The following is a 56261-nucleotide window of genomic DNA, read 5'->3' as shown; positions in this document are numbered from 1 at the left end:
CCATAGATGCCAAATGCCTATATTCGCTTTTTAAATCTGATTGATGCGCTTGATCGCATCAATCCAGGGCGCTCTCTGGATAACATCGAAATTCAAATGCTTGAGCACATTATTCAACAGCAAGCGCGAAATCATAAGTTATTGGTAGGTGACATGATTGCAATGAGCCACTTGGGATCCCAAGCTACCTTACACGGTAGGCTGAAGAATTTAGTTGCGATGGGATACATAAAACTGGTTGAAGATAAAAACGATGCTCGTAGAAAAACAGTTGCCCCCACTAAGTTAGCCATTAAATATGTTCAATTTATGTCTGACTGTCTAGAGAAAAGCCTCAAGAATTTATAGCCAATAATGGCATGATGTATTTTGCTCGTGGGGTTGTCTTAAATAGTGCACTAAATGTTCGCTATCGATAGCTAGTTACAATAGGATTAATTTCTATAATTAACCCTTCTATGAACCAAACAACATTTCTAGACTTACTCACCAAGGGTGAATTTCCAGCGCCTATCTGCGTAGTGCAAGAGTGTTGAGGATTCTTAGAGTCTCACTCTCATCCCTATGAAGTTAAAGCCCTTGTGACACAAGGTCAGATTGATATTGTGATTGATGGGATTAAAACGAGCTACTTGGCCGGAGATGTTTTTCACCTACTGGCTAATCAAATTCACTCCGAGAGTTATGGGGGCAAGGGTGTTCAGTATCTTGCCAGTAGAAAAGGTATTGAGCTCCAATAGGGGTTCGTACTGCATGGCAGTGATTGAAAGCGCATATTATCTTCAATCTAGGCTCCTGGTCCCAGGCTCAAGTCCTCGTGGGCCCACCAGAAATGAAAATACCAACCTTCGGGTCGGTATTTTTTTGAGCGTTACTTTAAGTAACGGTTAAGTTTCATTTCGACAGATAGAATTCCTTATATCCTTTTCTGTGACCTCTTAAGCTGAGTAGGGTGGGGGTAAGTCATCTTCGGGCACACACCGCACCCAAAATGAACCCTATTTTGGCTCGCATTGACTGCAGTCAAGCATGTTTCAGACCTAGCTTTTTATGATTTAGTAAATGGAGTAAAAAGAGCGCATGGAATTCGAAATACCAGAAACCCTGGCCAATGAGCTACTTGGAACGATCAATGAAGATTCACTGCTTGCTAAGCGGCTGAGCGAGTACGGCCTTTCCCGAGGCAAACGTGTGGTGCCCAGCCACCTTTTCGACGCCGCCTCACTTAACACACTCTACGGCCTTTGCCGAACGGCCAACGAGCGTGAGCTAATGTTCCAAATGTTGGCGCTGGACAATATCCACGCCGCGCCAGCTGCCCGAAAAATTCCCAGCTTGGAAATGCTGATCCCTGGTCTGATCGCTTGGCTGTCGCGTGACGTGATAGATGGCTGGCTTTATAAGCTCGGCAAAGACGGTGTGTTGCTGCCTTGGCTGATTCATTCTATGCGCCATGTGCAGCCTGTCGATGGCGCACCTTATGTCATTATTGGCCTTCTGGCCAATACATTGCAGGCCGCAGAACGGGGGCCGGTTACCGATCCGAGACTAAGGCGCACCGGCATGACCAACAGCATCACCTTTTATATTGAAGACATTCTGGATTGCACGATTCCCGAATTGATGACGGGTTATGGTTACTTCAAAGAATGTGCGGAATTCAAAAATGAATACGAGACACACTTAAAGCGTTTCATGCAGATGCAGCCGAAGTTTGGTGCGCAGTTTACTGTTTCTAGTGCTGTCTGGATGTCCAGCGAAGGGCCTCGTCCACAACTCGAATGCATGCGGTTGCAGGCAGGCACAACCGCCCGCTGCGTCAATGATGAAGAGCTGCTGGAACGCCACTTTGATACCACAGCCGATGCAAGCTTCTGGCGCAGCAGCGGTATCAGCGAGGGTTTTGAACGAATCCCCCAGCATTGCTATCTACACCTATTCCACTTAGATTACCACCGCAGCGTATGGGTGCATGTGCAAAATGTTGAGTCGTATCGTTACAAGCCAGAATTGCGTGACAAGCTGGTTCTGCCGCATGCTCATCGCGAGCTGATTGATATCTTGACCGCTGATCGTAACTTCCTAATGGAGGACATCGTCGAGGGTAAGTCGGGCGGCACAACCATTCTGTGCAAAGGCGCGCCTGGCTTAGGCAAGACGCTGACAGCAGAGGTCTATGCCGAGGTCGTCCAGAAACCACTATACCGCGTACATTCTGGTCAACTCGGCGTGACGGCAAGTTCAGTGGAGGCGAATCTTTCGAAAATCTTGCGGCGCGCGGCGCGCTGGGATTCGGTGCTGTTGCTCGACGAGGCCGATGTCTACATTCGCCGCCGCGATAACGATCTGCAGCACAACGCCATCGTGGCTGAGTTTTTGCGTACCCTTGAGTACTTCAATGGTTTACTGTTCATGACTACCAACCGCGTAGCCGACATTGATGACGCCGTCTTATCTCGCTGCATTGCCATCATCCAGTTTGAGATACCGACACAAGAGCAGGCGAAGCAACTATGGAAATCCCTGGCGCAGCAGTTCAACACCGAGCTGCCCGACGACCTAGTTGAGCGCTTAGTAATAACCTACGCAGCTGCCAGCGGCCGCGATATCAAGGAGTTACTCAAGCTGACGCTCAAGTTTTGCAAAGGTAGAAATTTGTTGCTCAGTGAGGAAGCCTTTGCTCAGTGCGCGGCTTTCCGCAGCATTGGTAAACCCGTCGAAGATGGCAATGTTTGACACGTCTTTCCTGGGAGATTCGCTGCTGGGCCGGCTCAGTTTTCGATCCGGCACTGTACCCGATAAGCAAGCCTTGCCCGCTGGTCGTCACGACCTGGGTATTGCTAGCGAGCGCGACGCTGTATTGATCGTGCCGGACGGCCTGCAGCCTGGAGTTCCAGTTGCTCTGCTGGTGATGTTTCATGGCGCTGGTGGCAGCGCTGACAAAGTGCTGCCATTCATGATCGATCATGCGTATCAGCATGGCTTTTTGCTTCTACTGCCGCAGTCTCAGTTTCCGACTTGGGACTTGGTCGTGGGTGGTAATGGCCCAGACCTAGAGCGGCTGGACAAAGCATTATACGAAGTGGCTTCACGTTTTTCTATCAATCCATCCCGCTTGGGGTTTGCTGGGTTTTCAGACGGAGGCAGCTATGCGCTTTCAGTAGGTGTGACCAATGGCGACGTCGTTAGTCATGTGATCGCATTTTCCGCAGGCTTTATGTCAGTCTTTCAGCAAAATGGTACACCCCGCATCTTCATCGCTCACGGTTTGGAAGACGAGCAGCTGCCAATTGAAACTAGTGCCCGTCCTCACGTAGCCAAACTTAAGGCCGCAGGTCATGACGTAACCCCCTTGGAATTCAGAGGCCCGCACCGCATCGAGCCGTCAGTAGTTGCGTTGGCAATGGATTTCTTCCTGAAACCGACAGCGCAGCTGTAACAAGCCACGCTTAAAGCGGCCAATAGCGGACGGTAGAGCAGAGGGTCGAAAATCCTTGTGTCGGTGGTTCGATTCAGTCCCGGGCCACCAAGATTCTATAAACCACCTTCGGGTGGTTTTTTTGTTTCTGTGTTGGTTGGTGTCTTCCACGTATTACCTGCCCCCTTTAAGTAGAATGAAGCTAATAAGAGAAACATGTTTTATTTAGATTAATTCAATACAAGATTGGAAAAGCTATGAGCATTAAATTTTCAAAGCAGACTCTTCCTTTCATGACTGAGGCTGGTAAACAAACAGATCCAACTTGGCTCGATAAGAATCAAGAAAGCTACGAAACACTCGTAAGGCAGCCTTTCATTGACTTAGCGGAGCGACTCAAGACTTCGCTACAAAGTAGCGTTCCAGATTATCACTTTCCTACAAAAGGAATTGGTAGGATTAAAAAGAATGCCAATAAAATTGTGCGTGGCAGTACCTGCTATAAAAGCTGGTTATCTATTTCGATTGCGAAACCTTCTGAGTCTCGTTTTGAAAGAAACCCACACTTATTCTTTGGCATTCTTCACAATATCCCTCCATACATGGGGGTAGTTGTCGCCGGTGGGCTCTTTATGCCATCTGGCCCCCAATTAAAAAAGATGAGGGAGGCGATAGCAAAAGACGCTCGGCCTTTCCATGCCTTATTTGCTGACCCAGCTTTCAAGTCACGCTTTAAGACAAATTTTTCTCGTGAGAACGTAGCCTCTCGCCCTCCACGCGGTTTTGATCCAAACCATCCGGATATGGATTGGCTTATGCTCAAAAACTTCTTAGTTGTAAAGACACTCAGTGACACAAAATTCACATCTTCAAACTTGGTGCCATCGGTGGTTGAGGACTTTAAGCAATTAATTCGCCTTAATCGGTTAATTGAAAAAGCAATCAGATAGAAAAGAGAATTAAATCATTATCAATTCGTGTCGTTTTAAACGACAGTCCAGAGCTAGAGTCAAGAACCCTTTTCCCTGGTCGATTCTGTCCCGAGCCATGACACTCTCCCAATTTTGGTAAGTTTGGCTGTTTTCATATGCAGTATGAGCAAATCGCCCTAGAATGGTCACAAATACATGAGATATTGCTAGGAAATAAGCACCCCATTCACAAGAGGTCATCATATGCATGATTTATCAGCATTAAATCCAATTAGCGGCGATGAGCTGATTGCTGCCCTAAATGAATTGCTGGAGGCGGAAAGGGCTGGCGCTCGAGTAACCTTGGAAACAGCCAATCAAATAAAGAGTCACGAATTAGCTCCGTTAGTCACCGATATTCAATACGATGAAGTGCGCTGGTGCAAGATGTTGCTCGGAATTATTGGATCACTCGGTTTTTCGCCATCAACTGCCACGGGTGAATTTTATGAAAAATCGATCTCCATTGAAGATCTCAAGGAACGCTTGCTTTTTTTGAATCGAGGGCAGGGATGGGTAGCACGACGTCTAGAAAAATTAATTCCAAGAATTCAAGAGCCGAATATTCGCTCTCAGCTACAAGCGATGCTTGATGCTCATGTTCTCAATATTCGTCGGGTCGAGGAGAGTATTTAGGCCTCAAATGATTTTTAGTTTAGATCAAATAATGCACGCCTTAATGGCTTTAAGATCAATAGCGTGATATTGAAAATCTAAATAAAGATTGTTAAATATTCTTTAGTGTTGGGATTAAGGCCATAACATAATGAAGTTGCTTCGACTGCCACTAATTTTTTACCCTCAATTGACTAATACGACAACTTCTCGACCCATAAGTCCTAATTTAGCCTCACTATTGATTGTGATTGCGGAGTTGATGGGTACCTCTTTGTGGTTTTCCATCAATGGAGTGGCTGACAATTTAATAGATTCGTGGAGCACCAATCTTGCAGGCATAGGCATACTTACCAATGCTGTGCAACTCGGTTTTGTGGCAGGTACTTTGGTCTTTGCCTTAAGTGGGATAGCAGATCGGTACAAGCCCAGCCATCTTTTTGCAGCATGTGCTCTACTTGGGGCATTGTTTAACGCTGCATTTGCTGTCTGGGCTGATAGTATTTTGGTAGGTTCTTGCTTGCGCTTCTTGGTTGGAATTTGTTTGGCCGGTATCTATCCAATTGGTATGAAGCTCATAATGACTTGGGACCCCCAAAAAGCGAGCTCGCGCATTGCTCAATTGGTTGGAATGCTAACGCTGGGAACAGCAATTCCCCATGCTACCCGTTACTTCGGTGTCGATTGGCCTTGGCAAGAGGTCATTCTTTTGTCTTCCTTCTTCGCTCTGGTAGCAATGGTGATGATTTTCTGGCTCGGAGATGGCCCCCACCTTAAATTAGGTAGTGCTTCACGAGTCAAGCTAAGCGGCTTTCGTGAACTCTTTGCAATTTCAGAATATCGTCGATCTGCTTTGGGATATTTCGGTCACATGTGGGAGCTCTATGCATTCTGGGCACTTGTGCCATTTCTGATTGCTAGCACCTATTCAATTCAAAATCCCATTCATTTATCGGGGCTAGCATTCTCTGTAATCGGGATTGGTGCAATTGGCTGCTTTCTTGGAGGGCAATTTAGCAAATCTATTGGGGGAGTGAAAGTTGCCTCAACAGCTTTGGCGCTATCGGGCATTTGTTGTCTACTGTATCCATGGATTTCTGGATTGCCGTTATGGGCACAAATTCTCTTTTGGGCTATTTGGGGAATGAGTGTCGTTGCTGATTCGCCACAATTTTCAGCGCTATCAGCACAATCATGCCCACCCGAAATCGTCGGTACTGCACTTACTATTCAAAATGCGATTGGCTTTACGATAACGATGATCTCAATTCAAATCAGTACCGTAGTCTTACCATTCATGAATCAATACATCACCTGGCTATTGCTGCCGGGCCCTGTGTTGGGGCTCATTTTTCTGAATCGACTTTCAAAGCGTAGTTAATAAACATGCGATGTACCGAAGTTGTTAAGTCGAATAATACTAGGAGTCATCATGGCTACCTATTCAACACAATGTGACAGTAATTTTTTAGAAATTGGGGCAACGGATTTTGATTTCTCTCCAAGAAGCATACCTCTTAAGCGTTACTTAAAGTAACGCTTATCAATCTTCAAAAAAGAACTTTGGAGCAACGAAGTGCTAAACGGTTGCTCCAAAAATCCTGCGGTTTTCGAAACCAAAGAGTGAGCTAGCTCTTCTAGTAAATGCGTGAATTTGCTTACACATTTACTTACACACCGACACTGACCACCCGCAGAACCCCTGTTTATATGGCTCTATCATGGGCTTCTGCTCTCATAATCCTTTGGTCCCAGGTTCAAGTCCTGGTGGGCCCACCAGAAATGCAAACCCTCATCAGCAATGGTGGGGGTTTTCTATTTGGAACTTGATTGTTGATTCATTAAGGTATTGTTATAGTGACTACCTAATGGAAATAAAATTACTAGCATTGTGATCGTTTTACTTAAAATACCAAAACTTAAAAAAGTTGGAGACTATGATGCTCTTAAAAAGATTTCTGATTGGCGTTTTGTCTGCCGCATTTCTCTCCTCGCCGTTGTTGGCGCAAACTAGTGCTGAGTCTAAGCAAAAAAAGCCAAACATCGTTTACTTTCTGGTCGATAACACAGGATGGGGATCATTTGGTGTGTATGGTGGAACAGTAGCCACACCAAATATTGATAAGTTAGCCAGTCAAGGTATTCGTTTCAATAACTACAACGTCGAAGTTCAGTGCACACCATCACGATCTGCCATCATGACCGGTCGTCATCCAGTGCGTTCTGGAACTTATACAGTCCCTTGGCCTGGTCAAGGTAAGGCTGGTATGGCGCCATGGGAGTACACCATTGCTAAGCTTCTTTCTGATTCAGGCTATGCAACTGCTTTGTATGGGAAATGGCATCTTGGCGATACCCAGGGCCGTATGCCCAATGACCAAGGTTTTGATGAATGGTGGGGCATACCAAACACTTGGGATGAGGCAGGTTATACACAGTGGCCTCTATTTAAGGAGAGCGGGGTTCCTGTGCCGATGGTATGGGAAGGCAAGAAAGGTCAAAAATCTAAACCCGTCATACCACTTGATCTGAAGCTTCGCCCAGTGATTGATGAGAAGTACATCATTCCTAAGACAGTTGAATACATCAAGAAAAATGCTGCAGAAAATAAACCATTCTTTGTTTATGTAGGCTATTCAGAGATGCATGAGCCACCAATACCTAACCCTAACTTTTCGCAAAAATCTACAAAGCGTGGCGGTATCTTTGCAGACCTACTTGCCGAGATGGACTATCGTGTTGGCCAGGTAATGCAGGCAGTTAAAGATGCTGGCATTGAAGATAACACCATCTTCATTTTCAGTAGTGATAATGCTGGTGGCGGTGCCAGCCCACAGATTGGTGGTGCAACTAATGGACCGTTTCGCGGGAATTTTTTCAATACACCATTTGAAGGAAGTATGCGTGTACCTGCGATGATTCGCTGGCCATGCCATGTGCCATCGGGTGTGGTAACCGAGGAAATGTTCGCAGCCGTTGACTGGATGCCAACAATTGCTGGCATGGTGGGCTCATCTAATTTGGTTCCTAAAGATCGTCCTATCGATGGTGTTGATGCCTCGAATTTTATGTTGGGCAAGAGTAAGGCAACTGGTCGAGACTTATATCCATTCTTTGGTATTGATGGGGAGTTGATGTCAATTAAATGGAAGATCTATAAAACGATCTTTAGGTACGCAGAATCTCCTGAGTCTATTGGAAAGCCTTATGTAAAACCTCAGATTCCAATGATTTATGACCTTAGTAGCGATCCGCATGAGGATAATAATCTTATGTATACAGACCTAACTTTGGGTTGGGTTTATGCTCCGAGCTTTAAATGGATAGAAGGCTATGAGGCAAGTATCAAGAAGTATCCTAATATCAAGGTTGGCGAAGACTTTAAAGGATATGTAAATAAATGAGCGACTGTATTAGCTAGATCATAGGGATTGAAATGTTTTTAAAAAGATTGCTGATTGGATTCTTAACTATTTCAGTAGCTACACCTGCACTATTTGCGCAGGCTACACCTACTCAAAAGAAACCAAATGTAGTTTTTATTCTCGCGGATAACGTTGGTTACGGTGATTTGGGTTCTTATGGTGGGGGCGAGTTGCGCGGTGCGCCGACACCACGTTCTGATGAGCTGGCTAAAAGCGGCTTGCGGTTGACCCAGTATTTGGTCGAGCCTGCCTGCACTCCATCACGCGCTGCATTAATGACGGGTCAGTATTCTATTCGCAATGGTTTATCGCTGGTTGCTGAACCTGGCACGCCCAATACTTTATCTAGTAAGGCCTACACTATGGGCCAATTATTTAAGGATGCGGGTTACGCAACTGCTATTTTTGGTAAGTGGCATTTAGGAGGCGCTCCACAAAGCTTGCCTGGCGCCCATGGTTTTGATCAGTATTACGGCATCCCTCCAGACACCTCTTGGGATTCCGCTGCTTATGTTCAAATGGCAATTCAAACACATTCATTTGGCAACGTCCCGGATAAGGTTTTGTATGACAAAGGCCCCTGGATTAATCAGCAGAAGGGTAACGGACCACTAGAGCGAGTGAAGCCTTACACCATGGCAGTCCGGGCTGAAATTGATAATGAGCTTACTGATAAGTCGATTGCATTTATGAAGCAACAGAACGCAGCAGGAAAGCCATTCTTCTTATATCTGCCATTTTCAATGGGGCACTCACCAAATCTTCCATCAAAGCAATTTGCTGGTAAGTCTCGGATTGGTCAGTATGGTGACAAAATGATGGAAGGCGACTATCACGTTGGGCAGGTGATGGATGCTCTCAAAGAAATGAATATTGAAGACAATACTATTTTAGTTTTTGCTTCGGACAATGGAGGTACTGGTCAATACTTCATGAATTGGGATCGCTTGGGTCTTGGGGCTCCAGATATGGGTTCAAATTTACCATTTCGTGGAGATCTTGGTGAGCCGACCGAGGGCGCAGTTCGAACATTCTGCATTATTCGTTGGCCTGGTCATATAGCTCCAGGTAGCACCTCTTATGCGATGTTCTCGATCATGGACTTTATGCCAACCTTTGCATCTATTCTGGGAGTAAAGCTGCCAACTGATCGAGCCATTGATGGTGTAAATCAGATTGACGTTATCAAAGGAAAGAGCTCAACCGGTAATCGTGAATCTTTACTGACATTTATTGGACCTGATTTAGTAGCAGGCCGTTGGAAGCAATGGAGATACTATTTTAAAGATATGGCTCGAACAGGCACAGGACAGCAAATGGTTGGTGGTATCTTTGCAAATGCAGCTCCTATGTACTACCCAAAGTTTTATAACATTGAAATGGATCCGCATGAAGATTTGCAGATGACGAATTACGGTTGGACAGCCGAGCCAATCTTCAAAGTGATTCAGGATTACTTGGCATCTGTGAAAAAATTCCCTAATCCACCGCCGTCAAATGTGACTAATTTCTCTCAGCCCTTGGGAAGATAGTTTTTCTAGTTCACAATAAACCAAGAGAATAATTCCCAATAGAATGAAAATGATTGGTAAAGCCCGGCGTCAAATTGCCGGGCCTTTTTTTCTTTTGGGGATTACTTTATTTTCGTTGAGCGCATATGCTGACGAAGGTGGCGTCCCCTTTTGGATGTCTGGTCAATATGCCAGTATGGCAGCCGTACCAATGGCAACTGGATGGTCATTGGTGGCGATCCCTTATGTCTATAGCGGGAAGGCAGATAAATCAAAAACTTTTCAACACGGCACAAGTCTGAATGCCGGAGTCAGTACAAGAGAATCATTGATTTTGATGCAACTGGGTTATGTTGGAGAAGAAAAAATTCTTGGTGGGCAGCCATATATTGGTTTTGGTTGGGGGCCTGGTGCAAATACTACAACTGCATCAATAAGCGCCACAAACCCTAATGCGCAATTCAATCGTGCCAACACGAGTGATGGAGGGACGGATATATATCCACTGGCTAGCTTAACTTGGAATCAAGGTAATAATAATTACAAGACATATGTAACGGGCGATATACCATTGGGTACTTACAACTCAACAAGTCTATCCAGTATTGGAATAGGTCATGCGGCGATTGATGCTGGCGGTGGATATACCTACTTGAACAGTACTACTGGCCGTGAGTTTTCTGCTTTGCTAGGCGCTACGTATAACTGGATCAATCCTCAAACTAACTATAAAAATGGCATAGACTCACACCTTGATTGGTCTATTTCACAATTTGTGTCACAAAACTGGCAAGTGGGTATTGCGGGTTATGGGTACTATCAGCTCACCGCTGATTCAGGAAGTGGAGATAGGGTCGGCGCTTTTAAATCTCGAATTGCAGCGATTGGCCCGCAGATTGGATACTTATTTAATATAGGCAAAAAACAAGCCTATATTAATTTGCGTGCTTATAAAGAGTTCTGGGCTCAAAATCGAGTAGAAGGCTATGCAACAATTGCAACCATCAGTATTCCACTAGGAAAGTAGCAGTATGAAGATCATACAAAGTCGTATTTTATTGATCTTAGTGATTGTCGCCTTAGTTTGTAGTGCTTTTTTAGCATTGAGCAACTTCTTTCCAAAATCTAAGAAAGTAGCCCCAGAAATTCGTCTTGGTGATGGTGTCAGCGGACCCAAAGGAATGGCGTGGATTCCTGGCGGAGAATTTCTTATGGGAAGCGATCACAAAAAGGCACAAACTAATGAGAGACCTACGCATAAAGTAAGGGTATCTGGATTTTGGATGGATATGGGCCATGTCACCAATGATCAATTCACACAATTTATAAATGAGACTAATTACAAAACTACGGCAGAGAGAATTCCTGATTGGGAAACCATTCGCGTACAACTCCCACCCGGAACTCCTAAGCCGCCTGCTTCAGTATTTGTGCCTGGAGCCATGGTTTTTGTTGGTACGAAAGCGAAAGTTAATCTCAATGATTATTCCCAATGGTGGGCTTATGTACCCGGGGCAAACTGGAGACACCCTGCTGGACCGCAAAGCAATATTGATGGCAAGGGAAATCATCCAGTAGTTCAAGTGAGCTACGAAGATGCTTTGGCGTATGCCAAATGGGCAGGCAAGCGATTGCCTACAGAAGCGGAGTGGGAGTTCGCTGCACGAGGCGGTATAGATCAAGCAACTTATGTATGGGGTGATCAATTGGAGCAGGATGGCAAGCTGCCCGCTAATATTTGGGATGTAAGGAAACAACCTTTCCCGGTAGTTAATCCAGCCATTAGCCCTAAAGCTGGTGGCGCATTAGGTACCAGTTCCGTCGGAACCTTTCCTCAAAATGGTTATGGCTTATTTGATATGACCGGTAATGCTTGGCAGTGGGTTGCTGATTGGTATCGTGCCGATTATTTTGCAATGCAAGCCAAGGAATTTGGTAGAAATGTAATAAATGATCCTCTTGGACCCAGTAATTCATATGACCCAGATGATTACGGTGTGCCAAGCAATGCGCCCAAAAGGGTAATTCGTGGCGGCTCCTTTTTATGTAACGAGGACTATTGCCAATCCTATCGCCCTAGCGCACGACGTGGAGCGGATCCATTTAGTCCAATGTCGCATTTAGGATTTCGATTGGCAAAAGATGCTGCAAAGTAAATTTAAATAAATTTCAAAATACATTTGCTTGCACACTGACCGCCCGCAAAGCCTCTTTTTATATGGCGTTACCTTGGGCTTCTGCTCTCATAATCCTTTGGTCCCAGGTTCAAGTCCTGGTGGGCCCACCAGAAATGAAAATACCAGCCTTCGGGTTGGTATTTTTTACTCAGTACATCTCAATTGAATTCATTGCAATAGTATCTGATATAGTTTTTGGACTAAAACCAATCAATCTCGCTGATGAAAAAAATCGCTGCATTACTCCTTACTTTCTTGGTCTTATCCCCAGCTACTATTCAAGCTGCCGAAATCAAAGTCGCTGCCGTTGAATTTAATCCTGTCGAACAGAATGTACAGGCCAATATCGATGGGATAGTCACGAAAGTAACGACTGCCTCTCAGAATGGGGCTAAGTTAATTGTTCTGCCAGAGGTTGCTGTAACGGGTTGGATTATCGCCAGTAAAAAGGACTCGGATACGATTCCAGGTAAAGCGACTGCAGCGATGGAAAAGATCACGAAGAAATACAACAACTATGTTGTGATTGGCTTGTATGAAAATGATCCAGTAACCGGATTAACTCATAATGCGGCCGCTCTAATCGGGCCTCAGGGCTACATAGGTAAATACCGTAAAAATCAATTGCCCCCTGGGGATTTTGAAACGGCTACCCCCGGAAATCTTGGCTTTCCCGTTTTTGATACTGAGATCGGCAGAATAGGCATGCTGATTTGTTTTGATGATAGCCGCCTGCAATCATTATTGCTTCCTAGTTTGCGTGGAATGGATATATTGGCAATGCCAATTGGTTCCGATGCAATGCCTAAATTTGAAAAGGCCAGTATTGGAAATCACTCTACCATTGGAAACATAGCTACCTTATCTCCTTGGATTGGTGTCAATACTATTGCCGCAAATCAGGCTGGCTTGGTTCGCATCCCGCAGATTCAATTTGTTGATCAGTTCGTTGGTGGCTCCTCTATCATGGGCAGTAGTGGTAAACAGCTCGCTAGCTCAAAGGCATCCACTTGGACTAAGCCTCGTGATCCTCAAATTATTTACGCCACAATTGATACAGCCAAAAAGAGCGATCAAAAAGAATTCTGGTTAAAGCATCGCAGACCCGAGCTATATGGCATCTATAACTTATATAAAGCGCCGGATGATCCAGCGACTAATAACTCTCAGAATCAAATTGCAGCCCTTTTAGTTCAATATGATCCAGTCAATGGTGATGTAAATGCCAATGCTAAGAAAGTAGATGGCTTGATTAAGGCTAATCCCAATGGTTTTAATCTCGTAGTACTGCCATTTAATTCATTTGTGGGGAAAGTAGTCCTCAATAAAGAGAATATTGCTCAATATGCCGAGAGTCTTGATGGTAAGAGTGTATCCTTGGCTGCTGATATTGCTAAAAAATATAAGACTTATCTTTTATTTTCAATGCCAGAGTTAAAGGATGGAAAATACTATGAGACTGCGATCCTACTTGACTTCAATGGCAAGCAAGTTGGCGTGTATCGTAAATCGCACTTAAATGCTGATGAGCAGAAGTGGGCTACTGCCGGTAATGATCTGCCTGTATTTAGTACCAATGACTTAGGTAGAGTTGCCATCATGCTCAATGATGAGGTGCGTATTCCTGAGCTAACGGAAGTTTACGCTTTAAATAGAGCGAATCTTATCCTTATCCCAGCAATGTACGATGGGAAAGCATATGGCGGTGAAGTGAATATTCCTAAAGGATTGGTGCCAGCAGCTAGCAATCGAGGCATGTATATGTGGTTTGATATTGCAAAGTACTCTCAAGCCTATACGCTTGTAGCTAACTATCTCCCAAAGGAGTCTGGCGAATTTGCTGCAAGCGCCCTATATTCCCTGGTACCAGAAGAGGGTTTTTACCCTCCCAATATCGCGCCGAATAAAGAGATGGCGCACCAAGTGCTATTTGAAACAAATCTGAAAAATAACTTATGGATCAATCAACAAAAGCTAGTGGTTGCTAGACGTTGGGATCAAGCCACGCCTTTAACTCTAGACCCTCAAGGTGCTTGTTTTAAAGAGTGGCAAAAAGACTCCACCAATCCAGAAATGTGCCCAAAGGCAGCTGGTAAAAGGTAGCAGTCTTACTTAGTTAAAAAACCAACCCGAAGGTTGGTTTTTTCATGGGAAAAATAAATCCTATTACCTGATTAGGCAACAGATAGACCGTGACCCACCACAAATTGACCTATTTTCTTTGCGCTAGTGAAGCCGCTAGTATTCAGGATGGAGAGTACTTGCGCCTCTTGTTCTGGGGCACAAGAAATTAATAAGCCACCGCTAGTCTGTGGGTCGGTCAGCAGGTTTTGTTGCCAGAGCCCTAGATTGCTAGCAAGCTGAACTTCATCGCCATAGCCAGCCCAATTCCGGGTAGAGGCACCAGTAAAGATATCTGCTTGCACATGCTTAATGGCTTCCTCAATCACTGGGATAGCACTCCAATTTACTTCCGCCTTTAAATGTGAGCCTCTAGCCATCTCTAGCAAATGCCCTGCCAAGCCAAAGCCGGTTACATCCGTTAAGGCATGAACGCCATCAAGCTGGGAGAGTGCAACACCAGGCTTATTGAGTTTGGTAGTGAGTGCAATCATCTCTTTATAGCCTGCTTCTGAGAGCAGCTCTTTTTTCAGCGCTGCTGAAAGAATGCCCACGCCTAATGGTTTGCTGAGGATGATGCTATCACCTGCTTGGGCGCCACTATTGCGCTTCAGTTTTTTGGGATCCACTATACCAATTGCTACTAAGCCGTATATTGGCTCTACCGTATCTATGGAATGGCCACCAGCAATCATGATGTCAGCGTCATGACAAACGGATTCACCACCAGCAGTGATTTGTTGAATGACGTCTAAGGGTAAAACTTGAATAGGCATGCCTAAAAGTGCGAGTGCAAAAAGGGGTTGCGCACCCATGGCATAAATATCTGAAATGGCATTGGTTGCAGCTATGCGACCAAACTCGAAGGGATCATCGACGATGGGCATAAAGAAATCGGTTGTCGCAACGATGGCTTGATGTTCATTAATTTGATAGACAGCAGCATCTTCATTGTTATCGGAACCCGCAAGTAGCGCAGCAGGTAGATTACGAATCGGTGAAGACTTGAGGATGTCGCTCAAGACGCCCGGTGCAATCTTGCAACCACATCCCCCACCATGAGATAAAGAGGTAAGGCGTCCGTTATAGAGAGTGGTCATAAGTTTAATATTCAGTAAAAATTAGGCGAGAGATGTTATTAGTCGCTTCAAGCCACTGTGCCAAAGTTGACGCAGGTGGATCGGGAGAATACAAAAGATAGTCGTCAGCTAAAGATCTGGGCATGGCCAATTTTAAGCCTCAGCACTGTTAGTGGCAATCTGTTAGAGCTCTCTACTGTTTTTGATCGAATTTACTTGATCGCCATTGGTCGAATTGACGTTGATTGTGGGCGGCCACTCCTTCAACAGAGTCTTGGGGTAATTGTTTAAGGCATTCAGCCAGCGCCTCAGGACTGGGTTTTTCAGAAAACTGAATATGTTTGGTCTCTCGCGGCGATTTACCATCCCAAACAAAAGGATTGCCAGATAATGGTGGGTCGGGCAGGCAATCATTTCGGTAGATTGGGACATCATTGGAGGCAAAAGGCGTAAATGAAATCGTTCTCTCAAATATGAGTGGTTTGCCTGTTGGCGTGGGCGGGAGAGTTGTCATCGCGCTAATTGCTTTTCTCGCCAGTTGCTCTGCCTTATCTGAGGTTTTCCAAAGTGTCTCTACTTTAGTAATGCTGCCATTAGGAGCGATTTCGATTCTGAATCTCACATGCCCTTGATCGGGGCCTTCCACAGCGGTCCCCATCATGCTACGGACTTGTTGGCCAAAAGAATGGCGATAACCTTTGCTATTTTTCAGTGTGTACTTTGAGGCAAAGGCCCACTCTTTTGCTGTTGGGGCTGATGGCGCTGCTAGAGACGCGGGTTGTTTATCGTCATTAGGGCTGGGTTTTAGATCGCTATTATTCTTAGGTATAGGTTCCTCTAGGCGAACCTCAATAATGTCTGGACTTTTATCATTGGGGTTTACATCAATAAAGCCTTCATATACAGCCCACATCAGAATGAGGCTGAGGTGGAAGGCAATTGATAAGCCGATAAAGAGATAGGAGCTAAGCCGATTTGGTTTGATCAATTGATGGGAGCTTGGGCTGTATTGATTACATTAATAGGCTTACTTCAGTGCTTTGATAATGCCATGGATATTTCAGCACTTGTTTGCTTAAAGACTATATTCTTATCAGAATCATTTTAATTTCTTTCTACAGTCCAGATTTAGAAATAGTGCAAAATCAATTTATAGTCTGAAAAACACAAATTAAAGAGATTCGTAGCTAGACCACATGAGTGATATTGAACATTATTTTTCAATCCACAATCGATCCTGGGATTGCTTGGGAGAAATATCTGCCCAAGAAAAGCAGGCACGCATTGACTTGGCAACCTGTTATAGACTTTCGGCAAAAATGCAGTGGGACGATGGCATTTACACCCATATTTCTGCGGTTGTTCCTGGTGAACCTCAAACTTACTTAATCAACCAGTTTGGATTGAGGTTTGAGGAGGTAACACCTTTCAATCTTGTCAAAGTAGATGTCTTGGGTAATATTTTGAATGGTGCTGGACCGGTCAATATTTCTGGGTTTGCGATTCATGGCGCTATCCACACTGCTCGTAGTGATGCTATGTGTGTATTTCATCTACATAATGAGGCTGGTATTGCTGTATCTGCACAAGCAAAAGGTCTTCTGCCTTTGTCGCAACATGCCATGCGGTTTTATCATGATCTTGCCTATCATCCATATCAAGGTTTAGCTCTATCAGCCATTGAGCAAAGTGAACTCATTGCTAATTTAGGTAATAAGAAAGCAGCCTTACTACGAAATCATGGCAGTCTGGTCTGTGGCTTCACAATTGCACAAGCCTTTTATCTCATGCATACCCTAGATAAAGCCTGCAATATTCAGTTAAAGATTTCGGATCTCGACCAAGTACATTTTCCTAATAATTCTATTTGCACTCAAACCTACGAACAATTATGCGCGGATGGTGATGCTGAAGGTCAAATAGAGTGGCCAGCATTTCAACGTTACTTAATCAATTCATTTTACTAATTCAAAGGAGGGCTTATGCCATTAATTCAAATTCAGTTGTTTGAAGGGCGCAGTACTGAGGTTAAGCGAGAATATGCCATTGCTATTACAGAGGCTGCTGTAAAGATATTTGGTTGCTCAGCTGAATCGGTAGATGTGATTTATCAAGAAGTGAAAAAATCAGACTGGGCCACTGCTGGCAAACTTTGGAGTGATTAAGCAATATTACTTGGTCAGTACTTTTCATGAATATGGGCTCCGTATTGCAATTCATATTCGCTATAGAGATGCCGCAAACCGCTGGCTAATGCTTGCGCTAACTGATCACTCTTAGACTTAACTCAAATGGTTTAAAAGTCATTCCAATAGATCAATTTGTGTATAAAGCAGGGCAGGGCACTAAACATCAGTATTGAGGCAATCTAGTGGAGCTAATCGTTGGCATAAGGCCCAACAAGAATGACCGGTTTAGCGGCCTAGTAAGTTAATTTCGTTTCCGATCAATTAACCTTTGTTATTCTCATGTAATTACTCCATTACCTTTGAAAAAGCCCATCATGAAACTTGCCCCAAAATTACTATCAGCACTATTAATGACCCATTGCGCTTTGGTATTTGCCAAAGGAAATGCGGACACCATTTTTTACGGCGGTCCAATCGTGACAGTCAATGCCAAAAACGAAGAGGTTCAAGCTTTGGCTGTGCAAAACGGCAAGATTGTTGCCGTTGGGTCAAAAGATTCTGTAGTGAAGGAGTGGCAATCAAATAGTACTAAGGTAGTTGATTTGAAAGGTCAAACCTTAATGCCGGGCTTTGTCGAGCCACATGTTCATATTGTGGTCACCTCAGTTTTTGAAGGCTTGGGTTTAAATTTAAGTAACTTCACATTGCCTTATGACACCAAGGAAACCTTAATTCAAAAAATGAAGGCAGGATTAAAGAATGTGCCTACTGGCGGTTGGTTATTTGGATTTGGTGTTGATCCATCTCGCACCACCCCTTTTATGTCCGAACTCACGGCGGATGATTTAGATAAGGTATCTACGACTGTGCCGATTTTTATCGTCAATCAATCAGGTCATATTGGCTATGTTAACCATAAGGCTTTAGAGCTTGCTGGGGTTACTAACAAGACGCCTAATCCTGCTGGGGGTGGTATCTACGTCAAGGACGCCAAAGGCAATCTCACTGGGAAGTTAGTTGAGCCGCCAACTTATTTGCCCTTTATGGCCAAGATGCCAAACCCAACGGAGGAGCAATTATTTGGTGCAATCCAGGGCACTATGAGAAAAATGGCATCTACTGGAGTGACCACGGCCTCTGATATGAGTGTTGGTGGTAATTTTGGCGTTGATAAAGAAATCGCCATTTACAGAAGCATCTTTGCTAAGAATGCATCACCAATTCGAGTACGTGGTTATTTGTTTAGCGAGGTTTTGCCAGCTGGATATAAAACTATTAAACCGAATGACGGCGATGATAAGTTGCGCTTCATTGGTGTGAAATATATTACGGATGGCTCTACTCAGGGCTTAACCGCTGCGCTCAATCAGCCCTATAGTTATCCGAAGGATTCTAAGTGGAGTGGATCCCTCAACTATAAAGATTCAGATATATATGCCTCTATGAAGTCATACTTTGATCAAGGTTGGCAAATTTCTTCACACTCCAACGGCGATAAGGCAATTGATCAAGCTTTAAATAGTTATGCAAAGCTGTTAGCTGGAAATCCTAAGCCTCAAGAGCGCCGTTTACGTATTGAGCATTTCACGGTAAATAATGAATCACAAGTTCAAAAGGCCGTGCAGTTAGGCGTTGTTCCCAGCTTTACTATTGGCCATGTGAACTATTGGGGATCAGCCTTTAATGACCATATCCTCGGACCTGAACGGGCTAAACGAATTGATCCTGCTGGCGACTTTAAACGTGCAGGTGGCAAATTTACATTACACAGTGATTCCCCGGTATCTAATGTCGGCCCTTTAAATTATGTGAGCGAAGAGGTAACGCGCCTCTGGCAATTGCCACCACAAAAGGTTCTTGGCCCAACGCAGGCAGTCACGATTGATGATGCACTTCGCGCAGTAACGATTGATGCTGCCTATCAAATTTTTGCCGATAATATCGTGGGTAGTTTAGAGGTCGGAAAACAGGCTGACTTAGTTGTGTTGGAGAAGAATCCCCGCAAGACACCGCCGGCAGAGATTCGCAATATCAAGGTTAAAGAAACCTGGATTGATGGTAAGCCTGTCAGTCTTTAGTAATAGGGATGTAAGCGCATTATGAATTTGCAAGCAACATTTTTTTGTTTATTCTCAGTGGGGCTTTTCTCTGGAAGTGTTGCGGCTGTTCAGTTACTCGATCCGCCGTCAACTCCCAAGCTTTCAAACATCACTGTTTTTGTTGCTCAAAAAATCGTGACGATGGATCCGGCCATTCCTAATGCTACTGCGGTAGCTGTGGCAGATGGTCGCATTTTATCGGTAGGATCCTTGGAGGATATGAAGCCTTGGACTGATAAGTATCCAACGAACATTAATCGACAATTTGCTAACAAGGTGATGTACCCAGGATTTGTGGAGCCCCATGCGCACCCATTACTTGCCGGGATCCTCTTTAATAAACCGCTCTTGAGCCCCTCTCCCATGCCTAACCCTTGGGGTAAGCCCTTCCCGGGGGTGGCTAATTTGCAGGCAGCAATGACGCAGTTAAAGCAGTATTCGGATGCCATGAAGGATCCTAACGAGACCTTATTGACTTGGGGTTATGACGTAGTGGCAATGGGTAAGATTCCGGATCGTCAGCTGCTAGATCAAGCTTCTACTACAAGGCCAATCATTGTTTGGGATTCCTCTGGTCATGATATGTATGTCAACAGTGCCATGATTAAGCGTTATGACATCACACCAGAAAAAGTCAAAAATATTAAAGGCATCGGGATTGATAAAGACGGTCAATTAAATGGCCAGTTTTTAGAGATTCCCGCCATGCAGTACGTGCTCAGTGTTGCTGGTAAAGACATTATGAAGCCCAATGAGATTCCTAATGACTATATGTATATCAATGACCTAATGCAGCAGGCTGGTATTACCACCTCCGGTGATTTAGCATTTGGAACGCTCAATATCGATATGGAAAAGAAGGTTGCTCAAGCCTTCAGCAAATCTCCCAATGCTGCTTTGCGAATTGTTCCAGTGGTGTATGCAGAGCCATTCATTCAAAAGTATGGCGATAAAGCAATTGCAGAGGCAAGTAATCTGAAGGCCTTAGATAATGATCGTCTTATCTTTCAAGGGGTGAAGTTTTATAGTGATGGCGGATATTTACCTGAAACTATGCGCATGGAGCACCCTAGCTATACCAATGGAAGCTTAGGCTCATCTAATTATCAATCTGCCAATGACTTTGCTTCTGCCATGAGGCCATGGTGGGATGCTGGTTTTCATATTCATATTCATAGCAATGGAGATATTGGTAACCAAAATTCCATCAATGCTTTGCAGTTAATGATTGATGCCAAGCCACGCTTTGACCATCGCTACACCATTAACCATTTTGGTATTCCATCCTTAGCTATGGTCAAGAAGATCAAAGTTCTGGGTGCAGTGGTGAGTGCGAATATGTCCTACATATCTGAACGCGCTAAGCTGGAGTACCCAGCTTTGGGTGTTGATCGTGCTTCTTATGCCACCCGACTTGGTACTCTAGTGCGCAACGGAATCCCAACCTCAATTCACTCTGATGCTCCAGTATCTGCGCCGGCCCCACTAAAAGAAGCTTGGACCGCAGTTACACGTCGGGATGTTTATGGCGATGGCAAAGTATGGGCCCCAGCCGAGGCAGTTACCGTAATGGATGCGATGAAAATGATCACGTTTGATGCTGCTTATACTTTGGGCGTTGAGGATAAGGTTGGAAGCATCGAGGCTGGTAAATTTGCAGACTTTACGGTGCTCGATAGCGATCCGCTAACCGTAGCAGCAATCAAAATTAAAGATATTGCTGTGCATGCGACCGTTCTTGGTGGGAAGGTAATTCCTGTTTCTGAGACGAAAAAGCCAAGACCGCTTGAGTAAATGAAAGCCTTGTCATAGAGACAGTTATTGAGTTCTCTAGAAAAAATGCTATTTTAAAATTTCCAAATATGGAGCATTCGAAATAGCAATTACCCCATGGTATGGACTACTCAATGTGAGGGCAATCATACAAATCGGAACTAAAACTGTAGCTGTAGCAATAATCAGCGCGGTGATGAGGGCTTTTGGTTTAGATAGGTGCACTAGAGCGACTGAGATTTGTACCAAAAGGGCTAGAAATAGTATGGCATACCATCGGATGTGATGAATATCAAATGAGACAAATGCCAGTCTGGTTTCTCGAGCAGTATTAATGGTTTGAAAAGCGTTAAATAGCGCCCTAGATTCTGCTGTATTTTGAAGGCTATCAACTGCACTAAATACTTGGGAGCGTAAATCTTCAAAGTACTTATGTGTGATGGGTGAGTGCACTTGACGGCTCGAAAGCGTGTCCCATTCATCATCAATAATAGATTTCGCATACTGCTTAGAAGCTTCGTCTAGCCGGTTATTTTTCAGGCTAGGGATGCTATTGGCCAAACTAATAATAGTCATAATTGACTGACTCTCGCTGCGAATAGCTTTAGTGGCGATCGTATAGTTTTCCCAAACGGATGTTGCCAAGAGCGCTGCTATCAGAGAAAAAAGCACTGCCGGAAGACTAAAGAAGGGCGCAACAACCCCCTCGAGAGGTTCAGCCAACTTACGCTTACTGGGGCTCACAAAGAACCAGGCAATTAATACAGCTGAGAAGGTAAAAAAAGCAATCAGCAAGGCGATTGCTAAAAACTCGAATTGTTCGGCTAAATTTTGCAAGGAAGCTCGCTTATTAACTTACAGGGGATATTGAGATTCTATTCTAGTGGGTAAGTTTAGCTATGCCATCTTCACTATCTTGCCAGGATTGAGAATATTGTTTGGGTCTAAGGCCTTCTTAATACTGCGCATGACATCAATCGCATCTTGACCATATTCATCCACTAGAAAATCCATTTTATGCATGCCTACACCATGCTCTCCAGTGCAGGTGCCACCAAGTTTGAGGGCGCGATGTACGATCAGGGAATTTAATCGTTCTGCTTCTTCTAGGTCCTTAGGATTATTAGGGTCAATCACTAAGAGGACATGATAGTTGCCATCGCCAACATGCCCAAGTATGGGGGCTTTTAACCATGAATTCTGCAAATCATGCTGGGTCTCTTCGATGCACTGCGCTAATTTAGAAATAGGCACACAAACATCGGTATTCATGATGCGAGAACCTGCTTGTAACTGCAAACAAGCAAAGTAGGCATTGTGTCTTGCATGCCAGAGACGAGCACGATCTTCTGGATGTGTGGCCCACTCAAAATCTTCCCCGGAAAAACTTTTAACAATTTCTTGTACTGACTCGGTTTGCTCTTTGATGGATTGACTTGAGCCACCAAATTCAAAGAATAAGGTAGGCTGTTCTTTGAGATTGAGCTTGCTATATTGGTTGATTGCACGAATGGCTAGCTCATCGACCAGCTCAACTCTGGAGACTGGCACTCCTAATTGAATTACTTGAATTACTGATGAAACCGCATCTATGATGGATGGGAAGCTACAAATTGCTGCAGCGAGATTTTCAGGTTGAGGGTAAATCTTGAGTGTCACCTCAGTAATGATGCCAAGAGTTCCTTCGCTACCCACATAAAGACGAGTGAGGTCATAACCAGCGGATGATTTTTTAGCTTGAGTACCAGTTCGGATAATTTCGCCGGTGGCAGTAACAACTGTTAGTGCCAAAACATTCTCGCGCATGGTGCCATAGCGAACCGCATTAGTACCAGATGCCCTAGTAGCCGTCATGCCCCCAATTGAAGCATCCGCCCCTGGATCTATCGGGAAGAAGAAGCCAGTATCTTTTAATTCAGTATTAAGTTGTTTACGTCGTACTGCGGGTTGAACTACTGCAATCAGATCTTCAGGATATACGCCTAAAACCTGGTTCATATTATTCATATTCAATGCAATGCCGCCATGTATTGGTAATACATGACCCTCAAGGGATGTGCCTGCAGCAACTGGAATGACTGGTACTAAATACTGATTGCAGTATTTAACTAGCTGAGCAATTTCTTCTGTGGTATTGGCAAAGACGACCCCTTGAGGCATTACTGCGGGGTAAGAAGACTCATCATGACTATGGTGCTCAAGAACGGCATTCGAAGTAGTGAAGCGCTCCCCAAACAATTCAGAGAGTTTTTGAATAAATTCAGAAGGTAAGGGCTGGTTCATAAGTTCAATCGAATTGATCTATTTCAATCATGTTTCCATTATTCAATTTATTATTGAATATATCTAGGAATTTTGAAGTAAAAATTGTTAATCAGAATTTAGGTGTTCTGCAAGGGATTTTCCCTTATATTAAAAGAAGATAAGGTAAGGGTTGATAGATGATGGATATTCATGCCGACTATAGCAAGCGAGTAGTAATGAATCATCATGACTTGCCTTGGGTGCACAGTCCAGAGTCAGGTATTGAGCGGCGCATGCTCGACCGTATTGGAGATGAGGTAGCAAAAGCGACTTCGATAGTGCGCTATCAACCTGGGGCGCGCTTTAGCTCGCATGTGCATGAATATGGTGAGGAGATCTTAGTATTAGATGGGGTGTTTAGTGATGAGACGGGAGATTATCCTGCTGGCTCATACATCATGAATCCACCCGGATCTTCACATGCCCCCTTTAGTGAGACGGGCTGCATTTTGTTTGTAAAGCTTAGACATCTTGGGGCTGATTGTGTTGAGCGTGAAATCGTGGACACCAATACCGCTGAGTGGTTTCAGGGAATGGTGCCTGGTTTAACGGTAATGCCCTTAATGCGACAAGGCTCTGGATCTACTTTGGTGAGGTGGGCACCGCAAACGTTCTTCAATCCCCACAAGCATTATGGTGGTGAAGAAATCTTTGTCGTGGATGGTGTCTTTGAGGATGAGCATGGTCGCTACCCTGCGGGCTCTTGGATACGTAGCCCTCATATGAGTTTGCACCAGCCATTTAGCAAAGAAGGTTGCACAATTTTTGTGAAGACTGGGCACTTGCTGTAATCAGCCTCTCAAATGCCTTTTAGGGCAATGAGTAGGCTGATTAGGGTAATACGCCTTTACTCTTCCAAAAGACTTCTTAACATCCAAGCGGTTTTTTCATGGACATCTTGTCGTTGGGTTAGCAGATCCGCGGTAGGCTGATCGCTTGCTTTTTCAACCAATGGAAATAATTTGCGAGCAGTTCTAGCGGTAGTCTCTTGAGCTTTTACCAATAGCCTGACCATATCCATTGCCTTGGGTGTCCCAGTTACTTCTTGAATGGAAGTTAGCTTAGAAAACTCTTTATACGTTCCTGGAGCATGCTCGCCTAAGGCGCGGATACGCTCTGCAATTAAGTCTAAGGCATTCCACTGCTCTGTATATTGAGTCATGAACATATTGTGCAGCGTATTAAATTGTGGGCCCGTTACATTCCAGTGAAAGTTATGGGTCATAAGATATAGCGAATAGCTATCAGCTAGCAACTCAGAAAGACCTTTGGCAATTGCCTTGCGGTCTTTTTCATTGATCCCGATATCGATTTTTGATGATGTAGATTTTGTAGCCATAATTACCTCCAGTAAATACTAATAAATTGCGTGAATTAAATTAAATATTGGCTTACGCCAATAGCAAGACCAGATAGATTAATGACTAACCCTATCACAAGTCTTATTGGGTTTGATGCTTGAATTGCTTTGATCATTTCAGACCTCCAGCTTAGTTTTTATCTTGCGTTATTAATGCCCTTGAGATCAGTGTGGGCTGAATGTCTCATTTGGTCAAACTAATAATATTGACTATATTGATCGATTTATTAGATAACTTAATTCACACCAGCTCCGGACTGCTTTGCAGCTTGAGCTAATGGGCTATTTTCTGATTCTAGGGTTCCTATTAAAACTCCCGGATAAAGAATTCTTTTCTGACTAGGCAGATCCATTTGCTGGTATAAAAAAGCATAATGAGAGTCAATATTTACTTGGAAACCCCATGGAGCCATTAAGCAACCTAAAGGTAATTGAAATGGGGCAGTTGATTGCTGGCCCATTCGCTGCAAAGACCTTAGCCGACTTTGGTGCTGATGTTATTAAGATCGAGGCACCTAAAACGGGTGATGCATTGCGCAAGTGGCGTTTGTTAAAAGAGGGCACTTCTGTCTGGTGGCAAGTTCAATCTCGTAATAAGCGATCTCTTTCGCTCGACCTTCGACAAGCAGAGGCTCAAGAGATTGTTAAAAAACTGATTACTGAAGCTGATGTATTGATTGAAAACTTTCGCCCTGGAACTTTGGAGGGCTGGGGCTTAGATCCCAATCACTTGTTGGAACTCAATCCCAAATTGATTGTGCTGCGAATCAGCGGCTATGGTCAGACTGGCCCATACCGAGATAAGCCCGGCTTTGGTGTAGTTGCCGAGGCAATGGGTGGTCTGCGTCATTTGACGGCTGAGCCTGGGAGGGTTCCGGTGCGTGTGGGGGTAAGTATTGGTGACACACTGGCTTCCTTACATGGCGTAATCGGAATTTTATTGGCATTGCAAGAGCGTCATCGTAGTGGTCTAGGGCAAGTCATTGATATTGCGCTCTATGAAGCCGTCTTTAACTGCATGGAAAGTTTATTGCCTGAATACAGTGCCTTCGGTGAGGTCAGACAGGCCGGTGGTAGCGCCTTACCAGGCATCGCTCCAAGTAATGCCTATTTGTGCGCAGATGGTGGTTATGTATTGGTTGCCGGTAACGGCGACAGTATCTTTAAACGCTTGATGGGGATGATTGGGCGTGATGATTTAGCAAATGATCCAGCGCTGGAAAATAATGATGGCCGAGTTACTCGTGTTGCAGAATTAGATCAAGCCATCGGTGATTGGGCTAAATCCATGACCACTGACGAAGCTCTGAAACGCCTGGATACAGTTGCAGTACCTGCCGGCAAAATTTATACCGTTGCTGATATTGCCAATGACCCACATTTTAGGGCGCGTGGCAATATTGAGACGATTGTGATGCATGATGGCAGCCAATTGGATGTGCCAGGGGTCATCCCAAAGCTTTCTCGTACGCCAGGTTCAATCAGAACGCTTGCACCCAATATTGGCGAGAATACCGATGATATTTTGCGCGGTATTGGTTTAACGAGTGCGCAAATTGATTCTCTTAAAGAGCGTGGTATTGCATTTACTAAATAATTCATTGAACCATTAGCAGAGTAAATCTTATGACCAGAATATATTTCAATGATGTTGTTACCAGAGATGGCTTTCAGATTGAACCTCATTTCATACCCACGGAAGATAAGGTAAGGTTGATTGATGAACTGAGCCAATGTGGCTTTGCCAAAATTGAAGTCACCTCTTTTACATCACCTAAGGCTATACCGATGCTGCGTGATGCTGAAGAGGTAATGGGGAAGATTGCGCGCTTTCCTGGAGTCGAATATACGGTGTTGGTGCCAAATCTTAGGGGCGCAGAGCGTGCTCTAGAATCTCGTGCAGATGAGTTCAATTTAGTGATGTCTAGCTCTGAAACCCATAACCTTGCTAATTTGCGAATGGGTCGTGAAAAGAGTTTTGCCGGCCTAGCAGAGGTGATTCGCTTTGTAGATGGAAAAACCCCCATCAATGTTTCCTTATCAACTGCCTTTGGTTGTCCGATGGAAGGTAATGTGCCCCAATCCGTAGTTGAGAAATTTGTTGAGCGATTTGCAGACTTGGAGGTTCGAGGGCTCACAATTTGCGACACTACCGGCATGGCAAATCCGGCACAGGTTGCCAAGATGGCAGAGGATTTACAAAAGAAATTTAGTCATTTGCAGCTTACTTTCCATTTTCATAACACTCGCGGCATGGGCTTGGCCAATGTACTGGCTGCAGTTCAATCAGGAATTGTTCGCTTTGATGGTTCTTTGGGCGGTCTCGGTGGGTGTCCTTATGCACCAGGGGCAAGTGGCAATATTTCTAGCGAGGATGCGATTCATATGCTCGATGCTATGGGCTATGAGACTGGAGTAGATATCCCAAGATTGCTCAAGTTGGCGCGTGAGTTGCCGGAAATTGTGGGGCACTCAGTTCCTGGTCAAGTAGCCAAGGCAGGCAGCACTTGTGATTTACATCCCGCGCCAGACTATATTGATGAACTACGTTAGATGCACCCTTTTTTACTAAATGCATAGAGACATAGAAGATGATTGATCACTTAGACCACCTTGTATTAACAACAGCCAATGAAAATGCTTGCGTTGATTTTTATACTCGTGTCTTAGGAATGAGTCTAGAGAGTTTTATTGGCGGCACTCCACCGGTAGAGCGCAAAGCATTTAAGTTTGGTAATCAAAAGATTAATCTGCACATTAAGGGTAAGGAGTTTGAGCCTAAGGCGCAGATTCCGATGCCGGGTGCACTTGATCTTTGCTTTATAGCCGATAGACCTTTGGATGCAGTCATTGCCAAGTTAAAGGCAGAGGCGTGGCCGATTGTTGAGGGTCCTATCATTCGCACGGGAGCGACTGCGAAAATCAATTCGGTATATGTCAGAGACCCAGATCAAAACTTGATCGAAATTAGTGAGCTTTTAACTTAAATCTGGCCAAGATTTTTATATCCACATCACCATCTAAGATCTCCTACATCTTTTGATTTAAATCAATACGCCATTTTCGCTTGCTAGCAAACTGAGAATTCAACCTTATTAGGAGCCTCAGATGTTTAAAAATATTCTTGTCCCCATCGTTGATGATATGGTGACTCCAAAGTCAATGAAAATGATTGCCGATTTGGTCGAGCAAGATGGTGCAGCACTCACCTTGGCCTATGTCTCCGATCCTAGAGCGCCTTTTGTATACGCTAAAAAAGCGTCTGACTACAAGGTCTCTGATGCTAGGCACAAGAAAGCTTGTGAAGAGCATGCTAATGAGTTGTTAGCTAAGGCAGCGAAGATGATTGGCAAAAATGTCAGCGTCAAAACATTGCATGAATATAACGCGACAGTGTATGAAGGAATTTTGGCTGCCGCTAAAAAAGCGAAGGCTGATGTGATCATGATGGCTTCACACAAACGCACTGGTTTGAAGGGTGTATTTATGGGCAGTGATACACATGCTGTAATCGTGCATTCCAAGCTTCCAGTAGTGGTTATTTAAGGGTTTTCACTCCCCCCTAGGGATATCTACTAAGCCACCTTCGGGTGGCTTTTGTTTGTCTTGGGTATTCTCATTTGGAATATTACATATGAGATTCATTGACTTCTCATTAATTAAAACTTTGTACATGATGGCTCCAACTAAAAATTTATTGTTCTTATGGAGTCATCATGAAAATTTGCATTATTGGCGGAGGCGGGGCAATTGGTGGTTACTTAGCAGTCATGCTAGCGAAGGCTGGTAATGATGTCACTGTTGTTGCTCGCGGTGAGACGCTCAAAGCAATACAAAATAAAGGTTTGCAATTAATACTTGAGGGTGAGAGCAAGCCGCTTGTGGCGCATGTCAAAGCTGTTGATCGTATTTCAGCCGTTCAGGAGACTCCTGAAGTTGTCATGCTGGCGGTCAAGGCGCATCAAGTAGAGCCCATTGTTGATGATCTTGCTAATCTCATGGGTCCGGAGACTGTATTAATTCCGATGCAAAATGGCATTCCATGGTGGTACTTTCAGCGGCTCAATAGCCAGCATCAAGATCATGCTGTAGAAACAGTAGATCCAGCTGGATCCATCATGAGCAAAATCAATCCTGCGAATATTCTGGGTTGTGTGGTGTACCCCGCAACGATTGCTCAATCTCCAGGTGTGATCGAGCACGTAGAAGGTAACCGCTTTCCTATTGGGGAGCTTGATGGTTCGATCTCAGAGCGTGCCCAGCGCATTTCACAGATGATGGCTGAGGCTGGTTTTAAATCACCCATCTTGGAAGACATTCGTGCGGAGATCTGGTTAAAGCTGTGGGGCAATATGACCTTTAATCCGATTAGTGCGCTAACCCATGAGCATTTGGAAGGCATCTGTCGGTTTCCCTTAACTAAAGATTTGGCGCGCAACATGATGACCGAGGCACAAACGATTGCCCAAAAGCTTGGCGTGACCTTTCGAGTGGATATTGAGAGGCGTATTGCCGGCGCTGAGAAAGTTGGAAAACACAAAACATCGATGTTGCAAGATCTTGAAGCTGGTAATAATTTAGAGATTGATGCCTTACTGGGGTCGGTGATTGAGCTCGGTCAAATTACCGACACTCCAACACCTTGTTTGAGCACAGTCTTTGCTTTAACTAAGCTACTAAACACGAGAGTCCAATCATCGCAAGGGCGTTTAGCCCTTCCTATGGCTGCTTAAGCTCTCCTAACCGAAGTCATGTAGTACCTATGTTGTAACTTCACCCGCCCATCATGGGCGGGTTTTTTTATTCGTTCTTGCTACCCGAAACACCTTTCCACCACTCGCCTTTAAAGCGAGTTTGTAGCCAGTCGATGCATTGACTGACTTTAGTGGGTACATGCTTCGGTGAAGAAAATACCGCATGAATTTCTTGTGTAGGTAAAGACCAATCCTCCATGATCGGCTTTAGTACTTTGTCTTTGACCGATTGGTGTGCAACATACCATGGCAAAACTGCTAAACCCATACCGGTTCTTGCGGCAGACAAAATGGAGGAGAGGTTGTTGGAGGTGAAGGGGCCAGTCACTTCAACCACTTCAGTCTTTCCGTTGGGGTTAGTAAAGTTCCAGCGATGGTCGCCTTGCACTGTTGTGTAGATGAGCGCTTGATGTTTGCGAATATCACTAGGATTTTTAGGGGCTGGATTTTTTTTCAGGTAATCGGGAGTGGCCACCAAAACCCAGGGATTCATCCCTAACATTCTTGAGCCCAATGAGGAGTCCGGTAGACGACGCATCCGAATTGCCAGATCTACACCTTGTTCAATGAGGTTGATATAGCGGTCATCCATATTGAGATTGACTTCAAGTTCTGGGTGATGCGACATGAATTCCAAAATGGTAGGCATGAACACCCGACGTCCAAAAGCAACTGATGAGCTAATGGTTAATTTGCCGCGAACCTTAGACTGCAAGAGGGATGCTAGATCATCGGCCTCCTCAATTTCTCTAGCGATGAGCTTGCATTTCTCATAATACAGTTTCCCAATTTCCGTAGTGGTAACACCACGAGTGCTACGGTGAAGTAAGAGAACGCCAAGGCGTTTTTCCATGCTGGCAACAAATTTGGTGGCAGTGGGCTGGGTGATGCCCAAATCCTCAGCAGCTTTGCTAAAAGAGCCTGTCTCAACGACCCTAATGAAAAGAGAAATTCCTTGTACGCGATCCATAAATAGATTCTCTCAGTACTAAAAAGGACTTTTTACACTATTCCATGGAGGAATACTAGATATAGATTTGGTGAGGTTCTCAAACCGGGTGAATTTGTCGATGATTCAGTCATAACAAAATTGGGAGATGAATCATGGCAAAAATGAAAGCAGCAATGGCAGCAGTTTTGGTAATGGAGAAAGAAGGGGTTACCCAGGCTTTCGGTGTGCCAGGCGCAGCCATTAATCCTTTATATGCTCAAATGAAAGAGCGCCAATCGATTTCCCATGTTCTTGCAAGACACGTTGAGGGTGCTTCGCATATGGCCGAGGGCTATACCAGAGCAGCCCCTGGCAACATCGGTGTTTGCTTAGGCACCTCTGGCCCTGGTGGTACCGATATGATTACTGGTTTGTACTCCGCACAAGCTGACAGTATTCCTATTCTGTGCATTACTGGACAAGCTCCCCGTGCAAAGTTGCACAAAGAAGATTTTCAGGCAGTAGACATCGCATCTATTGCTAAGCCATTGACCAAGATGGCGGTGACTGTTCTGGAGCCCGCATTGGTGCCTCGCGTATTCCAGCAGGCATTTCATTTAATGCGCTCAGGTCGCCCCGGTCCTGTATTGATTGACTTGCCAATTGATGTTCAGATGGCTGAAATTGAGTTTGATATTGATACCTATGAGCCTTTACCTGCTTATAAACCTCAGGCCACTCGTAAGCAGATTGAAAAAGCATTAGAAATGCTTAATGAGTCTGAAAATCCACTCATTGTTTCTGGCGGCGGTGTTATTAATGCAGACGCGTCTGATTTGTTAGTGCAGTTTGCGGAGCTTACTGGTATTCCAGTGATTCCAACCTTGATGGGTTGGGGCAGTATTCCGGATAACCATCCATTAATGGCAGGGATGGTTGGCTTACAAACCTCCCATCGTTATGGCAATGCCACGATGTTAGCCAGTGATTTTGTATTGGGCATTGGCAATCGTTGGGCTAATCGCCACACTGGCTCTACTGAGGTTTATTGCAAAGGACGTAAGTTCATCCACGTGGATATCGAGCCTACACAGATCGGCAGAATATTCACGCCAGACTTCGGCATTGTTTCGGATGCTAAAGCAGCACTCAAATTATTCGTTGAAGTTGCTACTGAGATGAAGAAAGCAGGCAAGCTCAAAGACCGTAGTAAATGGGCAGCAGAATGCTTGGATAGAAAAAATTCAATTGAGTATCAGCGCAAGACAAACTTCAATGAGTCTCCTATGAAGCCTCAGCGCGTGTATCAAGAAATGGTTCAAACTTTTGGTGAAGACGTTACCTATGTAAGCACCATTGGTTTATCGCAAATTGCTGGCGCACAGTTCTTAAAAGTCTTCAAACCACGCCATTGGATTAACTGTGGACAAGCTGGTCCTTTAGGGTGGACCGTGCCTGCTGCTTTGGGTGTTCGGGCCGCAGATCCGACCAGAAAAATTGTGGCCTTATCTGGTGACTATGATTTCCAATTCATGATTGAAGAGTTAGCGGTAGGCGCACAGTTTAAGTTACCTTTTATCCAGGTTCTTGTTAACAATAGTTACTTGGGTTTAATTCGTCAGGCGCAGCGTGGTTTTGATATGGACTACTGTGTCCAGTTAGCTTTTGATAACGTCAATATTCCAGAGAGTGCTGGCATCGTCAAAGGATATGGCGTTGATCATGTGAAAGTAGTTGAAGGACTTGGTTGCAAAGCTATTCGTGTTGAAAGGGAAGAGCAATTGGCGCCTGCAATTGCCCAAGCAGAAGCCTGGATTGCTGAATACAAGGTTCCAGTTGTGATTGAAGTTATCTTAGAGCGTGTAACCAATATTGCTATGGGTACTGAGATCGATAGTATTAATGAATTTGAGCCTTTGGCAAAATCGATTGAAGATGCACCTGTTGCGGTATTGCAATCTTAAGATCCACAATCAACCCAAGGACCCCCATGCCGCGCTTTGCTGCTAATCTCACCATGCTGTTTAATGAGCAGCCTTTCTTAGAGCGCTTTGCGCTTGCTAAGTTAGGTGGCTTTCAGGCAGTGGAGTTTCTCTTTCCTTATGCTTTTGCTGCTGCTGATATTAAGAGCGCTTTAGATCAAAATGCCCTCAAACTGGTCTTGCATAACTTACCAGCCGGTAATTGGGAAGCCGGTGAGAGAGGCATTGCTTGTCATCCCGATCGGGTGGCTGAGTTTCGCTCAGGGGTAGCCAAAGCCATTGAGTACGCCCAGATTTTGGGGGTTCCCCAGCTCAACTGCCTAGCGGGTATTACCCCGGCAGGCGCCAATCCCCAGTTAGTCCACGATACCTTGGTCGGCAACTTGCAATACGCAGCTAGCGAGCTCAATAAAGTCGGCCTTAAACTCCTGATTGAGCCGATCAATACCTTTGATATCCCGGGGTTTTATCTCAATAAGACCGCCCAAGGCATTGCACTGTTAGATGCCGTCGGTGCTCACAATGCCTACTTGCAATACGACATCTACCATGCCCAGCGCATGGAAGGGGAGTTGGGTAAAACGATTGAGCAGTATTTGGACCGGATTGGCCATATCCAGTTAGCTGATAACCCTGGGCGCCATGAACCTGGTACCGGGGAGATCCATTACCCCTACCTGTTTGAGCTTCTCGATCGCCTCGGTTATGAGGGCTATATTGGTTGTGAGTACAAGCCCCTCAAAACCACAGAAGCAGGCCTGTCTTGGATGGGCCCTTACGACCAAGCCAACGCCTAAATACCGTAAGATGATGGCTAACTAGGCGCTGCACAAGCAGCCAGTACACCAATAACAACAATCAAGGAAGACACCATGAGTAAGCTCAAACTGGGTTTTGTAGGACTAGGCATTATGGGCGCCCCAATGGCAGGCCATTTAGTCGCTAGCGGCCATGAGGTGTATGTCAATACCCGTAGCCAAGTACCCCCAGAGCTAGCCAATAGTGCAGCGATTGTCTGCGCTAGCCCAGCAGAAGTAGCGCGCCAAGCCGACATCATCATCACCATGCTGCCGGATACCCCTGATGTGGAAAAAGTCCTCTTTGGGGATCAAGGCATTGCCCAAGGCTTGAGCGCTGGCAAGATCGTCGTCGATATGAGCTCGATCTCCCCGATTAGCACCCAAGAGTTTGCGAAGCGGATTAATGCGCTAGGTTGTGAGTATGTCGATGCTCCCGTCTCCGGTGGTCAAGTAGGGGCAAAGGCAGCGAGCCTCACCATCATGGTAGGCGCTAGTGAGGCGACCTTTGCTAAGGTCAAGCCCATTTTTGAGCTGATGGGTAAGAACATTACCTTAGTTGGCGCCAATGGCGCTGGTCAAATTACCAAGGTAGCCAATCAAATCATCGTCGCGCTCAATATTGAAGCGGTTGCCGAAGCTTTAGTCTTTGCTGCTAAAGCGGGAGCTGATCCAGCAAAAGTAAGACAAGCCCTGATGGGCGGCTTTGCTAGCTCCAAGATACTCGAAGTGCATGGTGAGCGCATGATCAATCGCACCTTTGATCCTGGCTTTAGGATTGAGCTGCATCAAAAGGATTTAAGTCTGGCACTCAGTAGTGCTAAAGCCTTAGGCGTATCACTACCCAATACCGCTACGGCTCAAGAACTCTTTAATGCCTGCAGTGCCCATGGTGGCAAAGCCTGGGATCACTCTGCCATGGTCAAAGCCCTAGAGAAGCTAGCGAACTTTGAGATGGGGAATAAGGGGTAGGTCGTTCACTTTATGTGCGAGGCAACTATATGCCTCTCAATTGACTAAAGCTCACCAGCAAGCGTCACATCACGACTGTATTTGATATACATCAAGACCTCATTGTGAGATGGGGTCAAAATTAAAGCGGTCTTCTGTGTAATTTGAATAAAGTGAGTTGTCATATGAATCTTGAATTTATCGGCCCAGCACGGGTTTTAGAGAATGGGGATGTTGTTTATCCCGCCATGCTCAAGGGAAAGCCTTTGCAATGCACCTTTAGCTATGAGGCTTTGCAGGATTTAGATCCAGACAGTGTTGAGGGTGATTCATTGAAATTATTTACCAATCACCAGCTGAAGTTATTATCCATTGCAGAGAAGAAAATCTTGGGTGGTCATGTTGTTGATGGAGCAGTTCATCTTTTTAGTCATGATCTGATCCTAGATTAAGTATTTTCTCAAGTACCCTGCATTCAATTTATCGTTGTCACATTAGAAAGAAAAAGTATGTCATTTAATCACTCAGTCATTTGGATTGACCATCAAGAAGCACATGTTATTTATTTCAACCCTACTGCGAGTGAGAGTGAGGTTATTAAAACGAGATCGACTCACAAAAATATCCATCACAAGAGTGGCTCAGTGAGTGGTGCGCATGCAGGTCCTGATCAGCATTATTTGCATGAAGTGATTCAAGCAGTAAAAGAATCAAAAGAGATTTTAATTGTCGGCCCTGGTTCCGCTAAATTAGAGTTAATGAAGCATGCTACTAAGCATGACCACACTATTGCTGAGAAAGTAGTTGGTATTGAGACTGTTGATCATCCTAGCGATGGTCAGTTATTGGCTTACGCCAAGAAGTACTTTGCACGGGTTGATGCTTTAAAGGGCGATACCATTATTACTGGTTGATCTATTTATCCCCCTGAAAAATGGGGGATAATTTGACCATGCTGCTCACTTTTGCCTTCATAGCCAATTCCTTATTGGCGCTCATTGCGATCTTGCTTCACTATGAGGTCTTATTTCAGTTAGATAAATATCTTCCTAAGGTGGCACACATTGCTCCACGCTTTAAGGTGCTACTGAGTGTCGGGGTAATTTTTTTGGCCCATGTCCTTGAGATATGGATATTCGCCTTGGGTTACTACGCGACTCTGCAATTTCCATTAATGGGTAGTCTAGTAGGCGAAATATCTGGTCATGGGGCCTTACTTGACTGCGCCTACCTATCTTTTATTACCTACACGACTGTTGGCTATGGTGAGATCGTCGCCCAAGGCTACTTGAGATATTTGATGGGCATAGAAGCGCTGATAGGCTTAATCCTGATCACTTGGTCTGCTTCATTCTTGTTTATTGAAATGCAGAAGTATTGGACAGCATCTAAGACTGATAGGGGTTAATTTTTGATGGAAGCACATAAACTTTCCCTAAAGCAAAACTTAAGAAGAATTATTTTTGGCACGGATACTCCTTGGGGTTTGCGTTTTGATCAATTTTTGATTTACGCAATTCTGCTTTCTTTATTGGTAGTTGTTCTTGACAGTATTGAATCAGTTTCAAAAACCTATCATGCAGAACTTTCTGTTTTCGAGTGGATTTTTACACTCCTATTTACAGTCGAATATATTCTCAGAGTCTACAGCGCTCCTAATCGCACTAAATACATCTTCAGCTTTTTTGGTTTGATCGATTTGCTGGCCGTTCTCCCAACATATCTCGCTCTGCTATTCCCTGAATTGCATGCCTTAATAGATGTACGAATTTTGCGCTTGATTCGTATTTTCCGAATCTTTAAATTAACGCAATACATGTCTGAGTACCAGCATTTAGCTGATGCGATGGCAGCAAGCAGAAGAAAGATCTTAGTTTTTCTATCCGTCGTGCTGATGGTGGTAATGGTAATGGGTACCCTAATGTACGTAGTTGAGGGCCCAAGCCATGGCTTTACGAGTATTCCGATGGCCATTTACTGGGCTATCACTACTATGACGACAGTAGGGTTTGGTGATATTACCCCTCAAACGGATTTAGGGAAATTGATTGCTTCAGCCATGATGTTAATGGGCTGGGGAACTCTGGCGGTGCCAACGGGTATTGTCACTGCGGAGATGTCCCACACTAGAAAATCAAATCGGGTAGATACCAATCGGATTTGTTTGGCCTGTTTGCGCGAAGGATGTGGCGTTGAAGATCGCTATTGCGCAGCTTGCGGTACGCAGTTGCCACCCATTCAGTAAATTCTTAAAACTCTTTTGCTAGGCGAAGAATTAATAAACGCGTTTGGGCATAGCCGTTTTTGATTTCCATATCTCGACCATATTGCAGGCTAAATCTTCCGATTGGAGTATGGGCTTGCCCGCTCAATAAAAATCTTTGAGTATTAACAACATTATTTTGATAGCTATTATTGATTGAGATAGCTCCACCTGCTACGTAAAAGTAGGATGCGCCCACAGTAAAGATCTCATTAATACGATAGATTGGCCCTAACTGAGTAGTCGTTAATGGCTTTTGTGTGAGGGAGCCATTGCTAGCTAATCCACATGTTGCCGCACATTGGCTATTGCCACCAAACCACATAGTGTCTACCGCAATCATGCCATCAACACTCTTCGTAATAGGTGTCTGAAAGCCAATTTGGAGGTCTGTTCGAAAGCGATTCTCACCGAGATTAAATGCGCGCTGGCTCGAGTAGCTGCCAGTGGGACTAATTAAATAACCTGCAATTCCGAGATATGTTCTAGTGGCTCGATTGGCATAGGGCCAAATTGCAGTAGCAAAACTAAGATCACCAATTCCTGTATCGCTTGAATAATTTGCGAGTGATCCCCCTGGCTTGATAGTTCCGTAAGGTAACTGCAGATAACTCACAGCTGGCAGTGCGCCAATAGAGTAAGAATGTGTGCCGCGAAGAAGGGCGAGCTGGGTATCAATAACGGGGTTGCTAGGAGAAGCAGTGCCGTTCCGATATAGCGTTGAGTTTTCTGCATTGAGGTAGCTCAATGTGAGGTAATTCTTATTGGGTAGTGGTGCAACGATATCGTTCGGTTGCAAATCAATTGCCCAAGCCAAGGCTGGCCCAATCAGGGCTAGCAAAAGGAGTATTAGGCGACTCAAACGCATAGTCCCAGCATTTTATAGTTCATTTGTGAATTTGAGGGTAAGTCAGGAAATTGTGGATGCAAACTTCTCAGCGGGTTCTGGTGGGATCATTCGTTCATTTAATCCCAATATCTTTATTGATACGGTTGGATTATCGGGTTATGACTTGCGGGCGAATTATGGAGGCACACTCTATTTAGTGGACCAGCAACTGAACGATGCTAAAACCTTAAATAGTCTGCCGGCCAAGAAAAATTAATGTATCTTCTTAGCATAGCTCAAAGCCACTTCAATGGTTTGGAGGTGGATTTTTACGGTGGAATCAATTTCCTTGCCGTAACCTCCAGCCATACTGAAAGCGATGGGCACTTGGTGATCACGCCCATACTCAAATACCTGTTCATCTCGAAGGCGCATGCCGTTTTGAGTAATCTTAAGTTTTCCTAATCGATCCCCTTCATGAGGATCGGCGCCTGCTAAGTAAATGATGAAGTTGGGCCTAAATTGATCGTGCATAGTATTCAAAGCTTGATCCAGGGCCTCTAGATATTGGCTATCTGAACAACCATTCTCTAAGCCAATATCGAAGTCGCTCGTTTCTTTTTGAAAAGGAAAATTATGCTCACCATGAATGGAGAGTGTAAAAATGGAAGGATCATTTTGAAGAATAGCGGCAGTACCATTGCCCTGATGCACATCTAAATCCACAATCGCAACTTTGAGTTTGGAGTGAATTTCTTTTTGAAGTGCACGCGCAGCTATCGCTGAATCATTGAAAACGCAGAATCCACTGCCACGATTGCGATAGGCGTGGTGCGTTCCTCCTGCCAAGTTAGCTGCTAAGCCTTCATCAAGTGCGACTTTAGCCGCTGCCAAAGTAGCCCCGGCAGATCTTCTCGAGCGTTCTACCATTTGAGTACTCCATGGAAAGCCAATTTCCCGCTGCTCCTGTGGGCTGAGGCTGCCTTGAATCACTTTCATTAAATAGGCGGGATCGTGTGCATACAAAATCTGCGTGTCACTAATGGCGGGTGCTTCTATTAGCTCAATATTGGCTAGATTTTTAACTAGATCACGCAGTTGGCTGTATTTCTCCATCGGAAAGCGATGTCCGGGAGGAAGTGGTAAAACATAGTGATCGGTATAAAAGGCCTTCAATGACTGTCTCTTATTTTGCTCTTTGGCTAATGAGCTTAGTCTATTCGTTTTTAATTAGGTAGGTATGACGCTTTCAAAAAAAATAGGATTTAAGGGTAATAAGGCTTTTTTACCTTCTAAGGTTTGCCAAGTTTGCGGCAAGGAAATGACTTGGCGTAAATCTTGGGCAAAAAATTGGGAAGAGGTTAAGTATTGCTCCGATGCTTGTCGGGCTAAAAAATCTACCACCTCTACTGCTGGGGTAAAGCTGTGAAAGTTGTACTGTATTGGTTTCGTAATGATTTGCGAATAGCAGATAACCCCGCTTTTGTAAAAGCTAACTTGATTGCAGATCGTGTTCTGCCAGTCTTCATACATCAAGCTCCTGATGTGAAATCTGCTTATGGATTTGAGAGGGTTGGAGTACATCGCCAGCATTTTTTACGTCAATCTTTAGACAATCTTCAAGCCCAATTGCAAGCGCTTGACTCTGATCTCTGGGAATATGAGGGCGAGCCAGAGAATGTATTGTTGCAGTTGGTTAATGCAATCGGGGCAGAGGCTGTTTACTGCGAGCAGATAGAAGCGCCTGAAGAAATCGAGCAGTGCAGTCGCATACGGCAGCAGGGTATCGCTCTCGAGGAGTTTTGGCAATCTAGCATGATAGATCCAGATGTGCTGCCATTTGATCTTCAAAAAATGCCCGATATATTTACCCAATTTCGTCAGGCAGTAGAGCGAGAAAAGTTAAGATTTGCGCAACCCATCAGCGCGCCAACATCATTAGCTCCGATGCCTGTGATTTTGCAAGGGCAGTACTTGCCACAAAGAGCCAACAGCATTAGTCAAGCCACCTCAATCTATTGTCGCGGGGGTGAGGATGCCGCTCAGGCCCATCTCAAGCAATACTTGGAGCGGCGTTTACCCGACACTTATAAGCAAACGCGCAATCAGCTCATTGGACTTGACTACTCTAGTAAGTTTTCTCCATGGTTGGCCTTAGGTTGTATTTCAGCGCGTGATATTGCTGCCCAATTGGCCGAGTATGAAGAGCGTCATGGTGCCAATGAAGGAGCGTATTGGCTTTGGTTTGAATTGCTATGGCGCGACTATTTTCGCTTTATTCACTTTAAGTATGGTCGACGCTTGTATCGGTCTCAGGGTTTGGGTGAGGCAGAAGTAAAACCCTTTGAGCCCGCTCATTTCAGGCGCTGGTCTTGTGGTGAAACTGGCATTGGTTTAGTGGATGCTGGTATGCGCGAACTCTCTCGGAGCGGATTTTTATCCAATCGGATGCGACAGATTGTGGCTAGTTACTGGATATACGAATTACACGGTGATTGGCGAGCTGGTGCAGCTTGGTTTGAGTCGCAGCTCATAGACTACGATGTTTACAGCAATCAAGGGAATTGGTTATACATTGCGGGTCGTGGTACGGATCCTAGAGGGGGACGACCCTTCAATATTGCCAAGCAGACTCGTGATCATGACCCTGATGGTAAATACCAAGAGCTATGGCTTTGAAACTCCCTGAGTTAAATTTCAGCGAGCTCTGCATATTGCTTTAATACTTCAAGAGATACCTTTTCTAAGGCTTTGATGTTGGTGCTCTCTAATTTAATTAGGGGCGCACAGTTGGCTTCTAGTGCCTCTAGCCAGCGATTGAGACAAAGACACCATTGGTCGCCCGCTACCAAACCTGAAAATTGATATTCAGGTCTAGGCGTAATGAGATCGTTACCACGCTGAAGGCTAAATTGCAGAAAGTCATTGCTGACAATGGCGCATACCAAATGACTCCCCAGATCTTCTTCATTGGTTTTGCAGCAGCCATCCCTAAAAAATCCAGTTAATGGATCAAATGAGCAAGGCACCAAAGGCTGTCCTAATACATTTAAGGAGGGTTCGAATTGCATAAAAGACTTTCTACAAAGGGAATGGGGTAGCTGGCTAAATTACCAAAAGAATTCAAAGAGTTTACGGGTTTGGGTAGTGCTGATGGCTTAGGTATCTACCTTAGGGATCCACTTTAACTAAGATCATTTCACCAGATCCAACCGCTTGACCAGTAAACGCTCCAATATTGACTTGATGAGTGACCATAATAATGGGGCTCCGTGGATTTTTCTGGCGCTCTTTGGCAATCAGTGCGATTAGGTTCTTAGTCTGAACATCGGCTTGACTAGTGTTGTCAAAAAATGATCCTAGGGCTGGCTCTATTGCGACATTGCCTTTATTGAGAAGGAGAGCAGTATCAATGCAGCGACACCAGGGGCTGCTAAACACTTGTGCCTGCTTAATGCCTTGCTTAGACAGCCAGTCGCCAGTTGCTTTTGCCTGTTTTCTTCCTAGCTCGCCAAGATTGCGCTGTGTGTTGCACTGATCTAGCTGGTAGTTTGGAGGGTCTCCAAAGCCGGGAGCGTCAGCATGTCTCATCAATAGAATATGTTGGCCGTCTTGCAAAGCACTGGCCAAAGGAGGTTGTGCTATCACAGCCCCGCTTCCTATAAGTAGCAAGATCGCACAGAGACGAATCATCAGCTTAAAGATCGCCATGATATTTACCAAGGAAGCCTCTCGCCAGAGTAGCTGATAAAACTACCGGAGTCTTCTTTGCCTACTGATAACAAAACATCCAGCATATCTTGGGCCGCATCGAGTGGTGGCCGACCAATCTGCTCACCTTTAAATGGCCTAGATAGGTTTGAGTTGACTGTTCCTGGGTGAAGCGCAATGAGTGCGCAATTGGGTTTTGTTCTCCCAAATTCAATCGCCGCAGTTTTAATTAGCATATTGAGTGCTGCTTTGGAGGCGCGATAGCTGTACCAGCCTCCTAGACGGTTATCTTCAATACTTCCGACTTTGGCAGATAGATTAGCCATCACTGATCCGGCGGGGTCTAGTAGCTTTGAAAAATGCTTCATGGTGAGTGCTGGTCCAATGGCATTGACTTTCATTAACTGCATGAGTTGATCGGCATGAAGATCTTCGAGTTTTTTTTCAGGCATCCAGCGCTCTGAATGCAGCACTCCAATCGTATTGATAATGAGCTGAAAAGGCCCTTTCTCAAGCAAGGATTTAGCACTGGAAGCAATTGAATCTTCATCATCGTAGTCAATGGGGTGCAATGAGTTTCGATGGATGCCATAAACCTCTTGGCATTGGGGGTTGTTTTCAAGTAATTCTTGAAAAGCTGAGCCTATCGTTCCAGAGGATCCGATGATCAATGCGCGAAACGGGTTTGGTACTAAAGGCATATGAGCTTAGCTTTAAGAAATGGGATGAAGACACGCTCAGCTAGTTTATTGAATAAGTCTTAAACTTGCTGAATGGGTAAAGAAAAAACGATATTGCTCTGTGAAGCTGATATGTCGAGGCTAATTGAGATGGCCTGGGAGGATCGCACCCCATTTGATGCTATTGAGCAAAATTTTGGTCTATCTGAGCCACAGGTGATTTCCTTAATGCGCAAAGAGCTTAAACGAGGCTCTTTCAATTTGTGGCGCAAACGGGTGACCGGTAGGGCAACAAAGCATGTTGCCCTCAGAAGTAAATTGGTAACGCGTGCTTATTGCTCGACGCAATACAAGCAAAGGTGATGTAATTGAAAAAGTTAACGATGTTTTATGACGGACTATGCCCTTTGTGTCAGGCTGAAATTCAGTTTCTCTCTTCCCGCAATCAAGCTGGATTATTGAGTTTTATCGATATTCACTCGGTTCAGTATTCCCCAGCGAAAGTTGGCGTTTCTTGTTCACAGGCACTTGCTGCGATGTATGCGCAATATGATGATGGTGAGTTGATTAATGGCGTAGATGTTTTCTCTGCTGCTTATGCGAGGGCAAATTTACCATTTTTGGCTTGGTTATTTTCAAGATCAGCGCTGCAGCCTATGTTTAGGTGGGGTTATCGCTTTTTTGCAAAGCACCGTCATGCTATATCGAATATTTTTGGACCATCGGCCTTATGGCTAGTCAATGCTTTTAACAAGCGGGGGCAATAAATCATTATGAAATATCTATTGGGTACCTTGATTGCCATGAGCTTAGTGATGGGTGGTTCAACGAGTTATGCCAAAGACATCTCACATATTGAGGGTGCATTGAGTCAAGTGCAAGCGCAGGGTTCTGGCAGGCTCAATTTTTGGGGCTTTCATGTGTACGATGCAACGCTCTACCGAGGTATCAATAAAGACTCCCAAGAGTTTGCTTTAGATATCCAATATCAAAAATCGTTTTCTGGAGCATCTATTGCCAATCGTACTGCCGATGAAATGCAAAAGATTGGCGTTCCAGAGGCTAAAGCGATGGCATGGGGAAAAGAGCTGGCTACCGTATTGCCAAATATTGAGTCAGGTCAGACGCTGACAGGTGTGTACTCCCCTCAACAAGGCACCACTTTATTTTATGACGGCAAAAAGATTGCCCAGATTCCTGGGGCCGATTTTTCAAAGGCTTTTTTTGGTATTTGGCTGGACTCTAAAACCAGTGTGCCAAAGTTAAGAGCAGAACTACTGGGTAAAGGTTGCCCACCACCGTTAATTTCAGGAGCGTGTTAATGCGTAAGATGATGGCAGTATTCAAGTTGGGTCTGGGGTGTGTGCTTGCACTGGGTTTGTTGGCATGTTCATCGCCAACCGTCACGCAGTATGCGAAAGAAACTCCCAAGTTGGATTTGAGTGAGTATTTCAATGGCACGATTGATGCGTATGGCATCTTTACAGACCGTAGCGGTAATGTGCAAAAACGCTTTACTGTGCTTTTAGTAGCCAAATGGTCTGTGGTAGATGGCAAAAAAACTGGCGTATTGGATGAAAGCTTTGAATATTCCGATGGCACAAAACAAAAGCGCATTTGGACTCTGACAGAAACGGCTCCCGGTAAATATATCGGCACTGCCGATGATGTGGTGGGTGAGGCAATTGGGGAGTCTGCAGGTAACGCACTCAATTGGGCTTATACCTTGGCATTACCTGTTGATAAATCTATTTACCATGTTCAATTTAATGACTGGATGTATCTAGTTACCCCCAAGGTCATGATCAATAAAGCCAAGATGAGTAAGTTTGGTATTGATTTGGGAGAAGTGACTTTAAGTTTTTACAAGCGTTAAATAATCCAATCAACTCAGAAAATCATTGTGAAAAAACTGATTCTTATTCTGGGTGATCAGCTGGATATTCAAAATCCGTTACTCGAAAACCTCAATGTAAAAACAGATCAGGTGGTGATGATTGAGTCTGCTGTTGAGGCTCAGCATGTTTGGTCTCATAAAGCAAAAATTGCCTTGTTTTTATCGGCAATGCGTCACTTTGCCTCTGAGCTAGAAGCTCTTGGTATCCCGCTCAACTACGTGAAGCAATCACCCCAATCAATTGCTGATGCTTTGCGAGAAATCATCGTTCGGGAGCAGGCTACCCACATTGCTTTTTTGGAGCCTGGTGAGTGGAGGTTAAAGCAGGAGATTGCAAATTTATCCTCTGAGTTGAAAATTGAATTAGAGATGCGTGAGGACCCCCATTTTTATTGTTCTCATCAAGAGTTTAAAAATTGGGTAGCGGATAAAAAAGAATTGCGCTTAGAGTTCTTTTACAGACTAATGCGTAAGAAGCACCATATTCTGGTGGATGCGCAAGGAAACCCTGAGGGTGGCCAGTGGAACTTTGATCGTGATAATCGCAAGCCTTTCCCTAAGAAAGGGCCGGGCCTAATTTCTCCCCCTGAATTTTTTGAGCCTGACACGATTACTCGAGATGTCATTACATTTGTAGAAAAAACCTATCCTGATCATCCGGGATCATTGCAGCACTTTCAATGGCCGGTTACGCGAGAGCAGGCTTTGATTGCCTTAGATGGATTTGTTCGACACCGTTTGCCGACTTTTGGAATATATGAAGACGCCATGTGGACAGATACACCATTTGCTTGGCACTCCCTTCTGTCAAGTGCGCTCAATCTCAAATTATTAAATCCTCGCGAGGTCATTGAAGCTGTTCTATTGGCTTGGAAAAAATTTGACTTAGATCTATCCACTGTAGAAGGATTTATCCGGCAAATATTAGGTTGGCGTGAATTTGTGCGGGGAATGTATTGCTTAGATATGCCGCAGATGGCTGCAGATAATTTTTATGACCATCACAATGCCTTACCCAATTGGTATTGGACTGGTGATACCCAGATGAATTGCATGCGCCAAGCAATTGGTCAAACACTGGACTATGGTTACGCCCATCATATTCAACGCCTCATGGTGACAGGCAATTTTGCTTTGTTAGCAGAAATATTGCCCCAAGCGGTATGTGATTGGTATTTGGCGATTTACATAGATGCTATCGAATGGGTCGAGCTGCCCAATACTGCGGGAATGGCATTGTTTGCAAGTGGTGGTCGATTTACCAGTAAGCCCTATATTGCTAGTGGCGCATACATTAAGAGAATGAGTAACTATTGCGCGGGCTGTCAATATGACCCCGCCATCCGATTTGGTGAGAATGCCTGCCCAATCACTAACTTGTATTGGAATTTTTTAATTAAGCACCGCAAACAATTTGAGTCCAGCCCGCGAACACGCTTGATGACCGCCAATCTTGCAAGAATTGAAATGGCTGATCAAGAGGCTATTGTGGCCCATGCTAAAACTATTTTGGCTAAGCTAGAAAGTCTGTAGCGACGAACGGCACAATTTTGGGTTTTGTGTCACACTTTCGGCAGTCCAAGCAAAAGGTGATGAAGCGCCATGAGAATAGAAGATACCGATCCAGCAAGACATGCTGGGATTGAATACCCCATGGAGGTGGGTGCACCTGTTTTTGCGCCAATCAAGGTAACCGAAGAAAAGGATAAGGCGGTCAATGTTGCTCGCCAAAATGCCAAACTAGAATACGACCGCATTATGGAGCAGGCAGAGGTGCTTATGAAACAGGCCCGTGCACTGCAGGCTCGTCTAGATGCTACTGAGATGGTTCATAGCGCTAAATTTGGCTTTAATCCCATTCATGGCAAGATTTACCATCTGTATTTTGATGGTCGTAATGGTGTTAACGTGTTGATTCAGAATGGCCCGCAAGAGTGGAGCTGCGGTATCCCTGCTGATTGGACATACTCCATGGCGGTGAAGAAGTTGGGCGATAGCACTTGGGCTGTTATTGAAGATGAAGAAGTGGCATCAACTTCTCTTGCAGTAAGATAATTTTTTATAAAAACAATATATAGGTGACTTGTGACAACTGCGCGAATGGTGAGTATTTCAGAATTAGGTAATGCGGATGTTATTCAATTGATTGATAAAGAGTTGCCAGCTCCGGCTAAGGGCGAAGTGCAACTTCGTCAAACTGCTATTGGCTTTAACTTTATCGATGTCTATCAACGCTCAGGTTACTACCCCTTGGAGTTGCCAACGGGCTTGGGTCATGAGGCGGTTGGCGTGGTCGAGGCGATTGGTGATGGAGTGACTCGCTATAAAGTGGGCGATCGTGTGATGTATATGAACGCTGGTATTGGTGCCTACGCTAGTGCGCGCAATGTGCCGGAAGATAAATTGGTTCCTGTGCCAGATGATGTTCCTGATGATGTGGCAGCAGCCGTATTTTTTAAAGCCATGACAGCGCAGTATTTGATTCAAAAAACTTACCCAGTAAAAGCGGGTGATGTAGTGTTGGTTCATGCAGCAGCTGGTGGGGTTGGTCAAATTTTGGCGGGTTGGGCAAAATCGCTAGGCGCCTTTGTAGTAGGTACTGTAGGCTCACCAGCGAAATTTGCAACAGCCAAAGAGGCTGGTTGCGATGCCGTGGTGGATTATTCTCAGCCAAATTGGGTAGAAGAAGTGATTAAATCGACTGGTGGACGCAAAGCGAATGTGGTCTACGACTCAGTTGCTAAAACCACTTTCTTGGGATCTCTAGATTGCACTGCGCCATTTGGCACAGTTGCGCTGTTTGGTGCCGCCTCTGGCCCTGCACCGGAGATTCAGCCGGAAATTCTGAATAAAAAAGGCTGCTTATTCTTAACCAGGCCCTCGGTCTTTCCGCACAACGCTACTCCGGAGTTGCTTCGCGAGAATGCCCGCGCAGTATTTGAAGCCATTGCTCAAGGTCGGGTGAAGGTAAAAATTGGTGCGAAATTTTCGCTAGAAGAGGCTGCAAAAGCGCATAAAGCAGCAGAGGGCAGGCAAGTTGCTGGTGCTATCGTGATGATTCCCTAGTGCCTTCCTCATTATTTAATGCGCAGACCCCGCAATTGCGGGGTTTTTTATTAGTGGATAGATATCTCATTACACAATTACCGCAGTAGAATTTGTAACTACTACTATTGTTTCGAGGATTTTTATGAAGCCCATTTTCATTCAAAAGGCACTTGCTTTCACTCTGGCTACGTCGCTCACTATTGCTCCAATGGTCAGCAATGCATGTACTAGCTTTTTGCTGAAAGGTAATGACGGTGGGTTTGTGTATGGACGCACACTCGAATTTGGTTTGCCGCTCAAGTCGCAAATCACCGTTATTCCAAGAAATTTGGCAATGCAGGGTGTGGGAATTGATAGCAAGCCGGGATCGGGCCTGAACTGGACCACTAAATACGCCGTTGCAGGAATGAATGCTTTGGGTATGCCGGTACTGGTCGATGGCATGAATGAAAAAGGTTTGGTCGGTGGCTTATTGAATGCCCCCAATACCGCTGTTTATCAAGTGGTGCCTCCAGCTGAATCAGCTAATAGCATTGCCTCAATTCAGATCTTGATTTATGCCTTAACTAACTATGCCACTGTCGAGGAAGTCAAGGCGGGCTTTAGCAAAATTAAGGTCAATAAATCGATTATTCCCGCATACAACAATCAGTCTGCACCTGTGCGGATGACTTTGCATGATGCCAAGGGAAAAAGTATTGTGATTGAATACCTTAAAGGTGAATTGGTGATTACAGATAATCCAACGAGTGTCATGACAAATGACCCGCCTTTTAGAGATCAATTAAACAACATCGGCAATTATGCAAATCTAACTAGCGTTGAAAAAAATGCTTTGGTGATTAATGGTACGAGTTATGGGCCACCAAGCTCTGGTAGCGGTCTGCATGGTTTGCCTGGAGATTATTTAAGCCCTAGCCGTTTTATCCGAGCAATCTTTTTGACCAAGTCCGTTCCAAGTAATTACTCTACCGTCCAGCAAACGAATACTGCATGGCATATCTTGGGAAGTTTTGATATCCCACCTGGTGCGATTAGTTTGCCCGCAACAAATGCTTATGGTGGCGGTGCTGGCGGTATTGAAGTTACAGAGTGGTCTGTTGTTGCTGATAATAAAAACATGATGTATTACCTCAAGATGTTTGAGTCCACCAATGTTCAGGCATTTGATTTGAAAAGAATGGAAGTCAATGCAAAGCAAATTAAATACTACGATGTGAATAAGCCTCAGACTTATATTTCGATTAATTAATGTAGTGCTTCTAAATACAAATGAGATCTATGAAATACATGAGTAAGCTAGCATTGGCAGGATTTGCAACTATCTGGTTTTGCTTTGCACAGGCGCAAATTCCAGATACTCACTACTCTCACGGGATTTCTTACATCACAGGTGGAGTGGGGGAGGAAGAGTCTCAGTCCATGATTGCTGAAGCGAGGCAATGGCCGCTGTTTCTGGAGCTTTCGCAACTAGAGAATGGTAGGGGGATGTGGATCTTTGGCGCCAAAATTATGATTTTGAATTCTCAAAATAAGATTGTTTTTGACGCTCAGGCCGAGGGTCCTTATATGCTGATTAACTTGCCACAAGGCGAATTTTTGATTGAGGCGCGCTATCAAAATGTCATGCAAAAAAGAGCGATTAGCATCAAATCATCCCCTCAAAAAGTAAATATCTTCTGGAAATGAAGATTCCTTCAACACAAGTTATCTCGCAGCTAGCACCTCAGGGTGAACTCTCTGCTGCAGTCTATTTGGGAAATGTTCTTTTAGTTACTGGCCGCTCTAGTGCTGGAGATCCTACAGGGATTTCGCCAGATGTTTGCGCTGCAATTGCAAATCTGCTCGGTGTTAGGCTGAAGCTGATCCCATGCAAAACTCAGGTTGAAGTAATTGATGCAGTAGCTTCTGGAATTTGCGGCATTGGTTTAGTGGGTGCAGATCCTTCTCGGGCTAAAGGAGTTACTTTTACTGCGGCTTATGTTGAACTTGAAGCCAGTTACTTGGTTCCCGATGGTTCTCCCATTGAAAAAGTGGCTCAGGTTGACCAAGACGGTATTCGGATTGCCTCATTCTGTAATAGTGCGTACGACCTTTGGTTGCAAAGAAATCTCCAACATGCCACTTTGGTTCATGCGGATAGTTTTGCTGCTAGCTGCACACTATTTAAAGAAGGTGGGCCTGATGCTTTGGCAGGTCTGAGAACCAGTTTGACGAAGTTTTCTCTGGAGATGGCTGGATCCCGAGTTCTGGAGGGTCAATTTACCGGAATACAACAGGCAATTGCGGCTAAAAACACGCATATAGAGGCCATTTCCTTTCTCAATGACTGCGTGAGGCAATTTATCCAAAGTGGTTTGGTGACAACTCTCATTGAGCGTTATCAAGTCCAAGGCTTAGCCGCACCAGTCTTAAACGAAGTTGGCACGCCTTAGTCAGCTTATAATGTGGCTAAGCACTTGAATTAAAAGAAATTTATCTCTTTATAACTGTTTTAGGTCGTTTGACAGCCCCTGGTGGCTCTTGGACAATGCTTGAAGTGGTTGATTTAAGCCATTTCTGCCAATGACAACCAGTACATTTTTGATCTCTCAACCGCCTAATTCACAGCTAGAAGCTCGAGCAATTACCTGTTTAAGGGGTGAGCGCGAGCTTTTTTCAAATCTGTCGCTTGAGGTTTGTGGAGGGGAATGTCTTCATATTCGCGGACAAAACGGGGTTGGTAAGACCAGTCTATTGCGTTTATTGACGGGCCTATCTGCTCCAGAGGTTGGCGAGATACTATGGAATGGTCAAGATATCAAAAGTCAGTCTGAGCAGTATCACCGCCAACTTTTATTTTCGGGGCACCGGGATGCCTTAAAAGAAGATCTCACCGCTCTAGAAAACATGCAGATGTATGCCGCCATTGATGGGATTAGGCTGAGCCAAGAAGAGTCGCTCGCTACCTTGTGGCGCTTTGGTCTTCAGGGTCGAGAAGACCTACCAGTGAGTTGTTTGTCCGCAGGACAAAAGAAGCGGGTCTTGATGGCGCGCATGCTCAATAGACATGCGCAATTATGGATTTTGGATGAGCCATTTAATGCGCTAGATACCCATGCAGTGGGTGAATTACAGGATTTGATCCAAGAGCATCTGAGTAATCAAGGACTGGTCATCATGACAAGTCATCAGGCACTTTCTATGCCGCATGTGAAGGTTTTGGACTTATGAATCCCTTCATTGCCATTGTCAAACGTGATTTATTGCTAGTAATGCGCCGTAAGAGCGAAGTATTAACAGCCTTGTTTTTCTTCGTTATTGTTACTAGCTTATTTCCTTTGAGTCTCGGTGCGGATGCTGCTTTATTGCGCAAAATTGCCCCCGGTGTGATTTGGGTGGCAGCATTGCTATCAACCTTGCTTGGTTTGCAGCGGATGTTTGCAAATGACTATGCTGACGGCACCTTGGAACAGCTGGTGTTATCCCCCAACTCATTTACGGTGCTGGTTTTTGGCAAGATTGTGGCTCATTGGTTGGTTTCTGGCTTTCCCTTGGTACTTTTGGCCCCCATCATTGGTTTGCAATTCGATTTAGACGCTCGGTCTCTTCAGGTACTAATGGCTGCATTGTTGATTGGCACCCCAGTTTTATCATTACTAGGCTCCGTTGGGGCTGCTTTGACCCTGGGGGTGAGGGGTGGAAGCGTGCTGATGAGCCTTTTAATTTTGCCCCTCTACATCCCTGTCTTAATTTTTGGCGCTGGAGCTGTTTATGCCAGTGGAAATGACCTTGATATAACGGGACATTTCTCCCTCTTGGGCGCTTTATTCGTTTTGGCGTTAGCATTTGTACCTTGGGTCAGTGCTAGCGCCGTAAAGATTGCAATTGAATGAGTCAAATAAATAACGTATCTACAAATCGTGTAGTGAACTGGTTCAAGTTCTCGAGCCCCAGCACTTTTTATCCGCTTGCCGGAAAACTCATCCCATGGTTTTGGGCGCTAACCGTTATTTTTGGCATTGCAGGCTTGTGGGTAAGTTTTTTTGTAGCGCCAGTTGACGCGGTTCAAGGACAGGGCTACCGAATTATTTTTGTTCATGTTCCCGCCTCATGGATGTCCATGGTTATCTATTTAGTGATGGCCACGTGGGCAGGCTTAGGACTGATTTTCAATACGCGTCTATCTGCCATGATGGCACAAGCACTCGCACCAATCGGTGCCTGGATGGCATTTTTATCTTTATGGACCGGTGCCTTTTGGGGTAAACCGATGTGGGGCACTTGGTGGGTTTGGGATGCTCGCTTAACATCTGAATTGATTTTGCTGTTTCTCTATTTAGGCTTCATCGCCTTGCAAGCCTCAATCGATAATGTGCGTCGTGCTGATAAAGCGGGGGCCATCTTGGCATTGGTCGGAGTTGTGAATATCCCCATTATTTATTTCTCAGTGAAATGGTGGAACACCTTACATCAAGGCGCTTCGGTATCGATCACCAAAGCACCCGCTATGGCGCAAACCATGTTGTGGGGAATGTTGTTAATGGCCTTATGTTTCTGGATGTACTCAATTGCAGTAGGGTTAATGCGTGTGCGTGCCATTATTTTGGAGCGTGAGGCACATACTGATTGGGTTAAGCAATTAAAAGAGGTGAAGCAATGATGTGGAATAGTCCAGCTGAATTCTTCGCAATGGGTGGATATGCCCTGTACGTTTGGTGGAGTTTTGGCATCTGTGCTCTAGTTCTCGTACTTGAACCATTGGCAGTGCGGGCGCGCCACAAGAAGATAGTGAACAGGCTTCATAAAGAAGTCTTGGCAACGGAATTTGATCAAAAGGCTGGCAAGTGAAACCAAGACATAAAAGAGCGGCAATTATTGTTGGTGCGCTTGTAGCGATCGCCATAGCTGCAGTTCTGATACTCAATGCGCTCAATAGCAATATTGCCCTGTATGTGACTCCTAGTGAAGTAGCAGCAGGAAATGCGCCCAAGGGTCAAGCATTTCGTATAGGCGGAATGGTCAAAGACGGTTCGGTCAAGCGGGATGGTTTGACAGTCCACTTTGTTATTACCGATATGGCTAAAGATATCCCAGTGGCCTACACCGGCATTCTTCCAGATTTATTTAAAGAAGGTAAGGGCGCAGTGATTCAAGGACGCCTAGAGTCAAATGGGCAATTTGTGGCCAGTGAAGTATTGGCCAAACATGATGAAAACTATATGCCACCTGAAGCGAAGCATGCTTTGGATGAGGCTCAGAAAAATGGAAATAAACAATGATTCCTGAGTTCGGGCATTACGCATTAATTCTGGCTTTATGTATCGCCATCCTTCAAGGGATCCTGCCTTTAGTTGGCGCCCACCAAGGCAGGCGTGAATGGATCATGTTAGCCAGACCTGCTGCGCAAACGGTATTTGTGCTGCTAGCTATTTCATTTGTCATTTTGGCCTGGAGCTTTTATGTGAATGATTTTTCTGTCTTATATGTGGCAGAACATTCAAACTCTCAGCTCCCTTTAATGTACCGCCTAGGTGCAGTTTGGGGCGGTCATGAGGGCTCTTTATTGCTTTGGGTTTTCCTATTGGCAACCTGGACTTTTTTAGTTGCCCAGCTTTCTAAAGCGCTTGATGAGTTTATGGTTGCACGAGTCATCGGTGTATTGGGTTTGGTGATCACTGGTTTGTTATTGTTCGTACTCACCACTTCCAGTCCATTTGAGCGACTCATTCCTGCGGCGCAAGATGGTCGATCATTAAATCCTTTATTGCAAGATCCTGGTCTGGTATTTCATCCGCCAATGCTCTATATGGGCTATGTTGGTTTCTCTGTTGCATTTGCATTTGCAATTGCCTCCTTGCTTTCAGGTCGCTTAGATGCTGCTTGGGCGCGCTGGTCACGTCCTTGGACAACCGCTGCGTGGATCTTTTTGACTCTCGGTATTGCTTTGGGTTCCTGGTGGGCTTATTACGAATTGGGTTGGGGTGGTTGGTGGTTCTGGGATCCTGTTGAAAATGCATCGTTTATTCCCTGGCTAGTGGGTACTGCTTTATTGCATTCTTTGGCTGTGACTGAGAAGCGTGGCGTCTTTAAGAGTTGGACAGTATTACTGGCAATTAGCGCGTTTTCACTTTCTCTCTTAGGAACTTTCTTGGTGCGCTCTGGTGTCTTAACATCTGTGCATGCTTTTGCTACAGATCCTAAGCGTGGCGTTTTTATTTTGATATTCCTAGTGTTGGTTGTCGGTTCGTCACTCATCCTGTACGCATGGCGCGCACCAAAAAGTGCTCTGGGTGGAAAGTTCAGTTTTACTTCGCGAGAGACCTTTATCTTGCTGGGAAATGTCTTTTTGGTAGCCTCGGCTGCATCCATTTTGCTGGGCACGCTTTATCCCTTGCTGATTGATGCATTGCACTTAGGAAAAATTTCAGTCGGCCCTCCGTATTTCAATAGTGTCTTTGTGCCCATCATGGTTCCTTTACTGGTATTGATGGGCATTGGCCCATGGACCCATTGGAAAAATACAGACTTAATGACAGTCATTAAGCGTTTGTGGGTGGCTGCTTTAGTAGCTGTTGTGGCTGCCATTGCTATCCCTGCGGTAATGGGTGAATTTACTTGGCTCAGTAGCTTAGGTTTCCTATTGGCATTTTGGGTAATTGCCTCTGGCGTGATGCAGATTATTCGTCAGGCAAAAGCAGGCAAGCCAACGCGTTCGTTCATGGGTATGCAAGTTGCCCATTTAGGAATTGCAGTATTTGTCATTGGCGTCACGATGGTGGGAACTTACCAAGAAGAAAAAGATGTTCGCATGCTTGCTGGAGAAACAGTCAACGTTGGTGGGTACCAGATTCAACTCAAGGGCGTAGAGGCAGTTCCCGGCCCTAACTACAAAGCGATGCAGGGTACATTTTTACTACTACGCAATGGCAAGCTTGAAGCAACCATGTATCCAGAAAAACGCAGTTATTTTTCTTCCACCATGCCAATGACTGAAGCAGCTATTGATGCCGGTTTAACGAGAGATATCTATGTGTCTTTGGGCGAGGAGTTGGAAGACAAGGCTTGGGCAGTGCGCGTTTATTACAAACCGTTTGTTGATTGGATCTGGGGCGGTTGCTTGTTAATGACAATTGGCGGCATCTTGGCAATATCAGATAAACGTTATCGCATGAAGTTACGGAAAGTGGTGGCATGAAAGCCAAGTTTTTAATTCCCCTCGTATTATTTATTGTCTTGGTGGTGTTTTTAGCTGTTGGACTTAATCGTGATCCTCATGAGGTGCCTTCGCCTTTGATTGGTAAACCTGCGCCTCACTTTGAGCTACCTCAGCTCGCAGACCCCTCTAAAAACTTCTCCCCAGAAAGCATGAAGGGTAAGACATGGGTTTTGAATGTTTGGGCCTCATGGTGTGTTGCTTGTAGAGAAGAGCACCCAGTACTAGTTGAGTTAGGTAAGTTGAATGTAGCCCCAATTGTTGGACTGGATTACAAGGACAAGCGTGATGATGCTCTTGCCATGTTGGCGCGACAAGGTAATCCCTATGTCTTATCAGTATCAGATGCAAATGGTCGTGTAGGTATTGACTATGGCGTGTATGGCGTTCCAGAAACCTATGTTATTGATAAAGAAGGCATCATTCGGTTTAAGCATATCGGCCCGATCACCATGGATTTATTGAATCAGAAGATGATTCCACTCTTAGGTCAGCTTAAATGAGTTTTCGGCAACTTTTCATCGCTATCGCTTTACTTTGTTCAAGCTACACGGCGAATTTTGCATTGGCTAAAGATGCTGTGCCGCTGGCTGATGATCCCGTGACCGAGCAACGCTTGATTGTTATCTCGGAAGAAATGCGCTGCCTGGTTTGCCAGAATGAATCTCTAGCGGGATCACGTTCAGATTTAGCAAATGATTTGCGAAGAGAAATTCGGAACCTGATTCAAGAAGGTAAGACCGATGAGCAAATTCGTACTTTTATGGTTGAGCGTTACGGCGACTTTGTCTTGTATCGCCCGCCTGTGAAACCGATTACTTGGCTCCTGTGGATTGGACCTTTTGTCATTCTCGTAGCAGGTATTGCGGGTCTATTGATTTATCTACGACGCCGTAATCAAAACGTAGCCAGTACAACTTTGTCAGCAGACGATAATCGTCGGATTGATGCCTTATTAAAAGATGCTCCCTCAAGCGCTTCTGAAAGCAAACATGACTAGTTTTTTAATCTCTGCTCTGCTCTTATTGATTGCAGCCTTATTTTGGTTTTTGCGTCCCTTATTCTTTAAGCCAAAAGAGCTTGCTACCTCACGTCGCCAGATGAATGCGGCTATTTATCGTGAGGAGTTAGATAAGTTAGAGGCTGAGCGCGCATCTGGTGCAATTGATATTGAGAGTTATGAACAGGCCCATGCAGAAATGCGTCAGCGCCTGTTTCAAGATACTGATGAGCCTGATGATTTATCTGTGATGGGCTCGCCTAAAAAAACCATCATTGGTATTTGTATTTTTGTCATCCTGCTATCGATTGGTTTTTATGTTGCCTTAGGCGATGCGCCCCGTATTGCTGAGAAAAATGCAGAAAAACCGATGACAAAAGAGTCGGTTGATCTGATGGTTGCGCAGTTTGCAGAAAAACTCGAGAAAGAGCCAGACAATTTACAGGGATGGGCTATGCTAGCTCGCTCCTATCGGGTGCTAGGTCGCAATGTTGAGGCTCAAAAGGCTTATGAGCGTGCCGGGTCATATGTAGATTCAGATCCGCAGTTGTTGGCAGACTACGCTGATGTGATTGCTACTAATAACAATGGCAATTTTTCTGGCAAGCCAATGCAATTACTAAAAAAAGCGCTCGCTCTTGACCCTGATAACTTATTGGCCTTATGGCTGAAAGGCACTGCTGCCTTTAATGCGCAGGACTATAAAGGGGCAATCATTGCGTGGGAACGTTTAGCTAAGCAATTGCCGGCAGACTCTGATGAGGCGCGTTCTATTAATCTTTCCATTGAAGAGGCTCGCTCAAAAGGTGGTCTTGCACCGGCTAGCAAACCTGCAATCAGTACAAAAGGGGTTAGTGGTCAAGTGGATTTGGCCCCGACCCTGAAGTCGAAGTTGAAATCAGGAGACATCTTAATGGTGATTGCCCGTAAACCAGGAGAGCGCATGCCGGTAGCGGTGTTCAAAACTGCAGTGACCTCTTTCCCAATGTCTTTTGCATTAAATGATTCTTTGGCGATGAGCCCTAATGCCTTGATTTCTCAGTTATCAGAAGTATCTGTTGAGGTTCGTATTTCTAAAACTGGCATGGCGATGCCTGAGTCTGGAGATCTGATCTCTGCACCTACAACAGTGAAGGTGGGTACAAGCAACATTCAATTGCTTGTAGATGCAGTGAGACCGTAGTTAGTAATTAATGCGACCTACTTAACCACGACCTACAAATGGCATCTTACTTGCCATA

The 56261-nt window shown here is 44.8% G+C and carries 63 protein-coding genes (1 of these 63 cut by a window edge); 51 read left to right on the top strand and 12 right to left on the bottom strand.

Annotated features, from left to right (window positions below):
* Positions 1–6: 6 nt before the first annotated feature.
* The 12 genes from FD974_RS07675 (at position 7) to FD974_RS07620 (ending at position 14220) form a co-directional block, all read left to right on the top strand.
* Positions 7–348: a helix-turn-helix domain-containing protein gene (locus tag FD974_RS07675; protein WP_215364066.1), complete on the top strand. Its 342-nt coding sequence runs from the start codon at positions 7–9 to the stop codon at positions 346–348.
* A 233-nt stretch (positions 349–581) separates the two neighbouring features.
* On the top strand, positions 582–740 hold the full coding sequence (locus FD974_RS07670; protein ID WP_215364065.1) for a hypothetical protein: 159 nt from the start codon (positions 582–584) through the stop codon (positions 738–740).
* A 340-nt stretch (positions 741–1080) separates the two neighbouring features.
* Positions 1081–2736: an AAA family ATPase gene (locus FD974_RS07665; protein WP_215364064.1), complete on the top strand. Its 1656-nt coding sequence runs from the start codon at positions 1081–1083 to the stop codon at positions 2734–2736.
* Complete coding sequence (locus tag FD974_RS07660; RefSeq protein WP_215366787.1) at positions 2729–3439, top strand: alpha/beta hydrolase; 711 nt, start codon at positions 2729–2731, stop codon at positions 3437–3439. Before FD974_RS07665 ends, FD974_RS07660 begins: the two co-directional genes overlap by 8 nt.
* Positions 3440–3675: 236 nt before the next feature.
* Positions 3676–4368, top strand: coding sequence for a DUF2461 family protein (locus FD974_RS07655; protein ID WP_215364062.1), 693 nt, complete (start codon positions 3676–3678; stop codon positions 4366–4368).
* A gap of 225 nt (positions 4369–4593) precedes the next feature.
* The gene (locus tag FD974_RS07650; protein WP_251374570.1) at positions 4594–5025 is read left to right on the top strand and encodes a DUF6306 domain-containing protein; all 432 of its coding nucleotides are present in this window, start codon (positions 4594–4596) and stop codon (positions 5023–5025) included.
* A 130-nt stretch (positions 5026–5155) separates the two neighbouring features.
* The gene (locus FD974_RS07645; protein WP_215364060.1) at positions 5156–6385 is read left to right on the top strand and encodes an MFS transporter; all 1230 of its coding nucleotides are present in this window, start codon (positions 5156–5158) and stop codon (positions 6383–6385) included.
* 556 nt (positions 6386–6941) lie between these two features.
* Complete coding sequence (locus FD974_RS07640) at positions 6942–8408, top strand: arylsulfatase (protein WP_215364059.1); 1467 nt, start codon at positions 6942–6944, stop codon at positions 8406–8408.
* Between the two features lie 32 nt (positions 8409–8440).
* Complete coding sequence (locus FD974_RS07635; RefSeq protein ID WP_215364058.1) at positions 8441–9961, top strand: arylsulfatase; 1521 nt, start codon at positions 8441–8443, stop codon at positions 9959–9961.
* 49 nt (positions 9962–10010) lie between these two features.
* Positions 10011–10967, top strand: a complete 957-nt coding sequence (locus FD974_RS07630) for a transporter (RefSeq protein ID WP_215364057.1) — start codon at positions 10011–10013, stop codon at positions 10965–10967.
* A gap of 13 nt (positions 10968–10980) precedes the next feature.
* Positions 10981–12096, top strand: coding sequence for a formylglycine-generating enzyme family protein (locus FD974_RS07625; RefSeq protein ID WP_371817137.1), 1116 nt, complete (start codon positions 10981–10983; stop codon positions 12094–12096).
* 243 nt (positions 12097–12339) lie between these two features.
* The gene (locus FD974_RS07620; protein WP_215364055.1) at positions 12340–14220 is read left to right on the top strand and encodes a nitrilase-related carbon-nitrogen hydrolase; all 1881 of its coding nucleotides are present in this window, start codon (positions 12340–12342) and stop codon (positions 14218–14220) included.
* Between the two features lie 71 nt (positions 14221–14291).
* Here FD974_RS07620 and selD read toward each other — a convergent pair whose 3' ends face one another.
* Together selD and FD974_RS07610 are read right to left on the bottom strand one after the other, a co-directional pair.
* Positions 14292–15338 (bottom strand): selenide, water dikinase SelD, encoded by a 1047-nt coding sequence (gene selD, locus FD974_RS07615; protein ID WP_215364054.1) that lies wholly within the window; start codon positions 15336–15338, stop codon positions 14292–14294.
* Between the two features lie 172 nt (positions 15339–15510).
* The gene (locus tag FD974_RS07610; RefSeq protein ID WP_251374569.1) at positions 15511–16305 is read right to left on the bottom strand and encodes an energy transducer TonB; all 795 of its coding nucleotides are present in this window, start codon (positions 16303–16305) and stop codon (positions 15511–15513) included.
* Between the two features lie 208 nt (positions 16306–16513).
* On the opposite strand from FD974_RS07610, the gene FD974_RS07605 reads away from it, so the two are divergent.
* From FD974_RS07605 to FD974_RS07590, 4 genes are all read left to right on the top strand, one after another.
* Entirely contained in the window at positions 16514–17284 is a 771-nt protein-coding gene (locus FD974_RS07605; RefSeq protein WP_215364053.1) for a class II aldolase/adducin family protein, read from the top strand.
* Positions 17285–17299: 15 nt separating this feature from the next.
* Positions 17300–17482 carry a 4-oxalocrotonate tautomerase gene (locus tag FD974_RS07600; RefSeq protein WP_215364052.1) on the top strand — a complete coding sequence of 61 codons (183 nt, stop codon included), beginning with the start codon at positions 17300–17302 and terminating at the stop codon, positions 17480–17482.
* A 338-nt stretch (positions 17483–17820) separates the two neighbouring features.
* A complete protein-coding gene (locus tag FD974_RS07595) occupies positions 17821–19524 on the top strand; it encodes an amidohydrolase (protein ID WP_215364051.1) in 1704 nt (567 codons plus the stop codon).
* Positions 19525–19545: 21 nt separating this feature from the next.
* Positions 19546–21339 (top strand): amidohydrolase, encoded by a 1794-nt coding sequence (locus FD974_RS07590; RefSeq protein ID WP_215364050.1) that lies wholly within the window; start codon positions 19546–19548, stop codon positions 21337–21339.
* 48 nt (positions 21340–21387) lie between these two features.
* Here FD974_RS07590 and FD974_RS07585 read toward each other — a convergent pair whose 3' ends face one another.
* Positions 21388–22155, bottom strand: coding sequence for a DUF4239 domain-containing protein (locus tag FD974_RS07585; RefSeq protein ID WP_215364049.1), 768 nt, complete (start codon positions 22153–22155; stop codon positions 21388–21390).
* 60 nt (positions 22156–22215) lie between these two features.
* Positions 22216–23601 (bottom strand): FAD-binding oxidoreductase, encoded by a 1386-nt coding sequence (locus FD974_RS07580; RefSeq protein WP_215364047.1) that lies wholly within the window; start codon positions 23599–23601, stop codon positions 22216–22218.
* A gap of 161 nt (positions 23602–23762) precedes the next feature.
* Between FD974_RS07580 and FD974_RS07575 the strand changes: the two genes are divergently transcribed.
* Positions 23763–24413 (top strand): cupin domain-containing protein, encoded by a 651-nt coding sequence (locus FD974_RS07575; protein ID WP_215366778.1) that lies wholly within the window; start codon positions 23763–23765, stop codon positions 24411–24413.
* 56 nt (positions 24414–24469) lie between these two features.
* Here the strand turns inward: FD974_RS07575 and FD974_RS07570 are convergent, their stop codons facing one another.
* Entirely contained in the window at positions 24470–24961 is a 492-nt protein-coding gene (locus tag FD974_RS07570; RefSeq protein ID WP_215364045.1) for a Dps family protein, read from the bottom strand.
* A 424-nt stretch (positions 24962–25385) separates the two neighbouring features.
* On the opposite strand from FD974_RS07570, the gene FD974_RS07565 reads away from it, so the two are divergent.
* From FD974_RS07565 to FD974_RS07545, 5 genes are all read left to right on the top strand, one after another.
* Entirely contained in the window at positions 25386–26579 is a 1194-nt protein-coding gene (locus FD974_RS07565) for a CaiB/BaiF CoA-transferase family protein (RefSeq protein ID WP_215364044.1), read from the top strand.
* A gap of 29 nt (positions 26580–26608) precedes the next feature.
* Positions 26609–27535 (top strand): hydroxymethylglutaryl-CoA lyase, encoded by a 927-nt coding sequence (locus FD974_RS07560; protein WP_215364043.1) that lies wholly within the window; start codon positions 26609–26611, stop codon positions 27533–27535.
* A 38-nt stretch (positions 27536–27573) separates the two neighbouring features.
* Complete coding sequence (locus FD974_RS07555; RefSeq protein WP_215364042.1) at positions 27574–27969, top strand: VOC family protein; 396 nt, start codon at positions 27574–27576, stop codon at positions 27967–27969.
* Between the two features lie 121 nt (positions 27970–28090).
* The gene (locus tag FD974_RS07550; protein ID WP_215364041.1) at positions 28091–28528 is read left to right on the top strand and encodes a universal stress protein; all 438 of its coding nucleotides are present in this window, start codon (positions 28091–28093) and stop codon (positions 28526–28528) included.
* 170 nt (positions 28529–28698) lie between these two features.
* Positions 28699–29715: a 2-dehydropantoate 2-reductase gene (locus FD974_RS07545; protein WP_215364039.1), complete on the top strand. Its 1017-nt coding sequence runs from the start codon at positions 28699–28701 to the stop codon at positions 29713–29715.
* Positions 29716–29782: 67 nt separating this feature from the next.
* On the opposite strand, the gene FD974_RS07540 is transcribed toward FD974_RS07545, so the two are convergent.
* Positions 29783–30706, bottom strand: a complete 924-nt coding sequence (locus FD974_RS07540; protein WP_215364036.1) for a LysR family transcriptional regulator — start codon at positions 30704–30706, stop codon at positions 29783–29785.
* A 134-nt stretch (positions 30707–30840) separates the two neighbouring features.
* Here FD974_RS07540 and gcl point away from each other — a divergent pair, with 134 nt between their 5' ends.
* From gcl to FD974_RS07505, 7 genes are all read left to right on the top strand, one after another.
* Positions 30841–32631, top strand: coding sequence for a glyoxylate carboligase (gene gcl, locus FD974_RS07535; RefSeq protein ID WP_215364034.1), 1791 nt, complete (start codon positions 30841–30843; stop codon positions 32629–32631).
* 26 nt (positions 32632–32657) lie between these two features.
* The gene (gene hyi / locus FD974_RS07530) at positions 32658–33446 is read left to right on the top strand and encodes a hydroxypyruvate isomerase (RefSeq protein WP_215364033.1); all 789 of its coding nucleotides are present in this window, start codon (positions 32658–32660) and stop codon (positions 33444–33446) included.
* Positions 33447–33521: 75 nt separating this feature from the next.
* Positions 33522–34418 carry a 2-hydroxy-3-oxopropionate reductase gene (locus FD974_RS07525; protein WP_215364032.1) on the top strand — a complete coding sequence of 299 codons (897 nt, stop codon included), beginning with the start codon at positions 33522–33524 and terminating at the stop codon, positions 34416–34418.
* A gap of 164 nt (positions 34419–34582) precedes the next feature.
* Positions 34583–34849: a DUF1488 family protein gene (locus FD974_RS07520; protein ID WP_215364030.1), complete on the top strand. Its 267-nt coding sequence runs from the start codon at positions 34583–34585 to the stop codon at positions 34847–34849.
* 57 nt (positions 34850–34906) lie between these two features.
* Positions 34907–35311 carry a translational machinery protein gene (locus FD974_RS07515; RefSeq protein ID WP_215364027.1) on the top strand — a complete coding sequence of 135 codons (405 nt, stop codon included), beginning with the start codon at positions 34907–34909 and terminating at the stop codon, positions 35309–35311.
* Positions 35312–35349: 38 nt separating this feature from the next.
* Positions 35350–35805: a potassium channel family protein gene (locus tag FD974_RS07510; protein ID WP_215364024.1), complete on the top strand. Its 456-nt coding sequence runs from the start codon at positions 35350–35352 to the stop codon at positions 35803–35805.
* Between the two features lie 6 nt (positions 35806–35811).
* On the top strand, positions 35812–36642 hold the full coding sequence (locus tag FD974_RS07505; protein WP_215364020.1) for an ion transporter: 831 nt from the start codon (positions 35812–35814) through the stop codon (positions 36640–36642).
* A 4-nt stretch (positions 36643–36646) separates the two neighbouring features.
* Here FD974_RS07505 and FD974_RS07500 read toward each other — a convergent pair whose 3' ends face one another.
* A complete protein-coding gene (locus FD974_RS07500; RefSeq protein ID WP_215364017.1) occupies positions 36647–37528 on the bottom strand; it encodes a transporter in 882 nt (293 codons plus the stop codon).
* Between the two features lie 25 nt (positions 37529–37553).
* Here FD974_RS07500 and FD974_RS07495 point away from each other — a divergent pair, with 25 nt between their 5' ends.
* Positions 37554–37766 carry a hypothetical protein gene (locus tag FD974_RS07495; RefSeq protein ID WP_251374568.1) on the top strand — a complete coding sequence of 71 codons (213 nt, stop codon included), beginning with the start codon at positions 37554–37556 and terminating at the stop codon, positions 37764–37766.
* Here the strand turns inward: FD974_RS07495 and FD974_RS07490 are convergent.
* Positions 37763–38665, bottom strand: a complete 903-nt coding sequence (locus FD974_RS07490) for a histone deacetylase (RefSeq protein ID WP_215364015.1) — start codon at positions 38663–38665, stop codon at positions 37763–37765. The two genes, FD974_RS07495 and FD974_RS07490, sit on opposite strands and share 4 nt — an antisense overlap.
* A 64-nt stretch (positions 38666–38729) precedes the next feature.
* On the opposite strand from FD974_RS07490, the gene FD974_RS09830 reads away from it, so the two are divergent.
* Both FD974_RS09830 and FD974_RS07480 read left to right on the top strand, forming a co-directional pair.
* Positions 38730–38918: a DUF2256 domain-containing protein gene (locus FD974_RS09830; protein WP_215364013.1), complete on the top strand. Its 189-nt coding sequence runs from the start codon at positions 38730–38732 to the stop codon at positions 38916–38918.
* Positions 38915–40168 carry a DASH family cryptochrome gene (locus FD974_RS07480; RefSeq protein ID WP_215364011.1) on the top strand — a complete coding sequence of 418 codons (1254 nt, stop codon included), beginning with the start codon at positions 38915–38917 and terminating at the stop codon, positions 40166–40168. Before FD974_RS09830 ends, FD974_RS07480 begins: the two co-directional genes overlap by 4 nt.
* 11 nt (positions 40169–40179) lie before the next feature.
* Here FD974_RS07480 and FD974_RS07475 read toward each other — a convergent pair whose 3' ends face one another.
* The 3 genes from FD974_RS07475 to FD974_RS07465 form a co-directional block, all read right to left on the bottom strand.
* On the bottom strand, positions 40180–40560 hold the full coding sequence (locus tag FD974_RS07475; protein ID WP_215364008.1) for a DUF2237 family protein: 381 nt from the start codon (positions 40558–40560) through the stop codon (positions 40180–40182).
* 100 nt (positions 40561–40660) lie between these two features.
* Complete coding sequence (locus FD974_RS07470) at positions 40661–41200, bottom strand: histidine phosphatase family protein (RefSeq protein ID WP_215364005.1); 540 nt, start codon at positions 41198–41200, stop codon at positions 40661–40663.
* 5 nt (positions 41201–41205) lie between these two features.
* Entirely contained in the window at positions 41206–41901 is a 696-nt protein-coding gene (locus tag FD974_RS07465) for an SDR family oxidoreductase (protein ID WP_215363998.1), read from the bottom strand.
* A 72-nt stretch (positions 41902–41973) separates the two neighbouring features.
* Here FD974_RS07465 and FD974_RS07460 point away from each other — a divergent pair, with 72 nt between their 5' ends.
* From FD974_RS07460 to ccmI, 19 genes are all read left to right on the top strand, one after another.
* Positions 41974–42243, top strand: a complete 270-nt coding sequence (locus tag FD974_RS07460) for a TIGR03643 family protein (RefSeq protein WP_215363995.1) — start codon at positions 41974–41976, stop codon at positions 42241–42243.
* Positions 42244–42248: 5 nt separating this feature from the next.
* Positions 42249–42647 carry a thiol-disulfide oxidoreductase DCC family protein gene (locus FD974_RS07455; RefSeq protein ID WP_251374567.1) on the top strand — a complete coding sequence of 133 codons (399 nt, stop codon included), beginning with the start codon at positions 42249–42251 and terminating at the stop codon, positions 42645–42647.
* A gap of 6 nt (positions 42648–42653) precedes the next feature.
* Positions 42654–43202, top strand: coding sequence for a chalcone isomerase family protein (locus FD974_RS07450; protein ID WP_215363992.1), 549 nt, complete (start codon positions 42654–42656; stop codon positions 43200–43202).
* A complete protein-coding gene (locus FD974_RS07445) occupies positions 43202–43756 on the top strand; it encodes a DUF3833 domain-containing protein (RefSeq protein WP_371817108.1) in 555 nt (184 codons plus the stop codon). The genes FD974_RS07450 and FD974_RS07445 overlap by 1 nt, the downstream gene beginning before the upstream one ends.
* A gap of 27 nt (positions 43757–43783) precedes the next feature.
* Positions 43784–45310 carry a cryptochrome/photolyase family protein gene (locus FD974_RS07440; RefSeq protein WP_251374566.1) on the top strand — a complete coding sequence of 509 codons (1527 nt, stop codon included), beginning with the start codon at positions 43784–43786 and terminating at the stop codon, positions 45308–45310.
* A 69-nt stretch (positions 45311–45379) separates the two neighbouring features.
* On the top strand, positions 45380–45832 hold the full coding sequence (locus FD974_RS07435; RefSeq protein ID WP_215363989.1) for a DUF2452 domain-containing protein: 453 nt from the start codon (positions 45380–45382) through the stop codon (positions 45830–45832).
* Positions 45833–45862: 30 nt separating this feature from the next.
* The gene (locus tag FD974_RS07430) at positions 45863–46843 is read left to right on the top strand and encodes a quinone oxidoreductase (RefSeq protein ID WP_251374565.1); all 981 of its coding nucleotides are present in this window, start codon (positions 45863–45865) and stop codon (positions 46841–46843) included.
* A 124-nt stretch (positions 46844–46967) separates the two neighbouring features.
* Entirely contained in the window at positions 46968–48077 is a 1110-nt protein-coding gene (locus FD974_RS07425; protein ID WP_215363986.1) for a linear amide C-N hydrolase, read from the top strand.
* Between the two features lie 38 nt (positions 48078–48115).
* Positions 48116–48514: a carboxypeptidase regulatory-like domain-containing protein gene (locus FD974_RS07420; protein ID WP_251374563.1), complete on the top strand. Its 399-nt coding sequence runs from the start codon at positions 48116–48118 to the stop codon at positions 48512–48514.
* Positions 48511–49260 (top strand): transporter substrate-binding domain-containing protein, encoded by a 750-nt coding sequence (locus FD974_RS07415; protein WP_215363983.1) that lies wholly within the window; start codon positions 48511–48513, stop codon positions 49258–49260. The genes FD974_RS07420 and FD974_RS07415 overlap by 4 nt, the downstream gene beginning before the upstream one ends.
* Positions 49261–49390: 130 nt before the next feature.
* Positions 49391–50038 (top strand): cytochrome c biogenesis heme-transporting ATPase CcmA, encoded by a 648-nt coding sequence (ccmA, locus tag FD974_RS07410; protein WP_215363979.1) that lies wholly within the window; start codon positions 49391–49393, stop codon positions 50036–50038.
* A complete protein-coding gene (gene ccmB, locus FD974_RS07405; protein ID WP_215363977.1) occupies positions 50035–50700 on the top strand; it encodes a heme exporter protein CcmB in 666 nt (221 codons plus the stop codon). The genes ccmA and ccmB overlap by 4 nt, the downstream gene beginning before the upstream one ends.
* Complete coding sequence (gene ccmC / locus FD974_RS07400) at positions 50697–51467, top strand: heme ABC transporter permease CcmC (RefSeq protein ID WP_215363975.1); 771 nt, start codon at positions 50697–50699, stop codon at positions 51465–51467. The genes ccmB and ccmC overlap by 4 nt, the downstream gene beginning before the upstream one ends.
* Entirely contained in the window at positions 51464–51655 is a 192-nt protein-coding gene (ccmD, locus tag FD974_RS07395) for a heme exporter protein CcmD (protein WP_251374562.1), read from the top strand. Before ccmC ends, ccmD begins: the two co-directional genes overlap by 4 nt.
* On the top strand, positions 51652–52086 hold the full coding sequence (ccmE, locus tag FD974_RS07390) for a cytochrome c maturation protein CcmE (RefSeq protein ID WP_215363972.1): 435 nt from the start codon (positions 51652–51654) through the stop codon (positions 52084–52086). Before ccmD ends, ccmE begins: the two co-directional genes overlap by 4 nt.
* Positions 52083–54002, top strand: a complete 1920-nt coding sequence (locus FD974_RS07385; RefSeq protein WP_215363970.1) for a heme lyase CcmF/NrfE family subunit — start codon at positions 52083–52085, stop codon at positions 54000–54002. Before ccmE ends, FD974_RS07385 begins: the two co-directional genes overlap by 4 nt.
* A complete protein-coding gene (locus FD974_RS07380) occupies positions 53999–54523 on the top strand; it encodes a DsbE family thiol:disulfide interchange protein (protein ID WP_215363968.1) in 525 nt (174 codons plus the stop codon). Before FD974_RS07385 ends, FD974_RS07380 begins: the two co-directional genes overlap by 4 nt.
* On the top strand, positions 54520–55020 hold the full coding sequence (locus tag FD974_RS07375) for a cytochrome c-type biogenesis protein (RefSeq protein ID WP_215363966.1): 501 nt from the start codon (positions 54520–54522) through the stop codon (positions 55018–55020). The genes FD974_RS07380 and FD974_RS07375 overlap by 4 nt, the downstream gene beginning before the upstream one ends.
* The gene (gene ccmI / locus FD974_RS07370) at positions 55013–56203 is read left to right on the top strand and encodes a c-type cytochrome biogenesis protein CcmI (RefSeq protein ID WP_215363963.1); all 1191 of its coding nucleotides are present in this window, start codon (positions 55013–55015) and stop codon (positions 56201–56203) included. The genes FD974_RS07375 and ccmI overlap by 8 nt, the downstream gene beginning before the upstream one ends.
* A 21-nt stretch (positions 56204–56224) precedes the next feature.
* On the opposite strand, the gene FD974_RS07365 is transcribed toward ccmI, so the two are convergent.
* On the bottom strand, positions 56225–56261 hold the 3' end of the coding sequence (locus tag FD974_RS07365; RefSeq protein ID WP_215363960.1) for an SDR family oxidoreductase. It continues 725 nt past the right edge of the window; 37 of the gene's 762 nt are visible here — the last part of the coding sequence; the start codon falls outside the window, past its right edge; it ends in the stop codon at positions 56225–56227.

The organism is Polynucleobacter sp. es-EL-1 (assembly GCF_018687975.1).
Taxonomy (GTDB): domain Bacteria; phylum Pseudomonadota; class Gammaproteobacteria; order Burkholderiales; family Burkholderiaceae; genus Polynucleobacter.
Note: the sequence above shows the minus strand (reverse complement) of the source record. Positions and strands in the feature narration are given on the sequence as shown.

Coding starts and splice junctions, on each gene's coding strand:
- FD974_RS07675 (WP_215364066.1), top strand. CDS start 7: ATGCCAAATGCCTATATTCGCTTTTTAAATCTGATTGATGCGCTTGAT.
- FD974_RS07665 (WP_215364064.1), top strand. CDS start 1,081: ATGGAATTCGAAATACCAGAAACCCTGGCCAATGAGCTACTTGGAACG.
- FD974_RS07660 (WP_215366787.1), top strand. CDS start 2,729: ATGTTTGACACGTCTTTCCTGGGAGATTCGCTGCTGGGCCGGCTCAGT.
- FD974_RS07655 (WP_215364062.1), top strand. CDS start 3,676: ATGAGCATTAAATTTTCAAAGCAGACTCTTCCTTTCATGACTGAGGCT.
- FD974_RS07650 (WP_251374570.1), top strand. CDS start 4,594: ATGCATGATTTATCAGCATTAAATCCAATTAGCGGCGATGAGCTGATT.
- FD974_RS07645 (WP_215364060.1), top strand. CDS start 5,156: ATGAAGTTGCTTCGACTGCCACTAATTTTTTACCCTCAATTGACTAAT.
- FD974_RS07640 (WP_215364059.1), top strand. CDS start 6,942: ATGATGCTCTTAAAAAGATTTCTGATTGGCGTTTTGTCTGCCGCATTT.
- FD974_RS07635 (WP_215364058.1), top strand. CDS start 8,441: ATGTTTTTAAAAAGATTGCTGATTGGATTCTTAACTATTTCAGTAGCT.
- FD974_RS07630 (WP_215364057.1), top strand. CDS start 10,011: ATGATTGGTAAAGCCCGGCGTCAAATTGCCGGGCCTTTTTTTCTTTTG.
- FD974_RS07620 (WP_215364055.1), top strand. CDS start 12,340: ATGAAAAAAATCGCTGCATTACTCCTTACTTTCTTGGTCTTATCCCCA.
- selD (WP_215364054.1), bottom strand. CDS start 15,338: ATGACCACTCTCTATAACGGACGCCTTACCTCTTTATCTCATGGTGGG.
- FD974_RS07605 (WP_215364053.1), top strand. CDS start 16,514: ATGAGTGATATTGAACATTATTTTTCAATCCACAATCGATCCTGGGAT.
- FD974_RS07600 (WP_215364052.1), top strand. CDS start 17,300: ATGCCATTAATTCAAATTCAGTTGTTTGAAGGGCGCAGTACTGAGGTT.
- FD974_RS07595 (WP_215364051.1), top strand. CDS start 17,821: ATGAAACTTGCCCCAAAATTACTATCAGCACTATTAATGACCCATTGC.
- FD974_RS07590 (WP_215364050.1), top strand. CDS start 19,546: ATGAATTTGCAAGCAACATTTTTTTGTTTATTCTCAGTGGGGCTTTTC.
- FD974_RS07580 (WP_215364047.1), bottom strand. CDS start 23,601: ATGAACCAGCCCTTACCTTCTGAATTTATTCAAAAACTCTCTGAATTG.
- FD974_RS07575 (WP_215366778.1), top strand. CDS start 23,763: ATGGATATTCATGCCGACTATAGCAAGCGAGTAGTAATGAATCATCAT.
- FD974_RS07570 (WP_215364045.1), bottom strand. CDS start 24,961: ATGGCTACAAAATCTACATCATCAAAAATCGATATCGGGATCAATGAA.
- FD974_RS07565 (WP_215364044.1), top strand. CDS start 25,386: ATGGAGCCATTAAGCAACCTAAAGGTAATTGAAATGGGGCAGTTGATT.
- FD974_RS07560 (WP_215364043.1), top strand. CDS start 26,609: ATGACCAGAATATATTTCAATGATGTTGTTACCAGAGATGGCTTTCAG.
- FD974_RS07555 (WP_215364042.1), top strand. CDS start 27,574: ATGATTGATCACTTAGACCACCTTGTATTAACAACAGCCAATGAAAAT.
- FD974_RS07550 (WP_215364041.1), top strand. CDS start 28,091: ATGTTTAAAAATATTCTTGTCCCCATCGTTGATGATATGGTGACTCCA.
- FD974_RS07545 (WP_215364039.1), top strand. CDS start 28,699: ATGAAAATTTGCATTATTGGCGGAGGCGGGGCAATTGGTGGTTACTTA.
- FD974_RS07540 (WP_215364036.1), bottom strand. CDS start 30,706: ATGGATCGCGTACAAGGAATTTCTCTTTTCATTAGGGTCGTTGAGACA.
- gcl (WP_215364034.1), top strand. CDS start 30,841: ATGGCAAAAATGAAAGCAGCAATGGCAGCAGTTTTGGTAATGGAGAAA.
- hyi (WP_215364033.1), top strand. CDS start 32,658: ATGCCGCGCTTTGCTGCTAATCTCACCATGCTGTTTAATGAGCAGCCT.
- FD974_RS07525 (WP_215364032.1), top strand. CDS start 33,522: ATGAGTAAGCTCAAACTGGGTTTTGTAGGACTAGGCATTATGGGCGCC.
- FD974_RS07520 (WP_215364030.1), top strand. CDS start 34,583: ATGAATCTTGAATTTATCGGCCCAGCACGGGTTTTAGAGAATGGGGAT.
- FD974_RS07515 (WP_215364027.1), top strand. CDS start 34,907: ATGTCATTTAATCACTCAGTCATTTGGATTGACCATCAAGAAGCACAT.
- FD974_RS07510 (WP_215364024.1), top strand. CDS start 35,350: ATGCTGCTCACTTTTGCCTTCATAGCCAATTCCTTATTGGCGCTCATT.
- FD974_RS07505 (WP_215364020.1), top strand. CDS start 35,812: ATGGAAGCACATAAACTTTCCCTAAAGCAAAACTTAAGAAGAATTATT.
- FD974_RS07500 (WP_215364017.1), bottom strand. CDS start 37,528: ATGCGTTTGAGTCGCCTAATACTCCTTTTGCTAGCCCTGATTGGGCCA.
- FD974_RS09830 (WP_215364013.1), top strand. CDS start 38,730: ATGACGCTTTCAAAAAAAATAGGATTTAAGGGTAATAAGGCTTTTTTA.
- FD974_RS07475 (WP_215364008.1), bottom strand. CDS start 40,560: ATGCAATTCGAACCCTCCTTAAATGTATTAGGACAGCCTTTGGTGCCT.
- FD974_RS07470 (WP_215364005.1), bottom strand. CDS start 41,200: ATGGCGATCTTTAAGCTGATGATTCGTCTCTGTGCGATCTTGCTACTT.
- FD974_RS07465 (WP_215363998.1), bottom strand. CDS start 41,901: ATGCCTTTAGTACCAAACCCGTTTCGCGCATTGATCATCGGATCCTCT.
- FD974_RS07460 (WP_215363995.1), top strand. CDS start 41,974: ATGGGTAAAGAAAAAACGATATTGCTCTGTGAAGCTGATATGTCGAGG.
- FD974_RS07450 (WP_215363992.1), top strand. CDS start 42,654: ATGAAATATCTATTGGGTACCTTGATTGCCATGAGCTTAGTGATGGGT.
- FD974_RS07445 (WP_371817108.1), top strand. CDS start 43,202: ATGCGTAAGATGATGGCAGTATTCAAGTTGGGTCTGGGGTGTGTGCTT.
- FD974_RS07435 (WP_215363989.1), top strand. CDS start 45,380: ATGAGAATAGAAGATACCGATCCAGCAAGACATGCTGGGATTGAATAC.
- FD974_RS07425 (WP_215363986.1), top strand. CDS start 46,968: ATGAAGCCCATTTTCATTCAAAAGGCACTTGCTTTCACTCTGGCTACG.
- FD974_RS07420 (WP_251374563.1), top strand. CDS start 48,116: ATGAGTAAGCTAGCATTGGCAGGATTTGCAACTATCTGGTTTTGCTTT.
- FD974_RS07415 (WP_215363983.1), top strand. CDS start 48,511: ATGAAGATTCCTTCAACACAAGTTATCTCGCAGCTAGCACCTCAGGGT.
- ccmA (WP_215363979.1), top strand. CDS start 49,391: ATGACAACCAGTACATTTTTGATCTCTCAACCGCCTAATTCACAGCTA.
- ccmB (WP_215363977.1), top strand. CDS start 50,035: ATGAATCCCTTCATTGCCATTGTCAAACGTGATTTATTGCTAGTAATG.
- ccmC (WP_215363975.1), top strand. CDS start 50,697: ATGAGTCAAATAAATAACGTATCTACAAATCGTGTAGTGAACTGGTTC.
- ccmD (WP_251374562.1), top strand. CDS start 51,464: ATGATGTGGAATAGTCCAGCTGAATTCTTCGCAATGGGTGGATATGCC.
- FD974_RS07385 (WP_215363970.1), top strand. CDS start 52,083: ATGATTCCTGAGTTCGGGCATTACGCATTAATTCTGGCTTTATGTATC.
- FD974_RS07380 (WP_215363968.1), top strand. CDS start 53,999: ATGAAAGCCAAGTTTTTAATTCCCCTCGTATTATTTATTGTCTTGGTG.
- FD974_RS07375 (WP_215363966.1), top strand. CDS start 54,520: ATGAGTTTTCGGCAACTTTTCATCGCTATCGCTTTACTTTGTTCAAGC.
- ccmI (WP_215363963.1), top strand. CDS start 55,013: ATGACTAGTTTTTTAATCTCTGCTCTGCTCTTATTGATTGCAGCCTTA.